The organism is Teichococcus globiformis (assembly GCF_042646265.1).
GTDB lineage: Bacteria > Pseudomonadota > Alphaproteobacteria > Acetobacterales > Acetobacteraceae > Pseudoroseomonas > Pseudoroseomonas globiformis.
Map to the genome: position 1 here is coordinate 274,520 of NZ_JBHRTN010000008.1, position 56,613 is coordinate 331,132.

Annotated in this window: 47 protein-coding genes (2 of these 47 only partly in view); 25 read left to right on the plus strand and 22 right to left on the minus strand. The window is 68.3% G+C overall.

Annotated features, from left to right (window positions below; all coding sequences use genetic code 11):
• Nucleotides 1–37 carry the 3' end of a calcium-binding protein gene (locus ACFOD4_RS08665; protein WP_379595618.1) on the plus strand. It extends 671 nt beyond the left edge of the window, so 37 of the gene's 708 nt are visible here — the last part of the coding sequence; its start codon lies beyond the left edge, outside the window; the stop codon is at nt 35–37.
• Between the two features lie 21 nt (nt 38–58).
• Here ACFOD4_RS08665 and ACFOD4_RS08670 read toward each other — a convergent pair whose 3' ends face one another.
• Nucleotides 59–808 (minus strand): SDR family NAD(P)-dependent oxidoreductase, encoded by a 750-nt coding sequence (locus tag ACFOD4_RS08670; RefSeq protein WP_379595620.1) that lies wholly within the window; start codon nt 806–808, stop codon nt 59–61.
• 111 nt (nt 809–919) lie between these two features.
• Between ACFOD4_RS08670 and ACFOD4_RS08675 the strand changes: the two genes are divergently transcribed.
• The 7 genes from ACFOD4_RS08675 to ACFOD4_RS08705 all read left to right on the plus strand — a co-directional run bounded on the left by ACFOD4_RS08675 (nt 920) and on the right by ACFOD4_RS08705 (nt 15,632).
• Complete coding sequence (locus ACFOD4_RS08675) at nt 920–1,942, plus strand: C-terminal binding protein (protein ID WP_379595622.1); 1,023 nt, start codon at nt 920–922, stop codon at nt 1,940–1,942.
• Nucleotides 1,943–2,157: 215 nt separating this feature from the next.
• On the plus strand, nt 2,158–3,513 hold the full coding sequence (locus ACFOD4_RS08680; RefSeq protein WP_379595623.1) for a glycosyltransferase family 4 protein: 1,356 nt from the start codon (nt 2,158–2,160) through the stop codon (nt 3,511–3,513).
• Nucleotides 3,514–3,620: 107 nt separating this feature from the next.
• A complete protein-coding gene (locus tag ACFOD4_RS08685; protein ID WP_379595624.1) occupies nt 3,621–10,946 on the plus strand; it encodes an SDR family NAD(P)-dependent oxidoreductase in 7,326 nt (2,441 codons plus the stop codon).
• Complete coding sequence (locus ACFOD4_RS08690; RefSeq protein WP_379595625.1) at nt 10,943–12,265, plus strand: aminotransferase class I/II-fold pyridoxal phosphate-dependent enzyme; 1,323 nt, start codon at nt 10,943–10,945, stop codon at nt 12,263–12,265. The genes ACFOD4_RS08685 and ACFOD4_RS08690 overlap by 4 nt, the downstream gene beginning before the upstream one ends.
• Complete coding sequence (locus ACFOD4_RS08695; protein WP_379595627.1) at nt 12,258–13,406, plus strand: GNAT family N-acetyltransferase; 1,149 nt, start codon at nt 12,258–12,260, stop codon at nt 13,404–13,406. The genes ACFOD4_RS08690 and ACFOD4_RS08695 overlap by 8 nt, the downstream gene beginning before the upstream one ends.
• A gap of 76 nt (nt 13,407–13,482) precedes the next feature.
• Nucleotides 13,483–14,793, plus strand: coding sequence for a capsule biosynthesis protein (locus ACFOD4_RS08700; protein WP_379595629.1), 1,311 nt, complete (start codon nt 13,483–13,485; stop codon nt 14,791–14,793).
• Between the two features lie 74 nt (nt 14,794–14,867).
• Nucleotides 14,868–15,632 (plus strand): meso-2,3-butanediol dehydrogenase, encoded by a 765-nt coding sequence (locus tag ACFOD4_RS08705; RefSeq protein ID WP_379595630.1) that lies wholly within the window; start codon nt 14,868–14,870, stop codon nt 15,630–15,632.
• A 49-nt stretch (nt 15,633–15,681) separates the two neighbouring features.
• Here the strand turns inward: ACFOD4_RS08705 and ACFOD4_RS08710 are convergent, their stop codons facing one another.
• From ACFOD4_RS08710 to pepN, 5 genes are all read right to left on the minus strand, one after another.
• Nucleotides 15,682–17,181: a DegQ family serine endoprotease gene (locus ACFOD4_RS08710; protein ID WP_379595632.1), complete on the minus strand. Its 1,500-nt coding sequence runs from the start codon at nt 17,179–17,181 to the stop codon at nt 15,682–15,684.
• A gap of 93 nt (nt 17,182–17,274) precedes the next feature.
• Nucleotides 17,275–17,787 carry an AAA family ATPase gene (locus ACFOD4_RS08715; RefSeq protein ID WP_379595634.1) on the minus strand — a complete coding sequence of 171 codons (513 nt, stop codon included), beginning with the start codon at nt 17,785–17,787 and terminating at the stop codon, nt 17,275–17,277.
• 41 nt (nt 17,788–17,828) lie between these two features.
• Entirely contained in the window at nt 17,829–19,157 is a 1,329-nt protein-coding gene (locus tag ACFOD4_RS08720) for a sensor histidine kinase (protein WP_379595635.1), read from the minus strand.
• Entirely contained in the window at nt 19,157–19,837 is a 681-nt protein-coding gene (locus tag ACFOD4_RS08725; protein ID WP_379595637.1) for a winged helix-turn-helix domain-containing protein, read from the minus strand. The genes ACFOD4_RS08720 and ACFOD4_RS08725 overlap by 1 nt, the downstream gene beginning before the upstream one ends.
• Before the next feature lie 9 nt (nt 19,838–19,846).
• Nucleotides 19,847–22,468 carry an aminopeptidase N gene (gene pepN / locus ACFOD4_RS08730; RefSeq protein WP_379595639.1) on the minus strand — a complete coding sequence of 874 codons (2,622 nt, stop codon included), beginning with the start codon at nt 22,466–22,468 and terminating at the stop codon, nt 19,847–19,849.
• Nucleotides 22,469–22,596: 128 nt separating this feature from the next.
• Between pepN and ACFOD4_RS08735 the strand changes: the two genes are divergently transcribed.
• Nucleotides 22,597–23,229, plus strand: a complete 633-nt coding sequence (locus tag ACFOD4_RS08735) for a LysE family translocator (protein ID WP_379595641.1) — start codon at nt 22,597–22,599, stop codon at nt 23,227–23,229.
• Nucleotides 23,230–23,260: 31 nt separating this feature from the next.
• On the opposite strand, the gene ACFOD4_RS08740 is transcribed toward ACFOD4_RS08735, so the two are convergent.
• The 3 genes from ACFOD4_RS08740 to ACFOD4_RS08750 form a co-directional block, all read right to left on the minus strand.
• On the minus strand, nt 23,261–24,091 hold the full coding sequence (locus ACFOD4_RS08740) for an NADPH-dependent oxidoreductase (protein WP_379595642.1): 831 nt from the start codon (nt 24,089–24,091) through the stop codon (nt 23,261–23,263).
• Nucleotides 24,092–24,156: 65 nt separating this feature from the next.
• Nucleotides 24,157–25,140: a Bug family tripartite tricarboxylate transporter substrate binding protein gene (locus ACFOD4_RS08745; RefSeq protein ID WP_379595644.1), complete on the minus strand. Its 984-nt coding sequence runs from the start codon at nt 25,138–25,140 to the stop codon at nt 24,157–24,159.
• Between the two features lie 117 nt (nt 25,141–25,257).
• Complete coding sequence (locus ACFOD4_RS08750) at nt 25,258–26,604, minus strand: LLM class flavin-dependent oxidoreductase (protein WP_379595645.1); 1,347 nt, start codon at nt 26,602–26,604, stop codon at nt 25,258–25,260.
• Nucleotides 26,605–26,730: 126 nt separating this feature from the next.
• Between ACFOD4_RS08750 and ACFOD4_RS08755 the strand changes: the two genes are divergently transcribed.
• Complete coding sequence (locus tag ACFOD4_RS08755; protein ID WP_379595646.1) at nt 26,731–28,371, plus strand: ABC transporter substrate-binding protein; 1,641 nt, start codon at nt 26,731–26,733, stop codon at nt 28,369–28,371.
• A 68-nt stretch (nt 28,372–28,439) separates the two neighbouring features.
• A complete protein-coding gene (locus tag ACFOD4_RS08760) occupies nt 28,440–29,330 on the plus strand; it encodes an alpha/beta hydrolase (RefSeq protein WP_379595647.1) in 891 nt (296 codons plus the stop codon).
• A gap of 27 nt (nt 29,331–29,357) precedes the next feature.
• On the opposite strand, the gene ACFOD4_RS08765 is transcribed toward ACFOD4_RS08760, so the two are convergent.
• Nucleotides 29,358–30,020 carry a YggS family pyridoxal phosphate-dependent enzyme gene (locus tag ACFOD4_RS08765; RefSeq protein WP_379595648.1) on the minus strand — a complete coding sequence of 221 codons (663 nt, stop codon included), beginning with the start codon at nt 30,018–30,020 and terminating at the stop codon, nt 29,358–29,360.
• A 3-nt stretch (nt 30,021–30,023) separates the two neighbouring features.
• Between ACFOD4_RS08765 and ACFOD4_RS08770 the strand changes: the two genes are divergently transcribed.
• The 6 genes from ACFOD4_RS08770 (at nt 30,024) to holA (ending at nt 36,993) form a co-directional block, all read left to right on the plus strand.
• Nucleotides 30,024–30,626, plus strand: a complete 603-nt coding sequence (locus ACFOD4_RS08770) for a thiamine phosphate synthase (protein ID WP_379595650.1) — start codon at nt 30,024–30,026, stop codon at nt 30,624–30,626.
• Between the two features lie 216 nt (nt 30,627–30,842).
• A complete protein-coding gene (locus ACFOD4_RS08775; protein ID WP_379595652.1) occupies nt 30,843–32,045 on the plus strand; it encodes a porin in 1,203 nt (400 codons plus the stop codon).
• Between the two features lie 102 nt (nt 32,046–32,147).
• Nucleotides 32,148–32,666, plus strand: coding sequence for a DUF3576 domain-containing protein (locus ACFOD4_RS08780; protein ID WP_379595653.1), 519 nt, complete (start codon nt 32,148–32,150; stop codon nt 32,664–32,666).
• A gap of 167 nt (nt 32,667–32,833) precedes the next feature.
• A complete protein-coding gene (leuS, locus tag ACFOD4_RS08785) occupies nt 32,834–35,416 on the plus strand; it encodes a leucine--tRNA ligase (RefSeq protein WP_379595654.1) in 2,583 nt (860 codons plus the stop codon).
• Between the two features lies 1 nt (nt 35,417).
• Complete coding sequence (gene lptE, locus ACFOD4_RS08790; RefSeq protein WP_379596065.1) at nt 35,418–35,939, plus strand: LPS assembly lipoprotein LptE; 522 nt, start codon at nt 35,418–35,420, stop codon at nt 35,937–35,939.
• A 13-nt stretch (nt 35,940–35,952) separates the two neighbouring features.
• Entirely contained in the window at nt 35,953–36,993 is a 1,041-nt protein-coding gene (gene holA, locus ACFOD4_RS08795; protein ID WP_379595656.1) for a DNA polymerase III subunit delta, read from the plus strand.
• Between the two features lie 38 nt (nt 36,994–37,031).
• Here the strand turns inward: holA and ACFOD4_RS08800 are convergent, their stop codons facing one another.
• The 6 genes from ACFOD4_RS08800 to ACFOD4_RS08825 are packed head-to-tail and all read right to left on the minus strand — an operon-like array spanning nt 37,032 to nt 42,890.
• Complete coding sequence (locus ACFOD4_RS08800) at nt 37,032–37,892, minus strand: ParB/RepB/Spo0J family partition protein (RefSeq protein WP_379595658.1); 861 nt, start codon at nt 37,890–37,892, stop codon at nt 37,032–37,034.
• Complete coding sequence (locus ACFOD4_RS08805) at nt 37,889–38,698, minus strand: ParA family protein (protein WP_379595660.1); 810 nt, start codon at nt 38,696–38,698, stop codon at nt 37,889–37,891. Before ACFOD4_RS08805 ends, ACFOD4_RS08800 begins: the two co-directional genes overlap by 4 nt.
• Complete coding sequence (rsmG, locus tag ACFOD4_RS08810; RefSeq protein WP_379595662.1) at nt 38,685–39,311, minus strand: 16S rRNA (guanine(527)-N(7))-methyltransferase RsmG; 627 nt, start codon at nt 39,309–39,311, stop codon at nt 38,685–38,687. Before rsmG ends, ACFOD4_RS08805 begins: the two co-directional genes overlap by 14 nt.
• A complete protein-coding gene (mnmG, locus tag ACFOD4_RS08815; RefSeq protein WP_379595663.1) occupies nt 39,308–41,179 on the minus strand; it encodes a tRNA uridine-5-carboxymethylaminomethyl(34) synthesis enzyme MnmG in 1,872 nt (623 codons plus the stop codon). Before mnmG ends, rsmG begins: the two co-directional genes overlap by 4 nt.
• Nucleotides 41,180–41,204: 25 nt before the next feature.
• A complete protein-coding gene (gene mnmE, locus ACFOD4_RS08820) occupies nt 41,205–42,521 on the minus strand; it encodes a tRNA uridine-5-carboxymethylaminomethyl(34) synthesis GTPase MnmE (RefSeq protein WP_379595664.1) in 1,317 nt (438 codons plus the stop codon).
• 9 nt (nt 42,522–42,530) lie between these two features.
• The gene (locus ACFOD4_RS08825) at nt 42,531–42,890 is read right to left on the minus strand and encodes a (2Fe-2S) ferredoxin domain-containing protein (RefSeq protein WP_379595666.1); all 360 of its coding nucleotides are present in this window, start codon (nt 42,888–42,890) and stop codon (nt 42,531–42,533) included.
• 127 nt (nt 42,891–43,017) lie between these two features.
• Here ACFOD4_RS08825 and ACFOD4_RS08830 point away from each other — a divergent pair, with 127 nt between their 5' ends.
• Together ACFOD4_RS08830 and ACFOD4_RS08835 are read left to right on the plus strand one after the other, a co-directional pair.
• Nucleotides 43,018–43,491 carry a methylated-DNA--[protein]-cysteine S-methyltransferase gene (locus ACFOD4_RS08830; RefSeq protein ID WP_379595668.1) on the plus strand — a complete coding sequence of 158 codons (474 nt, stop codon included), beginning with the start codon at nt 43,018–43,020 and terminating at the stop codon, nt 43,489–43,491.
• On the plus strand, nt 43,488–44,465 hold the full coding sequence (locus ACFOD4_RS08835; RefSeq protein WP_379595670.1) for a quinone oxidoreductase family protein: 978 nt from the start codon (nt 43,488–43,490) through the stop codon (nt 44,463–44,465). Before ACFOD4_RS08830 ends, ACFOD4_RS08835 begins: the two co-directional genes overlap by 4 nt.
• Before the next feature lie 127 nt (nt 44,466–44,592).
• Here ACFOD4_RS08835 and ACFOD4_RS08840 read toward each other — a convergent pair whose 3' ends face one another.
• The 5 genes from ACFOD4_RS08840 to hemH form a co-directional block, all read right to left on the minus strand.
• Complete coding sequence (locus ACFOD4_RS08840) at nt 44,593–45,351, minus strand: GNAT family N-acetyltransferase (RefSeq protein WP_379595672.1); 759 nt, start codon at nt 45,349–45,351, stop codon at nt 44,593–44,595.
• 189 nt (nt 45,352–45,540) lie between these two features.
• Entirely contained in the window at nt 45,541–46,815 is a 1,275-nt protein-coding gene (rho, locus tag ACFOD4_RS08845) for a transcription termination factor Rho (protein ID WP_379595674.1), read from the minus strand.
• A 296-nt stretch (nt 46,816–47,111) separates the two neighbouring features.
• A complete protein-coding gene (gene hemJ, locus ACFOD4_RS08850) occupies nt 47,112–47,564 on the minus strand; it encodes a protoporphyrinogen oxidase HemJ (RefSeq protein WP_379595676.1) in 453 nt (150 codons plus the stop codon).
• Nucleotides 47,561–48,226, minus strand: coding sequence for an HAD family hydrolase (locus tag ACFOD4_RS08855; protein ID WP_379595678.1), 666 nt, complete (start codon nt 48,224–48,226; stop codon nt 47,561–47,563). The genes hemJ and ACFOD4_RS08855 overlap by 4 nt, the downstream gene beginning before the upstream one ends.
• Entirely contained in the window at nt 48,223–49,359 is a 1,137-nt protein-coding gene (hemH, locus tag ACFOD4_RS08860; protein WP_379595680.1) for a ferrochelatase, read from the minus strand. Before hemH ends, ACFOD4_RS08855 begins: the two co-directional genes overlap by 4 nt.
• A 159-nt stretch (nt 49,360–49,518) precedes the next feature.
• Between hemH and ACFOD4_RS08865 the strand changes: the two genes are divergently transcribed.
• The 4 genes from ACFOD4_RS08865 (at nt 49,519) to dapB (ending at nt 54,324) form a co-directional block, all read left to right on the plus strand.
• Entirely contained in the window at nt 49,519–50,121 is a 603-nt protein-coding gene (locus ACFOD4_RS08865) for a nucleotide exchange factor GrpE (protein ID WP_379595681.1), read from the plus strand.
• A 199-nt stretch (nt 50,122–50,320) separates the two neighbouring features.
• A complete protein-coding gene (dnaK, locus tag ACFOD4_RS08870; RefSeq protein ID WP_379595682.1) occupies nt 50,321–52,255 on the plus strand; it encodes a molecular chaperone DnaK in 1,935 nt (644 codons plus the stop codon).
• A 92-nt stretch (nt 52,256–52,347) separates the two neighbouring features.
• Entirely contained in the window at nt 52,348–53,493 is a 1,146-nt protein-coding gene (gene dnaJ, locus ACFOD4_RS08875; protein WP_379595684.1) for a molecular chaperone DnaJ, read from the plus strand.
• A gap of 90 nt (nt 53,494–53,583) precedes the next feature.
• Nucleotides 53,584–54,324 carry a 4-hydroxy-tetrahydrodipicolinate reductase gene (gene dapB / locus ACFOD4_RS08880; RefSeq protein ID WP_379595685.1) on the plus strand — a complete coding sequence of 247 codons (741 nt, stop codon included), beginning with the start codon at nt 53,584–53,586 and terminating at the stop codon, nt 54,322–54,324.
• A gap of 25 nt (nt 54,325–54,349) precedes the next feature.
• Here dapB and ACFOD4_RS08885 read toward each other — a convergent pair whose 3' ends face one another.
• Nucleotides 54,350–54,679 carry an antibiotic biosynthesis monooxygenase family protein gene (locus tag ACFOD4_RS08885; protein WP_379595686.1) on the minus strand — a complete coding sequence of 110 codons (330 nt, stop codon included), beginning with the start codon at nt 54,677–54,679 and terminating at the stop codon, nt 54,350–54,352.
• Between the two features lie 290 nt (nt 54,680–54,969).
• On the opposite strand from ACFOD4_RS08885, the gene ACFOD4_RS08890 reads away from it, so the two are divergent.
• Together ACFOD4_RS08890 and metK are read left to right on the plus strand one after the other, a co-directional pair.
• The gene (locus tag ACFOD4_RS08890) at nt 54,970–55,563 is read left to right on the plus strand and encodes a CGNR zinc finger domain-containing protein (protein WP_379595687.1); all 594 of its coding nucleotides are present in this window, start codon (nt 54,970–54,972) and stop codon (nt 55,561–55,563) included.
• 157 nt (nt 55,564–55,720) lie between these two features.
• Nucleotides 55,721–56,613, plus strand: the 5' portion of a protein-coding gene (gene metK, locus ACFOD4_RS08895) for a methionine adenosyltransferase (protein ID WP_379595689.1). 295 nt of this gene lie beyond the right edge of the window; only the first 893 of its 1,188 coding nucleotides appear in the window; the start codon lies at nt 55,721–55,723; the stop codon falls past the right edge of the window.

A 56,613-nucleotide genomic window follows, 5' to 3' on the forward strand; every position in this document is an offset into this window, starting at 1 on the left:
TTGGGCCGTGCAGGCCGGGGACATCGTGCTGGCCTGACGCTCCGCCAGGGCGGCGCCGTCAGATCACGACGCCGCCATCCACATGCAGGCACTGCCCGGTGATGTAGGCGGCTGCGGGCGAGGCCATGAAGGCGATCGCCGCCGCCACATCGGCCGGCTGACCCAGGCGGCGCAGGGGAATGCGCCCCAGCACCGCTTCCCATGCCTTGGGGTCCAGCGCGGCATGGGCGCCGGCATCCTTCTGGGTGTAGCCCGGTGCCACCGCATTCACGGTGACAGTGGGGGCCCATTCCAGCGCAAGCGCCTTCACCAGCGCCTCCAGCCCCGCCTTGGCGGCTGCCGAAGCCGGGAACACCGTGCTGTCGGTGCGGAAATTATGCGCCACGAAGGAGGACACCGCGACCAGCCTGGGGTCGCGCCCCTCTGCCAGTAACGGTCCGGCGACACGCGCCAGCCGCAGCAGCGCCCACAGCACCGTGTCCTGACTGCGTGCGAAATCCGCATCCGTCAGTGAGGCAACCGGTGTGCGGTCGGCGAAGCCGGCGTTGGAAACCAGAACATCCAGCCCGCCCATGGCGGCGGCGGCCTCGGCCACCAGCCGCTCAGGCTCGCCAGGCTGCGCCAGATCGGCCATCAGGATCGTGGCTTCCGCACCCGCCGCCCGCGCGCCCTCGGCGGCGCGGCCGGCGCCTTCGCGGTTGTTGCGGGCATGGATGGCGACATGCACTCCTGGCCCCGCTATCGCCCGCACCACGGCGGCGCCGATGCCGCTCGATGCGCCCGTCACCAGGATTCGCCGTTCCGTCATGATCACCCCCTCCATGCTGGAGCGCGAGCATAGGCGCACTCCCTTGCGCCCCCCAACAGGCCCGCGCATCCTTCCCTCAACGAGAACCAGACCGTTCAGGAGGACGTGCGGATGAAGCTTGTTCTGGAGCCCGAGGGCCTTTACCCCGATTCCGCGCTGGAGGCGGAAATCCTAGGCCCCCAGGTCCGCCTGGTGCGTGGCGGTGGCGAGGAGGCGGTCAACACCATCCCCGACCATCTCTGCGCCGAGGCCGAGGGTCTCTTCGTGTTCCGCAACTGGCTGCCCGGCAGCCAGTTGCATCGCTTTCCCAAGCTCAGGGTCGTGGTGCGGATGGGCGTGGGCTATGACCGGCTGGACCGCCCGGCCCTGGCCGAACGCGGCGTGACGGTGTGCAACATCCCTGATTATGGCACGACCGAAGTGGCTGACCACGCCATCGCCCTGGTGATGGCGCTGCGGCGCGGCCTGCTGTTGCACCATGACCTGCAGCGCGGCGAGCCCGCGCAGGGCGTGGCGGCGGCGGAATGGCGTTACCTCGATAGCCCGTTGATCCAGCGCCCTGAGGCGCAGACCTTCGGCGTGCTGGGACTCGGGCGAATCGGCACGGCCGCGGCGCTTCGCGCCAAAGCCTTCGGCTATCGCGTCATCTTCCACGATCCCTATCTGCCCAACGGGGTGGACCGCGCTCTGGGAATCACCCGCATCCGCTCGCTGCCGGAGTTTCTGGCACAAACCAACACCTTGTCCATCCATGCGCCGCTGACGCGTGGCACGCAGGGGCTGGTCGGCGAGGCCGAGTTGCGGCAGTTGCCACGCGGCGCCATCGTGGTGAACACCGCGCGCGGCCCAATCCTGGACCTGGACGGGCTGGAGCGGTGCCTGCGCGACGATCATCTGTCCGGCGCCGGGCTCGACGTGCTGCCGGTGGAGCCGCCGGCCGAGCCACCGCATCCGTTGATGGCCGCGTATCGTGCGCGGGAGCCTTGGCTGACCGGCCGTTTGATCGTCACGCCCCACAGCGCCTTCCACACGCCGCATGCCTGGCAGGATATTCGCGTGAAGAGCGCGGAGACCATGCGGGATGTTCTGCTGGAAGGCTTGAACAGCAACGTCATTCCACCGAATGCCGATTGAAAATGTCAGGCTGAAGCTATCTGTGAACCAATTGTTTATGCGAGCAGCGCACAACCGTTGAGATGCATGAGTGGGTGCGATTACGATTGACGCGGGAGTTTTCTTCCACGAAATTGTGATCACCTAATTCGCAACCGCAGCATCGCCGGGGTCTGGCCTTGCGCCAGTAAGGCTACTGCCCCCTGGCGCAGCTGCGGGTGTCATCGAGGACCGCAATGCCCGCAGAGCTGCGCCAGGACGGATCGCATGTGATCCTCGATGTGTCGAGGTTGCTGGGTTGTGGCCGCAAGCGGACACCCTCAGGCATTGATCGCGTCGAGCTGGCCTATGCCCGCCGCTTGCTGACCCTGCCTGAAGGTCGCTGCTCCTTTGTCGGGCAGGAACTTCAGGGCGGCTTCACCCTGCTTCCGCGTCGGCTGATCTCGGATCTGGTGACCGCACTGGAGGAAGCGTGGGGTGCCGGCGGTCGGGAAGGCGCGCTGCGCCGTGCCGCCCGCATCGGCACCATCGCCCGCGGGCGGTTGCTGCTGGGCTTCGGGCGGGGTGAATTGTCGCGGCTGCTGCAGCGCGAAAAGCGCCCGGCATTTCTTCTGGTCTCGCACCGCGCGCTGGACCGTGCCGGCCCCATCGAGGCGATGCGTCGCGCCGGCTGCGCCTTTGTTCCCCTGATCCACGATCTGATCCCGGTGACGCATCCTGAATATGCCCGCCCGGGACAGGCGGAAAAGCATCTGGATCGAATCCGCACCACCGCTGCGCTGGCCGATGGCATTGTGGCCAATTCCCTCGCCACAGCCGAGGCGCTGGAGCCCTACCTCGCAGGGCGGGCCACCCGCCCGCCGGTGCTGGTGGCGCCGCTCGGCATCGACACGCCGGCCGCGCCCAACCCCGCACCCGTGTCGGAGGCCGTGCCCTATTTCGTGGTGCTGGGCACGATCGAGCCGCGCAAGAACCACCTTCTGCTGCTGCACCTATGGCGCGAGATGGCACGCCATCTGGGCCGCGCCACGCCTCGCCTGCTGATCATCGGCAAGCGCGGCTGGGAGAACGAGAACGTGCTGGACATCCTTGAGCGCTGCACGGCGCTCGACGGGGTGGTGCAGGAGCTTGGCCAGCTCCCCGACCAGCGGGTGGCCGAACTGATGCGCGGTGCGCGTGCCCTGCTTTTCCCGTCCTTTGCCGAGGGCTATGGCCTGCCGCTGGCGGAAGCCCTGGCGGCCGGGGTGCCAGCCATCGCCTCCGATCTGCCTGCGCTGCGGGAAGTGGGCGGCGACGTTCCGGACTACCTCGATCCGCTGGATGGCAGCGCCTGGCGCGACGCGGTGCTTGACTACGCCTCGGCGGCAAGCCCGCTGCGTGCCGCGCAGCTTGAGCGGCTGGGGCATTGGCAGGCGCCCTGCTGGGACGAGCATTTCCGCGACGTTGCGGGGCTGTTGACGCAGGTGACGGGATGGCCGGGCGTCAGGCAAGGCATGCCGCGCCGGGTGCTGTCCACGCGTGCCCTGGCCTCACGCGTCATTCGCGTGGACCGACCGGCAGTTGTTGCGGTGCGGGATGTGGCCGTGCCATGAACCCCTAAGGATGTGTCGTCAAACGCGGCGCGTCCCCTGGGTTGCGTTGGCCATTGGCCTGTAGCTTCTAACGCAAGGGTCCGAGCCTGGACCCGCCGAGCAGGTGAATGACCGAGGGAAAATTCCTCCAGGGTGGGCCGCGTGCCGCCCGTTCCGTTCGCAAGGCCCGGGCCCCTCGTGAACAGGCGGTGCCGGCGATGCCGGTCGCCATTGTTGGCGCCGCCTGCCGACTGCCCGGTGCGCCGGACCTGGAGGCCTTCTGGTCCCTCATGGCGCGCGGTGGCGATGCGGTGGGCACCCTTCCACCCGACCGCTTCACCCAGGCCGCCTTTCACCATCCCCGCAAGGGCGAGCCGGGCCGGTCCTACAGCTTCGCGGCCGCTCATTTGGGCGATGTCACGGGTTTCGACGCACCGGCCTTTGGCCTGTCCCCGCGCGAAGCGTCCGAGATGGACCCGCAGCAGCGCCTGCTGCTGGAGGTCGCGTCGGAAGCCCTGGAGGATGCGGGCTGGCCCGCGTCCGGCCTCGCGGGGCGCAACATCGGTGTATGGGTCGGCGGCTCCTCAACCGACCATGCGGAGCTGCGCCTGTCGGACCCGGCCGGCACCGACCGGTACTTCATGACGGGCAACACCCTGTCCATCCTGTCCAACCGTTTGACCAACGTGTTCGACCTGCGTGGACCGGGACAGACGGTGGACACGGCGTGCTCCTCCTCCCTGGTGGCGCTGGACGCGGCGGTGGCAGCGATCCGCGCCGGGCAGGTGGAGGCGGCGCTGGTGGGCGGCGTGCAGTTGTTGCTTTCTCCCTTCGCGTTTGCCGGCTTCTCCCGGGCCGGGATGCTGTCGGCCCGCGGCCGTTGCCAGGCCTTTGACGCGGCGGCGGATGGGTATGTGCGCGGTGAAGGTGCCGGGCTCGTGGTGCTGAAGCCGCTGGACGCGGCGCTGGCGGATGGTGATGCCGTGCGCGGCGTGATCCTGGCCACAGGCACCAATGCCGCTGGCCGCACCATCGGCCTGTCGTTGCCCAACCGGGAAGCGCAGGCGGCTCTGCTGGCGCGCGTTTTCGCCCAGGCGCAGGCCGATCCGGCCGAGCTGGCCTATTTCGAGGCGCACGGCACCGGCACCCAGGTCGGCGACCCGGCCGAGACCTGGGCCATCGGCACTGCCCTCGCTCAGCACCGCGCTGCACCGCTGCGGGTAGGCTCGGTGAAAACCAATATCGGGCACCTGGAGCCCGCTTCCGGCATGGCGGGGCTGCTCAAGGCCATGCTGGTGCTGGAGCGCGGCGCCGTGCCGCCCAACCTGCACTTCAACAACCCGAATCCGCACATCGACTTCGACAGGCTGAACATCCGCGTGCCGGTGGCGCTGGAGCGGCTGGAGCCGGGTGGAAAGGCCCTGGCCGGGGTCAACAGTTTCGGGTTTGGCGGAACCAACGCTTCCGTGCTGCTGGGCCCGGCTCCAGCGAGGCCGGGCGCCCTGCGACCAGAGGAGCCGGAATCCGGGCCGCTGCCGCCCCTCGTGCTCACCGCCCGCTCCGCCGCCGCGCTGAAATCACTGGCGGCCGCTTGGCAGACCCGCCCTGCCTCTCCCTCAGAGCGCCGCGGCGCGCTGCATCATCGTGACCTCCATGCGCACCGGCTGGTGCTGCGTGGCGAGGACACGCGCAGCCTCGTCACCGCCTGGCTCGCCGGTGGACGGTCCGAGGGCATCACCCAGGGTGTTGTTCGCGGCGGCGCCGGCGGCCCGGTCGCTTTCGTGTTCTCCGGCAATGGCGCACAGTTTCCCGGAATGGCGAGGGAGGCGATGGCGCACAACGCCGCCTTCCGCCATGCCGTGGAGGTGGCCGATGGCGCCCTGGCGCCACTGACCGGCTGGTCCGGCGCTGCCCTGCTGGCCGGGGGCGTCGGCGCCGAAGCCCTGTCCGGCACTGACCACGCCCAACCGCTGCTGTTCCTGGTTCAGTGCGGCGTGGTGGCGGCGCTGGCCGAACATGGTCTGAAGCCTGCCATGGTGCTCGGGCATTCGGTGGGCGAGGTCGCCGCCGCCTGGGCCGCCGGCATCCTGACAATGGACCAGGCGGCGCGGCTGGTGGTCGCGCGTTCCCGCGCGCAGCACGCCCGCCGCGGCGTGGGCCGCATGGCAGCGATAGGGGCGGGCGCCAAGGCCGTGCAACCTCTGCTCGACGCCGCCGATGGCGGCCGCCCGGGCTGGCACGCGGAGATCGCAGCGCGGAATGCACCGGACTCCGTCACGGTGGCCGGTCCGGAAGCCGCGATCGACGAGGTGGTGGCGGCCGCCAAGGCGCGCCGCTGGCCAGCGGTGAAGCTGGATCTGGACTATGCGTTCCATTCGGCCGCGATGGACCCGGTGCAGGATGCACTGGCCGCGGATCTGGCAGGACTGGAACCGGCGCCGGGCCAACTCGGCTTTCTGTCTTCCGTGACCGGCACGAAGCAGGCCGGCACGGCGCTGGATGCGGCCTATTGGTGGCACAATCTGCGCGACCCGGTGCGTTTCCAGGATGCGGTGCAGGCCGCGGTGGATGCCGGCGCCCGCTTCTTTGTCGAGATCGGTCCGCACGCCGTTCTGCAATCCTACCTGCGCGACAGCCTTCGTGCCGCCGGGATGGAGGCGCCGGTCATGCCCAGCCTGTCGCGCCGCGATCCGGAGGGTGACCCGTTTCCGGCCTTGACCGACCGTGCGCTGTCGCAGGGCGCCTTCTGCCCGGCGGCCAAGGGGCCGGCGGAATGGCGTTCCCTGCCCCATACGCCGTATGAGCGGCAGCGCGCCTGGTTCACGCCCTCGGCCGAGGCGGCACGCCTGACCAACCCGGCGGAGGACCATCCGCTGCTGGGCTTCCGGCAGGGCTCCGAGCCCTGGCGCTGGTCGCGCCTGCTGGACACGGCCTTGGAGCCATGGCTGGCAGACCACAAGCTGGGCGGCGAGCCGGTGCTGCCGGCGGCCGCCATGCTGGACATGGCGCTGGCCGTGGCCGCCCTGCGTTTCCCCGACGCCGCGGCGCTGGAACTGCGCGAGGTGCAGATCCTGCGTGCTCTGCCGCTTTCGGTGGATGCCACGCGAGAGGTCCGCACCACGCTGGAGTCGGGCACCAACAGCGTGACGCTGGAAAGCCGCCCGCGCCTGTCGGCCGAACCCTGGACGCTTCACATGCGCGGCGACATCGCCGCAGCCACCTCCGCCGCCTTGCCTGATCCGGTGCCGCCAGTGCTGGAGGGCGGCAGCAGCCTGGGCATGGAAGAATCGCTGGCCATCGCCCGGCGCTTCCACCTGCATTACGGCCCGGCCTTCCAGGCGCTACGTGAAGCGCGCCTCAGCGTCGACCGCCGTGCGGCCGCGCTGCGCCTGCAACTGCCCGAGACCGCGCCGTCCGATGCGCATGGCTGGCTGCTGCACCCCGTGCGTCTCGACGGATTGCTGCAGGGACTTGTCGGCTTGTTATCGGAAGGCGAGGCGGCCGATGGCCGCGCCGTCGTGCCGGTACGCTTCGGGCGGCTGGTGTTGCGGCGGGGTGCGCCGGTGCCGGTGACGGGCGAGATCCGTGTTCTGCACAACGGCGAGCGAAGCGGCTTGTACCAGCTCGCGCTGCGTGATGGCGGGGGTCAGGTGGTGGCCTGGCTGGATCAGGGCTGGATGCAGCGCGTGCGTTTTCAGCCGCGTGCCACACTGGGGCAATCCTTGTTCCGCGTGGTGGCGCAGCCGGGCCTGGCGGCCAGAGAAACGAACGGCGTCGCGCCCGATCTGGCAACGGCGCTGCAGGCCGCCATCACCGCCGATGCTGCTCTCGACCTTGGCGAAACCACCCTTTTGCTGGAAGGGCACCTGGTGGCCAGTGCCCAGGCGGCACTGCGCCCGATGGCGGGTCCGGATGGCATCATTCCCTCGCGCCTGTTGACGCCCTACGCCTCGGCCCTGCTGCACATGCTGGCCGAGGACGGGCTGGCCGCCGCTGCGCCGCAGGGTTGGATGCTGCCGCCCGAGGCCGACCTGCCCGCGCCTTCCGAAATCTGGCAGGCGGTGCAGGCGGAGTCGCCCGCCCTGGCGCATGAGTTGGCCTGGCTGGCGCTCGCCGCAGAGCGCATGCCGGCCGTCATCGCAGGCACTGCCGGCGGCGACGCGCCTTTCCTGCCCGCCGAGGCTGCCGGCTTCGGCCGCCTGGCCGCCGTGCTGGCCGCTGCCCTGGAGTCCATCGCCGATGCCTGGCCGAAAGAACGCCCGCTGCGCGTGCTGGAACTGGGAGCCCATGGCGGTCCGCTGACCCGCGCCCTGCTGGCGGTGCTGGGCGGGAGCGGCCTGACTGTCCACTACGTCGCCGCCGGCCTGCCAGGCGACAGCCGCGCGGCCATTGAGCCGCCGCATGCTGAAAGCGTCGCATTTACGCACGAGGCGTGGGACCCGTTGGCGGGACCGCCCGGCTGCGGCCCGGTGGATCTGGTGGTTGGGCTTGCGGCTGCGGCACGCGGGCAGCAGGGCGCGGCCTTGTTGCCGGCGCTCGCTGCCGTGCTGGCGCCCGGCGGATCGCTGCTGCTGGTCGAGCCGCTTCCAGGCCGCGCCTGGGATTTTGCCTCCGGCCAGGACACCGGCTGGTGGCGGCAGGGCGCGTCGCCGCTGCCGGATGCGCAGGGTTGGCTGGCTTCCATATCCGGCTGGGCCGAGCCCTCGGTCACGCCGCTTTCGGCGGCCCCCTGGCCTGCCGTGCTGATCGGCGCACGTGCCGCCCTTGCCGATCCGGCCGAGGCTGTTCCGGTGGCTCCGGTTCCAGCCCTCCGGCTGGTGGCCGATCAAGGAAGCGCTGCATTGCGCGACACCCTCGCCAGCGCGCTGCAAGGGGCCGGAATATGCGTCACCGAGAATGAGGACGCGCATCTTCTGGTGCTGGCCGCACCGGACACGGCGTCGCTGCCGGCCGGCCTCGCCGCCATTGTTACGCTGGCCGAGGCGGCGCGTGGCCGGGCTGCGGGGTTGACGCTGATCCATGGCGACGCGGCCACGCTGCCCGAGGCGGCGGCCCTTGCCGGACTGATGCGCGTGCTGGCCAATGAAATGCCGGGGCTGGCGCCGCGCCGCATTGGCCTGGACGCCTCGCTGTCGCCATCCGAGGCGGTGCGCCGCCTGCTGCCGCATCTGCTGGCGCCGGGCGGAGAGCCCGAGCTGCATCTGGGGTCTCATGCGCTTCTGGTACCACGGCTGCGTCCGGGACTGGCCATCCCCGCCACCCCGCATGGTCCGGCCCGCCTCGTTGCGGCACAGCCCGGCCAGCTCAGCAGCCTGGAATGGGTGGCGCAGGGCGAAGCTGCCTCGCCAGGCGCCGGCGAGGTGTCGGTGCGGATCGAGGCCGCCGGGCTTAATTTCCGTGATCTGATGTGGGCCCAGGGCCTGCTGCCGGAGGAAGCGCTGCTGGCCGGGTTTGCCGGCCCGACGCTGGGGATGGAGATGGCGGGCGTGGTGGAGCGTACTGGCCCTGGAAGCCGCTTCCGCCCTGGCGAGCGGGTCTTCGGCTTTGCCCCCTCCGCCTTGGCCAGCCGCGCCCTGACGCGGGAAGAGGCGCTGGTACGCCTTCCCGAGGCCCTGGACTTCGCCGCTGCCGCCACGGTGCCGGTCGCCTTCCTCACCGCCGTCTATGCGCTGGAGCATTGCGCGCGGCTTGCCCCTGGCGAAACGGTGCTGATTCATGGTGGCGCGGGCGCGGTCGGGCTCGCCGCCCTGCAGGTGGCTCAGGCCGCTGGCGCGCGTATCGCGATGACCGCAGGCTCGGCGGCCAAGCGCGCTTACCTGCGCGCGGCAGGTGCCGAGCTTGTGCTGGACAGCCGAGATCCCGGTTTTGCAGACCGGTTGCGCGCCGTCTGGCCGCGCGGCGTCGATGTGGTGCTGAACTCGCTGGCGGGCGAGTCGATGGAGCAAAGCCTTGGCCTAGTCGCGCCTTTCGGGCGCTTCATCGAGCTGGGCAAGCGCGACTTCTTCGAGAATACGCGGGTGGGGCTGCGCCCATGGCGCAACAACCTGACCTATCACGGTGTCGATGTGGACCAGCTGCCCAAAGCCCGGCCAGAGCTGGCACAGCGCCTGTTGCAGGACATCGCCGACCGCATGGCGGCGGGGCAGCTCCGTCCCCTCCCCCTCGTTGAGCATCCCGCAACGGAGGCCGAGGCCGCATTCCGCACCCTGCAGGCCAGCCGCCATATCGGCAAGCTGGTGATGACGCCGCCCGCCATCCCGGCCGAGGCGTCACGCACCGGATGGACGCCGCCGCAGGGCACGATCCTGGTGGTTGGCGGCACGGGGGGCTTCGGCCTGGAATGCGCCAAGTGGCTGGCGGCCCACGGCGCCACCCACCTGGCCCTTTTGTCGCGCCGGGGCGGCACGGCGCCGGGCGCCGCGGCGGCGGTCACGACTCTGGCGGCGCTGGGCGCCCGGGCCACGGTGCACGCGGCCGATGCCGCCGATGCGGTGGCATTGGAGGCGGCTCTCATCGAGATCCGTGCCGAAGGACCGCCGCTGGTGGGCGTGGTGCATGCCGCTGCCGCCTTCGATGACGGTGCCGCCGCATCGCTGGACGCGGCTCGCTTCGCCGCCGTGCTGGAGCCCAAGCTGTCCGCCGCCCGCAACCTGGACCGGCTGACGCGGCGCGATCCGCTCTCACTGTTCCTGCTGTTTTCCTCTGCCACCACGGCGATGGGCAATCCTGGCCAGGGCAATTACGTCGCCGCCAACATGGCGCTGGAAGCGTTGGCCCGGGCTCGTCAGGCCGAGGGCTTGCCGGCGCTGGCCGTCTGCTGGGGCCCGATCGCCGATGCCGGAGTGCTGGCCGCCGATGCCGCCACCGCCGAAACCCTGGCCCGCCGCCTCGGCACCGAAGCCATGACGGCGGCCGAGGCGCTTTCCGCCCTGCCAGTTATGCTGAAATCGGGGGAGCCGGTGGTGGGCCTGGCCCGCATCGGCTGGCGGGAGGTGGGGCGCGCGTTGCCGATTCTGGCCGAGCCGCTCTTCGATGCCGTGCGCGGCCGGGCTGAGGCGGCGCCGGAAGGTGGGATGCTGCGCGACCACCTCCTCTCCCTCCCCCCCGAAGAGGCGCGCGCGCTGCTGCGCCAAACGGTGCAGGAGGAGGTGGGCCGCATCCTGCGCCTGCCCGCGGAGGCGGTGCCGCCGGATGCACCGGTCGCGGGGCTCGGCCTCGACAGCCTGGGAGGTATGGAACTGCGCGGTGCTCTGGAGCAGCGGCTTGGCATGGCGGTGCCCCTGACCTCGGTCACGGAGGATCTGACCATTGATCTGCTGTCCCGGAAGCTGGCGGACGCGCTGTCCGGCAATCGCGCCACTGAGGAAATGGTCGCGGGGCTGGTGGAGCAGTTCGAGCCCAGCGCTGCTGGCCTCGCCGACACGGAACCGCCGCGCGCAGAGGCTGCGGAATGAGCGGCGGCCTTTCTGCCACGGCGCGCATGGCGTTGCTGGCGCGGCTGTCGAAGCGGCGGGACACCCCGGCGGCATCGCGGCCCGATGCCGGCAGCGCACGGGATTTCTCGACACTCCCCGGCATGCGCGATTTCGGCCTGCTGAAGGCTGCGCTCGACCAGTTGCGGATGCAGAGCCCGCTCTTCCAGCAGCATGACGGACTGGCCGGCGCCCACAGCGTGATCGGCGGACGCGAGGTCATCAACTTCGCCAGCTACAACTATCTCGGCCTGAATGGCGACCCACGTGTGCGGGAAGCGGCGAAGGCGGCGGTGGACCGTTTTGGCGTGTCGCCCTCGGCATCGCGCATCACCTCGGGCGAGCGCGAACTGCACGGCAAGCTCGAGGCGGCGTTGGCCGAATGGCACGGGGCGGAGGCGGCGCTCACATTCGTTTCGGGCCACGCCACCAATGTCACGGTGATCGGCCACCTCATGGGACCGCGCGACGTGGTGGTGCATGACGCCGCCATCCATAACTCCTGCACGGAAGGGGTGCGTCTTTCGGGCGCCCGCCGCGTGCCTTTCGCGCACAACGACATGGAGGCCGCCGCACGCGAGCTGTCGGGGTCGCGCCGCGCGGCGCAGCGGGCGATGCTGCTGGTGGAGGGCCATTACAGCATGGATGGCGACAGCCCGGACCTTGCGCGCTGCGTGGACATGGCGCGGCGGCACGATGCCTGGCTGATGGTGGACGAGGCGCATTCACTGGGCGTGCTCGGCCCCACAGGGCGCGGCGTGGCAGAGGCGCAGAACGTCGATCCCGTGGGCGTCGATCTCTGGATGGGTACGCTGAGCAAGACGCTTTCGGCCTGTGGCGGTTACATCGCCGCGCGGGCGGAGGTGATCGATTGGCTGCGCCACACAGCCCCGGGCTCGGTCTATTCCGTGGCGCTGGCGCCTCCGCTGGCCGCCGCGGCCCTGGCCTCGCTCGATGTGCTGCGGGCCGAGCCGGAGCGCGTGGCGAGACTGCAGGCCAACGGAATGGCGCTGAGGGAGCGGCTCAGGGCGCGCGGCTTCAACACTGGCGCCAGTCAGGGTTCGGCCATCGTGCCGGTGATTCTGGGCTCTTCCGTGCGCACGGTGAAGGTGGCCGGCGCGCTGTTGGAACGCGGCGTGGCGACCCAGGTGGTGGTGTTCCCCGCCGTGCCGGAGCAATCGGCGCGGCTCCGCTTCTTTGTCTCGGCCGACCACAGCGAAGCCGATCTGGACCGCGCCGCCGCGCTGCTGACCGAGGCCGTGGCCGCCATCGGGCGGGTGGATGCCCACGCCCTTGGCTGAGCCTGCGGGGGCGGTGACGATCCGCTCCGTTTCCACCCCAGCCGAGGCTGAGTGCTTTATCCGCCTGCCCGCCACGCTGGACGATGGCTGGTCGATACCGCTTTTTGCCGACACCCGCCGCATCTTCGACCCCCGCTTCAACGCCGCCCTGTCCGAGTGGGAAGTGCCGCGCTTCCTGGCCTTCCGCGACGGCGAACCGGCCGGGCGGATCGCGGCTTCGCTGCCGCGGGGCGGAGGCAATGTCGGCGGCTTCGGCTTTCTGGCGCTGCAACAGGACCCGGCGGTGCTCCGCGCACTGCTGGACGCGGCGCGGGGCTGGCTGGCAGGCCGCGGTGCGGCTCGGATGCGCGGCCCCGTCTCCTTCACCATCAATCACGAGATCGGCGTGCTGGTGGAAGGCGGCGGCCTGCCCATGCCACGCATGCCGCGCAACCCGTCTTGGCTGCCCGGAATGCTGGATGCGTACGGCCTGCGGCGCGAGATGGATGTGCTGGCCTGCACACTGGAACTGGCACGGGAAACGCACCGCACCCGGTTCTCGCGGCTGCTGGAACGCTGGCCCGGTCGCGACGGGCTGCGCATCCGGCGGCTGCAAACCCGGCATCTGGCGCGCGAAGTCGCGCTGGTGCGCGAGGTCTTCAACGATGCCTGGGCCGCCAATTGGGGCGCCGTGCCAGTCAGCGAGGCCGAAGCCGCGACCATGGCCCGTTTGCTGCGCCCGATGTTGCTGACCGGCGCCGTGTTCTTTGCCGAATGGGAAGGCGAGACGATCGGCCTCGTCTCGCTGATCCCCAATATCGAGCCGCAGGCGGCGGCGCTGCAGGGGCGGCTCTTGCCCTTCGGCTGGGCCGGGATGCTGCGCGCGCTGTGCGGCGGCGCCCGCAGCGCACGATTGCCGATGCTGGGCATCCGGCAGCGCTGGCGCGGCACGCCCGTCGGTGCGCACGCCATGGGTGCGCTGCTTTCCGCCGCCATCGGGTGGGCGGAACGGCGCGGCTGGGAACGGCTGGAAATTTCCTGGATCCTGGAGCACAACGCGCCGATGCTGCAGGCCATGGCCAGGCTGCCGGCGCCGATCAGCGGCCGGTGGCGGCTGTGGGCCGACGCCCTGCCGCCGGATCCCGTTAAGCATTCCGATTGACACCGCCAGCCCTGGCGGCTTTCAACCATTCCGCAAAATGCATGGCCCTGCCAAAGACCCTTCGCGGATCGACCGCATGACAATGCGCGCCACGGCACTGCCCGCGGGCGATCCTGCCGTTCCGCCCAAATGCTTTCTGTTCCTGCAGGGGCCGATCTCGCCCTTTTTCGACGAAGTGGGCAGGGGTCTGCGGACGCTCGGCCACAAGGTGCACCGGATCAACCTCAATCTGGGCGACAGGCTCTTCTGGCGCGGCCCCGGTGGGGTGGATTTTCGCGGCCGCGCCGCCGGATGGCCGGACTTCGTCGCCGGCTTCATGGACCGCCATGGCGTCACCGACCTGGTGCTGCTGGGCGAGCAGCGCTCCTACAACAAGGCGGCCATCGCTGCGGCCGATGCGCGCGGCATCCGCGTGGCCGTTACCGATTTCGGCTATATTCGCCCCGACTGGATCGTGCTTGAGCGCGACGGCATGAATGCCGCCTCCCGTTTCACGCGCGATCCGGAGGAAATCGTGCGCACCGGCGCCACCCTGCCGCCGCCCGACCTGCAGGTCCACCACCGCGACGATTTCCGCAAGCAGGCTTTCTGGGACATGGTGTACCACCTCAGCGTCCTGCTGCCCTGGCCGTTTCCCCACTACGAAAACCATCAACTCTACAATCCCATCCTGACCTATCTCGGCATGGCGCGCCGGCTGCTGCGGCGGAGCAGCTACAACCGCCGCTCTGACGAGATCCTGAGGCGGCTCACGGGGCGCGGGCCCCTATTCCTGATGGCCATGCAGATGGAAACGGATTTCTCCATCCGTGCTTATTCGCGCTACCGCGACCTCGACACCGTGCTGCACGAGGTGGCGGCGAGCTTCGCCGGCCACGCGCCGCCCGACGCGCATCTGCTGGTGAAGGTGCATCCTCTCGATCCCGGCATGAAGAACTGGAAGCGCCGTTCCCGCCGCATTGCCCGCCAGTACGGACTTGAAGGGCGGATGCACTATCTCGGCGGCGGCAATCTGGGCGCCATCGTCGAGCAGGTGCAGGGCACGGTGACGGTGAACAGCACCGTGGGGCTGCGCTCGATCATCGACCACACGCCCACCTTTGCACTGGGAGAGGCACTGTACCGCATCCCCGGCCTGGTCTTCTCCGGCCCGCTGGACCGGTTCTGGACCGAGGCGACGCCGCCCGATATGGCGCTGCGCGAGGGTTTCCTGCGCTGCATCGCGCATTCGCTCCATATTCGCGGCGTCTACTACAATCGTCCCGGCCTGGATGTGGCGGTCAAGGCCGCGGTGCGGCGCCTGCATTTGGATCTGCTGAACCGGCCCGATCCGGAAACGCTGTATCCCAGCGACCCCGCCATGGTGGGCACTGCCGCGGCGGGCTGAGTCGCCCAAGGCAAACTTCCCGCCATGCCTCACGTTCTTCGCTGCATTGCAACAACGCAGAAGGGAGAACGCGCATGGCACGGTTCGACGGCAAGGTGGTGATCGTCACTGGCGCGGGCTCGGGCATTGGCGAGGGCGCGGCGCGGCGCTTCTCGGCAGAGGGCGCGATGGTGGTGCTGAGCGGCCGCACCGCCGGCAAGCTGGAAAAGGCGGCGCGAGGCCTGGACCCTGAGCGTACTCTGCTGCACGCGGCGGATGTTTCGGATCCGGCGCAGGTTCAGGAACTGATCGACGCCACGCTGCGGCGCTTCGGGCGGCTGGACGTGCTGGTCAACAATGCTGGCATCGCCGTGATGGGTCCGGTCGACGACATCAGCCTGGAAGACTGGCGCAAGGTCATGGCCACCGATGTGGACGGCGTGTTCCTGTGCAGCAAGGCAGCCTTGCCGGAGCTGAAGAAGAGCCGTGGCAGCATTGTCAATGTTTCTTCTGTTTCCGGCCTGGGCGGAGATTGGGGCATGAGCGCCTACAACGCCGCCAAGGGTGCGGTGACCAACCTGACGCGCGCCATGGCGCTGGACCTTGGCCCTGCCGGCGTACGGGTGAACGCGGTGAACCCGAGCTTCACCGCCTCTGAACTGACGGAGGAGATGCTGGCGGACGAGAAGCTGGTGGCGAAGTTCCGCGAGCGCATGCCGCTCGGCGCGCCCGCGATGCCTGACGACATTGCCGGGCCAATCCTGTTCCTGGCCAGCGAGGATGCGCGCTTCGTGACAGGGGTGAACCTGCCGGTGGATGGCGGGCTGATGGCTTCCAACGGCCAGCCGCCCCAGGCCTGAAGTTACCCTGCGGGCGGACTGGGGGGGCACCGCCCCCGTCCATCCTTCTTCAGCCCTTCTGCGGCGCCCTCACCGCCACATAGGCGTGCTGACCGTCACGAAGGATCTGCAGCGCCAGCGCATCGCCCCTGGCCGAGCGGATGGTGCTGACGGCTTGGTCAGGGCTCTGCACCGGCTTGTTGCCGACGCCCAGAATCACGTCGCCTGGCCGCAGCCCGGCATCCTCGGCGGGGCTGCCTGGCTGCACCTGGGCGATCACGGCGCCTTTTGTGCCAGCGGGGATGTCGGCGCCCGCGTGCTGCGCCTGTTCCACCGTGGCCAGGCCGACGCCGAGACGCGCATGCCCCTGGCGCTGTTCCTCTCCGGCCAGGCCCGCACCCTTGTCCTCCTGCAGCGCGGCCAGCTTCACCTTGAGCCGCTCCGTGCTGCCCTCGCGCAGGGCGGTGAGGCTGGTTTCCGTGCCCGGTGCCAGGTCGGCGACGGCCCGTGCGAGGTCACGCGGCGACTTCACCGCCGTGTCGCCCACCGCCGTCACCACATCGCCAGGCCTGAGGCCGGCGCGGGAAGCCGGGCTGTTCGCCTGCACTTGTGCCACCAGCGCACCTTCGCTTTTCCCGAGGCTCAGCGCTTCCGCCAGGGTCGCATCCACCGGCTGCGTGGTGGCACCGAGGAAGCCGCGCTGCACATGCCCGCTGGCTTCAAGCTGAGCGACCACGCTCTTCACCATGTTTGACGGAATGGCGAAGCCGATGCCGACCGAGCCGCCGGAAGGGGAGAAGATCGCGGTGTTGACGCCGATCACCGAACCATCCTGCGCAAAGAGCGGGCCACCGGAGTTGCCGCGATTGATGGAAGCGTCGATCTGCAGGAAGTCGTCATAGGGACCGCTGTGGATGTCGCGCCCGCGTGCCGAGACAATGCCAGCCGTGACCGTGCCGCCCAGGCCATAGGGATTGCCAACCGCCACCACCCAGTCACCAACACGGGCGGCATCCGAATCGCCAAGGTTCAGGAAGGGCAAGGGCTTTCCGGCCTCCACCTTCAGCAGGGCCAGGTCGGTGCGCGGATCGCGGCCGACGATCTCGGCCTTCAGCTCCTGGCCATCCTCCAGGGTAACGGTCACGGCGGTGGCGCCATCGACCACGTGGTTGTTGGTGACGACATGCCCTTCCGCATCGATTAGGAAACCGGAGCCCAGCGCCTGCGCCTTGCGGGATGGCCCGTCATCCTGCCCGAAATAGCGGCGGAACATGCGGTCCTGGGGCGAGCCCTCTGGGAAGGGAGAGGAAGTCTGCTCGGGCCGCGCGTTCTCGGTGGCGGTGATGGTGACCACGGCGGGCTTCACCTGCGTCACAAGGTCGCCGAAGCCCGGCAACGCCGCCCGGGGCGCCGAAACGGCGGATGGGTTGATGGCGCCCTGATGCTGGGCATCCTGCGCCTGGGCCGCCTGCGGCGCGGCGAACCACAGGCCCGTACCGCCCAGTGCGGTGCCGGCCATCAGCAGGGCGGCGAAGGCGGCGTTGCGGCGGCGTTTGCTGGGAGTGCTCATGATGGCGGTTCCTGTGCGGGGACGACGGACCGACAAGGACCCGCCGCTGTTCCTGCACTCTGCAAGCAGACCCGTGGAGGTCCCCCGACAGGATCATGAAAGAGTTTTCAGACTGTTCCGCATGGCCTGCCGCACCTGCTCCACCGCGTCCTCGACCGCCAGGGTGGCTGTATCCAGCACCAGATGCGCCTCCGGCCACGGAACGTAGCCGCGCGCCTGCACGTCAGCCCAGTCGGGCGGCGCGAGATGCGGAATATCGCCGGCGCGCCGTTCGACGCGGCGACGATGCTCGGAGGTGTCGCTGCACACCACCTCGATCTCCAGCATGGCGCAGCCGGCGCGCGAAGCGACCTGCCGCCATGCGGCGCGGGTCACCGGCAGCGGATTGACACAATCGACCACGACCTTCAGCCCCATGCGAAGCTGCGTCGCCGCCAGCTCATAGGCGACGTAGTAGCCTGCCGCACCGGGATCGGCGCCGGTTGCGTCCTGCATGGCCTGTTCGATCGTGTCGATGCGCAGAAACACTGCGGGCTCGCTGCGTGCGATGCGGCTGGCGATGCTGGTCTTGCCCACCCCGGGCAACCCTCCGAACACCAGCAGCATGGCGCCTCCCCGTTTTCTGGCGGCGTTCCTGACAGGCCCCCTCAGCCGGGCGGAGGCGGCGCGGCGGAGCCCAGCTCCAGCACAACCTTGGTGCCCTTTCCCGCCTCATGCAACGAGACTTTTCCGCCGTGCAGATGAGCGATGGCAGCCACCAGGGCGAGCCCAAGGCCGTTGCCTGGGGCATTGCGGCTGCGGTCGAGCCGGTAGAAGCGGCGCAGCACCTTTTCCCGTTCGGCCTCCGGGATGCCTGGTCCCTCGTCGCTCACGGAGAGCATCGGCCCGGGAAGTAGCGCCAGCCGGATGCGTCCCTCGCCATGATGCAGGGCGTTGTCGAGGAGATTGGCGATCGCCTGGCGCAGCAGGGCGGCGCTGCCGGCGATGTCGATCTCCCGCGCAACCTCCGCCACCAGCACCCGTCCGCTTTCATCGGCGACGGCGCCGTAGATCTCGGCCATTTCTGCAACCAAAGCCGAAAGGTCCAGGGATGCGAAGCCTTCGCGCCCAGCCCCGGCCTCGGCACGAGCGATGCGCAGCAGGGCGGCGAAGGTGTTCAAGGTCGCGTCGAGCTCGGCAATGGAGGCTTCCAGGGTGGTGGTGTCGGCGGCTGCCTCGCGCGGTGCAGCCAGGGCCGCCTCCAGCTTCTGCCGCAGGCGCGACAGCGGTGAGCGCAAGTCATGCGCCACGTCGTCGGTGACCTGGCGCAGCTCGGCCACCAGCGTCTCGATCCGAGCCAGCATGGCGTTGATCGTCTCCGCCAGCCGGTCGAATTCGTCGCCGCGTCCGGAGACGGGCAGGCGCCGTGAAAGATCGCCGCCGATCACCGCCTGCGCCGCGCCACTGATGCCAGCCAGGCGCCGCTCCAGCCGCCGCGCCACCAGGAAGGCGGCGGCCAGCGCCAGCAGCGCCGCCAGGGCGGCGGCGACCGGTGGGGTCCAGGCCAAGGTGGCGGCAGCGCGATCCACAGGGGCCAGCTCAGCCGCCACGATCAGGTTGGTGCCGTCGCGCAGCACCGCGCCGAGCGCGCGCCTCCGCCCGGCTTCGCCCTCCAGCGTCACGAAGCCGCGCAGCCGTGCCGGCGCCGAATCCATCCGGCCCGCGAGCGGTTGCCCGTCCGGCGCCAGCAGCAGCACCTGCAGTGGCCCGCCGCGACGCCCATAGAAGGTGGCCGCCTCCGCCAGGCCACGGAGTCCGTAGCTTTCATGATCGCGCAGCAAGCCCTCGATCTCGGCGGCCAGAACCAGGTCGAGCTGCTGCCGAAGCGCTTGCTGCGCCCGCAGCCAGCCCCATCCCGCACCCAACATGGAGGCCGCCAAAACAACCGCGCCCATCAGCAGCGCGACGCGCGGGGCAAAGCTGCGAAGAAAATTCATCAGCTCTCGGGTGCTGCGAGGATGTAGCCCGCGCCGCGCACCGTGTGGATCATCGGCTTGTCGCCTCCGGCCTCCAGCTTGCGCCGCAGCCGGCTGACATGCACGTCGATGACGTTGGTGGTGGGATCGAAGGAAAAATCCCACACCTTCTCCAGCAGCATGGTACGGGTCAGCACCTGACCGGGATGACGCATCATGTAGTCCAGCAGCCGGAACTCGGTGGGCAGCAGCTCGATGGCCTGGCCCGCGCGCGTAACCTGCCGGCGCAGCAGGTCCATGCGGAGGTCCCCCACGGCCAGCTCGGTCGGCTCGGCCGATGTTGCCGGACGGCGGGCCAGGGCGCGCAGCCGCGCGCGAAGCTCGGCAAAGGCGAAGGGCTTGGCGAGGTAATCGTCGGCGCCGGCTTCCAGCCCCTCCACCTTGCGGTCCACCTCACCCAGGGCCGTCAGCACCAGCACGGGCGTCGTGATGCCCGAGGCACGGATGGCGCGCAGGATGGCGATGCCGTCCGGTCCCGGCAGCATGCGGTCGGTGACGATGACCTCGAAGCTCTCGTTCAGCGCCAGGAACAGCCCGTCGCGGCCGGTGCGGGCGAGGTCCACCACATGGCCCTCCTCCCGCAAGCCTTTGGCGATGTAGTCGGCCGTGGCCGCATCGTCCTCGATCACCAGGATGCGCATGGGGATGCCTCAGGCCGCGAGGCCCTTGGAAACCTTTTCGTAAGTTCCCTTGGACAGGCCGGGACGCGCCAGGATGCGCCGCAATTCCTCGCGCATGATGGCCCCACGCGCCGCGTCCTGCCTTTTCCACTGGGCCAGCGGGCCGACCATGCGTGCCGCGACCTGGGTGTTCACCGCATCCAGCGCGATGACGCTGTCGGCCAGAAAGCGGTAGCCTTCCCCGGAGGCGGTGTGGAACCGGGCTGGGTTGCCGGCGGCGAAGGCGCCCACCAGGGCCCGAACGCGGTTCGGGTTGCGCAGGTCGAAATCCCTGTGCTGCAGAAGATCCTCCACGACCCGCAGCGTGTCTTCGCGGCTGGAGATGGCCTGGATGGTGAACCATTTGTCCAGCACAAGGTCATCGCCGCGCCAACGCGCATGAAAGGCGGCCAGTGCAGTCTCGCGCTCTGGTGCGTCGGAATCCGCCAGCACGCGCAGCGCCGACAGCACATCGGTCATGTTGCCGCCGGTTTCGAATTGCCGCGCAGCGCGTGCGATGCCGTCGCCGCCTTCCGCGCGGCCGATATAGGACAGCGCCGTGTTGCGCAGCGCCCGGCGACCGGTGGAGATGCCGTCGGTCCTGTAAGGCCCTGCATCCCTGAGTTCATCGTGCAGCGCGGCGAACCGTGCCATGAAACGCGTCCCCAGGCTCGCACGCAGGAATTGCCGCACGGCATGCACCGCCTCGGGATCGGCCGTGTCCATCTGGTCAGCGACGAAGTCCTCCGATGGCAACACCAGCGCCTCGGCGGCAAAGGCCGGGTCATCGGCTGCGCCGTCCAGCAGTGCCGAGATGTTGGAGGCGAGGCCCTCGGGCAGGGCCAGCGGCTTCTGGGCCCGGAATTCCTGCACCATGCGCAGCATCTCGGCCACCGCATATTGCTGACCGGAATCCCAACGAACAAAGGGGTCGCTGTCATGGGCGGCCAGGAAGCCGAGCTGCTCCAGCGACAGGCCGCTCAGCCGCACCGGGGCCGAGAAGCCGCGCAGCAGCGAGGGCACCGGTCGGGAAGCCAGTCCATCAAAGGTGAAATCCTGTTCCGCTTCTTCCAGCAGCAGCACCCCGGCACCCGGCAACTCGGCGCCGTCGGCACCGATCAACCCCATCCGGACGGGAATGGGAACCGGCAGCTTTTCCGGCTGGCCGGGTGTGGGCGGGGTCGACTGGGACAAAGTCAGCGTGTAGCGGCCGCTCGCCGGGTCGAAGGCGTCGCGCACGCGCAGCTCCGGCGTGCCCGCCTGCCCGTACCAGCGGCGGAACCGCGAAAGATCGACGCCCGAGGCGTCCTGCATCGCCTGGGCGAAATCCTCGATGGTGACGGCCTGGTTGTCATGACGCTGGATGTAGAGATCCATGCCGCGCCGGAAGGCCGCTTCGCCGATCAGGGCGCGCATCATCCGCACCACCTCGGCGCCCTTCTGGTACACGGTCGCCGTGTAGAAGTTGTTGATCTCGACATAGGAATCCGGGCGCACGGGATGCGCCATCGGCCCGGCATCCTCGGGAAACTGCGCCGCGCGCAGGCGACGCACGTCGGACAGGCGCTTCACCGCGGCCGAGCCCTGATCGGCGGAGAAGTGCTGATCGCGGAACACCGTCAGCCCTTCCTTCAGCGAGAGCTGGAACCAGTCGCGGCAGGTGACGCGGTTGCCGGTCCAGTTGTGGAAGTACTCGTGGGCCACAACGGTCTCGATGCCCTCGTAATCCGTGTCGGTGGCCGTTTCCGGCCGCGCCAGGATGTACTTGGTGTTGAAGACATTGAGGCCCTTGTTCTCCATCGCGCCCATGTTGAAGTCGGACACGGCGGCGATGTTGAACACGTCGAGGTCGTATTCGAGGCCGTAGGTATCCTCATCCCACTTCATGGAGCGCTTCAGCGAATCCATCGCGTGGCCGCAGGCGTCCTCATCGCCGCGCCGCACATAGATGGCCAGGGCGACATCGCGGCCGGACTGCGTGGTGAAGCTGTCCCGCGCCGCCACCAGATCGCCGGCGACCACGGCGAACAGGTAGGAGGGCTTGGGGTGCGGATCGACCCAGCGCGCCCAGTGCCGGCCATCGGGCAGCTCGCCCGCACCGTCCGGATTGCCGTTGGACAGCAGCACGGGGCAGGCGGCGCGCTCGGCCTCGATCGTGGTGGTGTAGCGCGCCATCACGTCGGGACGGTCCGGGAAGAAGGTGATGCGGCGGAAGCCTTCGGCCTCGCACTGCGTGAAGTAGTTGCCGCCGGACAAATAAAGGCCGGAGAGCTCGCTGTTGGCCTCGGGCGATATCTCCACCTCGGTCCTCAGGGTGAAGGCATCAGGCACTCCCGCGATGCGCAGGCCGCCACCCGGCAGCCTTGCCAGCCGGCCCGGTTCCAGCGGCGCCCCATCCAGCGCCGAGGAGATCAGCGTCAACGCCTCGCCATCCAGCTCCAGATCGGCGGCGGGTGCGGCCGCCGGGTTGCGGCGCATGGTCAGGCTGGCCGTTACCCGCGTGGCGCCGGGGTGCAGGGCCAGGTGCAGCTCCACGCTGTCGACCAGAAAGGCGGGCGGGCGGTAATCCTCGCGGCGGATGGTGGGCGGGGGAGTGGTTTCGGCGGTGGTCATGTCTCGCCCTCACGCATGCGGAACTGGCCCTCGACTATGGACCCGCCCCGGCGCCGCGGCCAGACCGGCACGGAGTTCTGGAACGGCGGGGCCGATGCGGTAAGCTCCCGGCTTTGCAGGGACGCGTCATGCCGGAGCTCTCAACTCTTTTCGTGTTCGCCTTGGCTTCGCTGGCGCTGGCCGTCACGCCAGGGCCCGACATGCTTCTGGTGGCCTCGCGCAGCGCCAGCCAGGGACGTGCGGCCGGCTTCGCCTCACTAGCCGGCATCCAGACCGGCCTGTTCTGCCACGCCCTGGCGGCAGCGCTGGGGCTGTCGCAGCTCTTTCTCGCCGTGCCCATCGCTTACGACGCACTGCGCTATGCCGGGGCGGCCTACCTGCTGTTCCTGGCCTGGCAGGCCTTCCGGTCGGGAGAAGCCACGGCGCGGCCGACGAATTCCGCGCCCCGCCATTCGGCGGGGCGGATGTTCAGGCAGGGCTTGCTGACCAACCTGCTGAACCCAAAAGTGGCGCTGTTCGTGCTCGCCCTGTTTCCACAGTTCCTGCGCCCTGAGGCCGGTTCCGTCACCCTGCAGATCCTGGTCCTGGCCACCGTGCTGAACGTTATCGGGCTGGCCGTGAACGGTCTGGTCATCCTGGCGGCCAGCCGGATGGCGCTGCGCCTGTCCGGGCGCGGGCGCTTCCGCCGGTTCTCCCAGGCCTTCCTGGGCGTGGTGTTTGCCGGGCTGGCGCTGCGGCTGGTGCTGGACGAGCGGCGGTGACGCCGCGGAAGGCCAGGGCCGGCGCTGCCCCCTAGCGCAGGGGGAAACCCAGACGCCGCAGCGCCTGCTTCAGCCCGTCCCGCCCGTGCAGGGAGGCAATCCTGCCCCAGCGCGACAGGGCTCGATCGGTCCAGCGATAGGCGCTCATCTCGTGCCGGGCACTGAAGCTGGCCAGGGCCTGGTCATAGGCGGCACGGTGCACGGGCTCGCCCGCTGCGTCGTAGCGCTCCCGGTGCAGCACGGCGGGCTGCGGCAGGCGCGGCTTCACCTCGGCGGAGCGTGCCTCATCGGCATAACCGACGCAAAGGCCGAACACCCCGGCAGCGCCGGGCGGCAGGTTCAGCAGCTCTGCCACCCGCTCCACATTGTTGCGCAGCGCGCCGATATACACGGTGGACAGGCCGATGGACTCCGCCGCCACCACGGCGTTCTGCGCCGCCAAGCCGGCATCCAGTGCGGCCACCAGAAAGGTTTCCAGGAAGGGCAGCCCCTCCAGCGCCGCGCCTTCCTCCGCCGCCAGCCGCTCGTGCCGCGACAGGTCGGCCAGGAACACCAGGAAGAGCGGGCATTGCTCGATATGCCGCTGCCCGCCCGCCACATCCGCCATCGCGGCCTTGGTGGCGGCATCGGTCACCGCGACCACGGACCAGCTCTGCATGTTGGAGGAGGTGGCGGCGGATTGCGCGGTGGCCACCAGCATGTCCAGCGTGCCGGCCGGCAGCGGATCGGGTCGATAGGCGCGCACGGAGCGGTGCGCCAGAAGCCCGGCGATGACCGGGTTCCAGGGGCCGCTTCCGGCGCCGGCGGGGATAGCCGCCTCGCCATAGCGGGCGGCATAGGCCTGAAGCTGATCGGTGCTCATGCCCCGCATCCTGCCCGCCCCTGGCCGGCTGGTCGAGGGGCTGCGCTTTCCGCCCCGTCGTGGCCCTAGTCGATCCGGATGCCCGTCTTCTGCACCAGCGCGCCGTAGCGCTCGGCATCGGTGCGGACCAGGGTGGCCGCATCTTCGGGCGTGCCGCCGCCGGGAATGTAGCCGTTCTCCTCCAGCCTTTTGCGGATATCGGGCTCGGCCAGACTGTCTCGCATCGCCTGGCTCAGCCTCTCCGTCACCGGCCCGGGCAGGCCGGCGGGACCGAGCAGCATGTACCAGACCACCGTGTCGAAGCCGGGGAAACCCATCTCGGCCACGGTTGGCAGGTCGGGCAAGGCCGGCACGCGCTGCGGCGTGGTGACGGCCAGGGCCCGCGTCGCCTCCGCGCGGATGTGCGGCAGGTGGGTGGGCAAGGTATCGATGGCGAGGTCGAGCGTGCCGGCCAGAAGGTCGTTCACCACCTGGCCGGTGCCGCGGTAGGGCACATGGGTCATGGAGATGCCGGCGGCCTGGCTCAGCATCTCGGCCGCCAGATGCTGCTGCGTCGCGACGCCGGAGGAGGCGTAGTTGAGCTTGCCCGGATGCGCGCGGGCATACTCGATCAGCCCCTTCAGGTCGCGGTAGGGCGCATCCTTCGGCACCATCACCACCAGTGGCACAGTGCCGGCGAGCGTGATGGGGGTGAAATCCTTCATCTGATCGTAGGGCGGCGGGCGCATCAGCGGCGCGACCACTGATTGCGTGCTGACCGTTCCCATCAGCACGCTGTAGCCATCGGGCCGCGCGCGCGCGACATTGGCCGCGGCCACGGTGCCGCTGGCCCCTGGGCGGTTCTCCACCGTGACCGGCTGGCCCAGCCGCTTGTGTAGGGAAGGCGACAGCAGCCGGGCAACGATGTCTGTGCCGCCACCGGGGGCGAACCCCACCAGCATGGAGACGGCACGGTTTGGGAAATCAGCCTGGGCCAGGGCGGGGCCGGCTAGGGTGGCGGGGAGGCACGAGGCGGCGATCCCGCCCAGCACGCGACGGCGTGTCGGCATTCCTGTCTTTTCCTCCTGGGTCATTCCCACATCGCCGGGTGCTCGTGCCCCGGCCTTCTTGCTTGAATCCGGACAGCCTGACGGCGCTTCCCTGCTCCGCCAAGCGGTTTTATCGCTTCAGCCGGGGTGACGGGCCGCTGCCGCCGGATGCGGCGCCAGCAGCCGCGGCGCCCCGAACAGCTTCTGTCGCCAGGGGCCGGGCGCGTACTCGGTCTTGAAGGCACCGCGCGCCTGCAATTCAGGCACCACCAGATCAACGAAATCCTCCAACCCTTCCGGCATCACGGTGCGGGACAGGTTGAAGCCGTCAATGTCGGCCGCCTCCGTCAGTCCGATCAGCGCCTCCGCGATCTGGGCGCCGGAGCCGACCAGCGGCTTCTGCCGGCTGCCGAGAATGAAGCTGTCGATCAGCCAGCGCTTGGTGAGCACGCCGCCTGCGGCGCGTTGCAGCCCGGCGATGTTGGACTGGATCGCCTGGCTTTCCGCGCCGCCCACCGGCTCATCCATGCCGAAGCGGGCGAAGTCGATCCCGAGGGAGGCGCTGGCATGGGCAAGCGCACCCTCGACGCTGGCATGGCGGCGGTAATCCTCCAGCCGGTCGCGCGCCTCGGCCTCGGTGCGGCCCGTCACCACGGTGGCCCCCATCAGGATCTGCAGCGGGCGCCCGGCGGCGCGGGCACGCAGGTCGGCGGCCAGGGCCGCGACCGCAGGCGCCGGCCCGCCATTGACGAAGACGCATTCCGCATGGGTCGCGGCGAAGCGCCGGCCGCGCTCCGATGCGCCGGCCTGGAACAAAAGCGGCGTGCGCTGAGGCGAGGGTTCACAGAGATGGATCGCCTCCATTCGGAATTGCCGCCCGTGATGCCGAGCAGGCCTGACCAGGGCGGGATCGGCGTAGAGGCCGCCCGCGCGGTCGGCCCGTACCGCGCCATCCGCCCAGCTGCCTTCCCACAGCGCGTAGACCACCTCCATGTATTCATCCGCGAGGTCGTAGCGGTCGTCATGCGCCATCTGCCGGTCGAAGCCCATGGCACGGGCGGCGCTGTCCAGATAGCCGGTGACGATGTTCCAGCCGACACGCCCGCCGGTCAGGTGATCCAGGCTCGACATCCGCCGGGCGAACAGGAAGGGCTGCTCGTAGGCGAGATTGCAGGTGATGCCAAAACCGAGGTCGGTTGTCGCCGCCGCCATGGCGGGCACCAGTACGGCGGGGTCCAGCAGCGGCACCTGCACGGCACCGCGCAGCGCCGCATCAGGGCTGCCGCCGAACACGTCGTAGATGCCCATCACGTCGGCCAGGAACAGCCCGTCGAACAGCCCGCGCTCCAGCGTCCGGGCCAGTCCGGTCCAATGCTCGATCCGGTGGTAGTCGGTGGAGCGGTCGCGCGGGTGCGTCCAGAGGCCCTGCTGGATGTGGCCGACGCAGGCCATGTCGAAGGCATTCAGTCGGATCTGGCGCGGCACGGGGCTCTCCTGGCGGCAAACCCACCCATCCTAGGAAACCGCTGCTTCCGGTCCAGCGCCTGTTGCATTCCTTGGCGCGAGCGGGTGTTTTCCGCGCCATCACCAAGCCTGGAGAGCCTAACCGACATGCCGGCCCGCCGTCCGAACTTTCCCGCCATGCTGGCCGCCCTCGGCCTTGCTGCGCTGGCGCCGCTTCCGGCGGCCCAGGCCCAGAATTCCGGGGGCACGCTGCGCGTGGCGCTCTCCGGCGAGCCGACTTCGGCCGATCCGCACAACTACTCGATGACCACCAACACCACGCTGCAGAACCACATCTTCGAAGCACTGACGGATGTGGACGCGGATCTTTCGGTGAAGCCCGGCCTCGCCACCTCCTGGGAGCGGACGGACGACCTCACCTGGGTGTTCCATCTGCGGGACGGGGTCACCTTCCACAATGGTGATGCCTTCGGCGCGCCGGACGTGCTGTTCTCCTTCTGCCGGACGTTGAACAATCCGGGCGAGGTGGTGTCCTCCTTCTCGCGCTATGTCCGCCGCTTCGCCAATGTGGAGGCGCTGGACGAGCGCACGCTGCGCATCACCACCAAGGCGCCCGAGCCGCTGATGCTGACCGACGTGAACCGGGTCGCCATCCTGCCCCGGGGCCTGATCGGGGGTGCGAAGCTCGATTTCAGCAAGGGCGACACTTGCGGCCATGCGGGCGAATGGCCAACCGCGGCGCAGTTCGCCAACGCCACCGCCGCCATCGGCACCGGACCCTTCAAGCTGAAGAGCTTCACTCCGGGCGGCGCCATCCTGCTCGACCGCAACGATGCCTATTGGGGCCAGAAGCCGGCCTGGGCACATGTGCGGCTGCTGCCCATCACCGCCGCCGGTCCGCGCATGGCCGCCCTGCTGGCCGGCGATCAGGACGTCATCGAGAGCCCGGCAACGGGCGACCTGGCGCAGCTCCGCGCCAATCCGGCCTTCACCCTGGCCGCCAAGCCAACCACGCGGCTGATCTTCATCCAGCTCGACGCCGACCGCAGCCCCAGCCCCTTCGTCAATGGCGGCAAAGGTGAGAATCCGCTGCGCGATGCACGGGTCCGCCAGGCGCTTTCCATGGCCCTCGACCGCAAGGCCATTGAGAGTCGCGTGATGGACGGTGTTGCCACGCCCGCCACGCAGTACCTGCCGAACGGCATGACCGGCACCATCGCCGACCTGCCCGTTCTGCCCTATGACCCGGCGCGGGCCAAGGCGCTGCTGGCCGAGGCTGGGTACAAGGACGGCTTCTCCATGACCTTCCACGCCACGAACAACCGCTACATCAACGATGCGCGGCTGGCCCAGGTGCTGACCCAGTTCTGGAACCGGATCGGGGTGAAGGTGGAGCTGGACGTCATGCCCTCCTCCGTGTTCTTCGGCCGGCGCGGCAAGAAGGATTTCTCCGTCTCCATGGGCGGCTGGTCGGCCGATGCCGCCGAGACGCTGATGTTCTTCCGCAACTGGCTGGTCAGCATGGATCGTGCCCAGGGTGTCGGCACCAGCAATTACGGCGGCTATTCCAGCCCGCGCTTCGACGAGCTGACCCACAAGGCCATGGCCACCATGGATGATGCCGAGCGCGACGCGGTGCTGCGCCAGGCCAGCCAGGTGGCGCTGGACGAGATGCCGGTGATCCCGATCCAGTTCGAGAATGCGGTGTGGGCCATGAAGAAGGGCCTCGCCTATGGCGGGCGGGTGGATCAAACCACCGCCGCCGCCGAGATCCGGCCAGCTGAATGAGCCGGTGGCGGCGGGGTGCTTCGGCGCCTTGCCGCTCCCTTTCCGCAGGACCGTCCAGGAACCCTTCCATGAGCTTCACCGAGACGCTGGCCGCCGCCCTGGCCCCGTTGGGCCGGCAGGCCATCCCCTATATCGACGAGGCGGGCGACCCTTCCCGCCCACTGTTGCTGCACACCTACCGGCCCAACGGCTTCACCGAGGACAGCCCGGTGGTGATCGTGCAGCATGGGATGAAGCGGAATGGCGACGAGTATCGCGACTTCTGGATCCCAGCGGCCGATCGGCACAAGCTGCTGATTGTCGCGCCGACCTTCGGGGACGACGAGTATCCCGGCGCGTCACTCTATAATAATGGCCACGTCCTGGCCGAGGACGGGGCCGTGCGGCCGCGCCATCAATGGGGCTACGAGGTGCCTGCCCGTGTTTTCGGCCTGCTGCGCGAGGCTGGCATCACCCGCCGCGCGCGGGCGCATCTCTTCGGCCATTCGGCGGGCGGGCAGTTCGGCCATCGCCTGGCCTCCACCCAGCCGCTCACCAGTTTCGAGGCCATCGCCGTGGGCAATCCGGGCTGGTACACCCTGCCGACCCTGGACCGGCGCTTCCCCGAGGGCATGGGCGGCATCGGCCTCGCGGATGGCGCGGTGGAAGCGCTGCTCGCCTACCCCCTGCTGCTTCTGGCCGGCGAGCAGGACATCGAAACCTCAGGGCCCAGCCTGCCGGCCAACCCGGAGGCGGTGGCGCAGGGTGCCCATCGGTACGCCCGGGCGGCCCACTACCTCGCCGCCGGGCAGCGGGAAGCCGAGCGACGCGGCATTACCTGCCGCTGGCGCCTGCAATCCGTGCCGCATATCGGCCATGACGGAGCGGCCATGTCGCGTGTCTGCGCCAGCCTCTGGTTTGAGGGCACCATGCCGCCCGACAACATCCTGGCCGAGTGGGGCGGGCAGTCGAGCCTCTGAGGCTGCGCCGGGCGGCGCTTGCCGCCCTTAGCGCTGGCCGAAGATGGCAGTGCCGATCCGCACATGGGTGGCGCCGTGGGCGATAGCGGCCTCGAAATCGCCGCTCATTCCCATGGACAGCACGGGCAGGCCGAGTCGCGACGCCGCCTCCGCCATGGCGGCGAAATGCGGTGCGGGGTCGTCCTCGGCCGGAGGGATGCACATGAGGCCGCCGATCTTCAGCCGATGAACCTCGCGGCATTCGGCCACGAAGTCATCGAGCGCATCGGGATCGATTCCCGCTTTCTGTTCCTCCCGGCCAATATTCACCTGCACCAGCATGGCGGGCGAGCGGCCTTCCCGCACGATGGCCTCGGCCAGGGCGGCAGCGAGCTTCGGGCGGTCCAGGCTCTCGATGACATCGGCGATGCGCACCGCGTCCCGCGCCTTGTTGGTTTGCAGCGCGCCGATGATGTGCAGCCGGAGGGAAGGGTGCGCCGCACGCAGCGGCGGGAACTTGCCCGCGGCTTCCTGCACGCGGTTCTCGCCGAACACGACCTGCCCGGCCGCCAGCGCTTCCGCCACCGACTCGGCGGGGTGAAATTTGGACACGGCGACCAGGCTCACGGTGGCAGGATCGCGCCCGGCCCGGGTCGCGGCCCCGGCAACACGCTCGCGCACCTGGCGGAGATTTTCGGCGATGGAGGTCATGGCGTGAGAACCCTAGAAGCGGCGGCCTTGCGGCTCAAGAAGCGGCGCATGGCCCGGCGTGGTATCATGCCCCGGCTCTGGCTGTTCAGCGATCCCGCCCGCCTGCCGGACCCCCACGCCGCCCTGGCGGCCCTGCCGCGCGGGAGCGGGGCGGTGGCGCGCGGTGTCCATGCTCCCTTGCTGCCGCGGCTGGTTCGGTTGGCACGGCGACGGGGCGGCGTGCTGCTGGTCGGCGGCCATGGTCGGGCGGCCCTGAGGCTGCGCGCTGGCCTGCATCTGCCGGACCGTCCCACAACATCGGAATTGCTGCCCTTTCTGATCGCCCGCCGGCGCGGCGCGGCCTGGGCGGTGTTGTCGGCGGCGGCTCATGGCCCTGCCGGGTTGCGCCGGGCACGGCGGCTGGCGGCGGATCTGGTGTTCCTTTCGCCCGCCTTTCCGACGCCGAGTCACCCCGGCGCGCCGGTCCTGGGGCCGCTGCGTTGGGCGGCCCTGGCACGGCGGGCCGGGCGACCTTGCGCGGCGCTGGGCGGCATCACGCCGGCAACGGCCGGACGCTTGCCCCGGGGGGTAGCCGGCCTGGCCGCCATCACCGCCCTGATGCGGTGAAACTGGGGAGCGGCGGGAGCTATGTTGCGCTTGTGCCACAGTGTTTCAATGAAGTCGCGGCGGCCGCAAGCGGAGCATTGCCCGTGGCGGCCGCGCCGAAGCATAGTCCGCGTCAGGCCTGACTAGCCCTGCGAACTTTATGCGTGGGGCCCTGCCGAGGGGGGCAGGCGGGCCGCGGGACCAGCCGGATGCTCCGGCGCGTGAGGAGGACTAGGGATGCGCAAGATTCTGTTGGCGACCACGGCGGTCGTCGCCACCGCCGTGCTCGGCATGGCCGAGGTGAAGGCCCAGGAAGCCCCGACGGTTCGGGTCGGTGGTTACTTCCGGTTCAACTACGCCTTCACCGACCAGGATGTCGGCCTCGGCCCCAACCGCAGCACCGCCAACCAGGGCAAGTCCGACTTCGCCTCGGATAACGAGATCCACGTGATCGTCCAGGGCAAGGCCGCCAACGGCATCAGCTATGGTGCGACCATCGAGGTTCAGAGCGACCTGAACCGTGAGGCCGGCCCGGGCTTCTCCAAGACCTCCGTGGACATCGACGAGATGTACATGTGGATCTCCTCGCCCACCGCTGGCCAGCTGCGCTTCGGTGACGAGGACGGTGTGGTGCTCGGCGCCTTCGCCAATGGCTGGATCACCAACTTCGGCACCGGCGGCGTCGACGGCGACGCCTGGGACAACGTGATCGGTGCCAACTATCGCCCGGCCTACATCGCCGGCGGTTACCTGAACGACAGCACCAAGATCATCTACACCTCGCCGCAGTTCTTCGGCTTCGACTTCGGCGCCTCCTTCGGCTTCAACACCGGCGAGGGCGAGGATAGCGGCTGCGAGACCTTCGGCGTCGGCTGCGACCGCACGGACAGCTTCCCGTACGGTACCCCGCGTCGTAAGAACGAGGTGCAGGCCGCCGTTCGTTACCGTGGCTCCTTCGCCGGTGTCGGCCTGGCCGCCACCGCGGGTTACATCGGTTCGGGCGTGACCAAGAACACCGCCGGCCAGTCGGCCGACGGCCTCGCGGTCGGCGTGTTCGGCCTGCAGGCGACGGCGTATGGCGCCACCATCGGTGCGAACTACGCCTATGGCGTGGCGAATAGCGGCCTCAACGTGCTCACCAATGGTATCGACAACCGCGACATGACCAACCTGATGGTCGGCGGTTCGTACACCTGGCAGGCGTTGACCGTCGGTGCCGCCGCCAACTGGCAGGTCTCGGCCGGCAACGTGAACGCCCCGGCCGCCCGCAAGGACAAGATCTGGTCGGTGGGCGCGAACTATGCCCTGGCGCCGGGTCTGGCGCTGGTCGCCGAGTACACCAACGGCACCACCGAAGAAGGTGGCGTGGACCGCGGCCAGGGCGTTGGCAACAAGACCAACGCCAACGTGCTCATTGTCGGTACGCGCATCGCCTTCTGATCCCCTGCGGGAACGGAAAGCATGGGGCGGCGGGGCAACCCGCCGCCCTTTTTGCGTTTTTGCGCTTGATCGCCCCGCTGCCCCGCCTATCGTGCGGCGGCCATGCGCAAGCTTCTCGCCCTAGGGCTGATCATCCCCCTCGCCGCCTGCGGCTATGGCCGCCAGGTGCAGAACGACGAATATTTCGACGACAGCCGGCGTGCCCAGGTTCGCGGCAGGCTCAGCGGCTCGGACGGGGTGCTGATTCTCGGCACCGACCGCTCGACGCCGCAGGGCGGCGCGGCGCAGGAAGGCGGGGCGCTCGGCGTCAACGCCTATCTCTGGCGCGCCACGCTGGACACGCTGTCCTTCCTGCCGCTGACCTCGGCCGATCCCTTCGGCGGCGTCATCATCACCGACTGGTATTCGCCGCCCTCCACGCCCAACGAGCGCTTCCGCGCCACGGCCTACATTCTGGGCCGCCAGCTGCGGTCTGACGGCGTACGGGTCACGGTGTTCCGGCAGGAGCAGCGGGGCGGCGCCTGGGTGGATGCCCCCGTGGCGCAGAACACCAACACCGACATGGAGAACCAGGTGCTGGCCAGGGCTCGCGAATTGCGGAGCCAGTCAGCCAGCAATTGACGATCATCCCATTCCCACCAAGGGCAGGCTCAGGCCTGCCCTTTCGCGTTGTGGGAGGCCGATTCGCAGACGTGCCCTTCCCTTGGCGACGCCAAGCCCGTATCCCTCTAGCCCGAGCCCCGCTGTTCAGCCCGGGGCCTTGCCCGATGTCCCGATAGTCCGGTCCCATGAACGACTCTGCCATTCCTGCCCGTTACGATTTCGCCGCCGCCGAGCCGCGCTGGCAGAAGGCCTGGACCGAGGCACGCTGCTTCCAGGTGCCTGATGTGCCGGATGGCAGCCGCCCAAAGTATTATGTTCTTGAAATGTTCCCCTATCCCTCGGGCAAGATCCATATGGGGCATGTGCGGAACTATACGTTGGGCGACGTGGTCGCGCGCTACAAGCGCGCGCGCGGGCACCAGGTTCTGCACCCGATGGGCTGGGATGCCTTCGGGCTTCCGGCGGAGAACGCTGCCCGCGAGCGCGGTGTGCATCCCGCCCAGTGGACCTACTCCAACATCGCCGCCATGCGCGCCGAGCTGCAGCGCATGGGCCTGTCGCTGGAATGGGACCGTGAGTTCGCCACCTGTGATCCGACTTATTACGGGCATCAGCAGAAGCTGTTCCTGGAGCTGCTGAAGGCTGGACTCGCCGAGCGCAAGGAAAGCTGGGTCAATTGGGACCCTGTGGACCACACGGTGCTTGCCAACGAGCAGGTGATCGATGGACGCGGCTGGCGCTCCGGCGCCATGGTCGAGAAGAAGAAGCTGTCCCAGTGGTTCCTCTCGATCACCAAGTATGCGCCGGAGTTGCTGGACGCGCTGGACGGGCTCGACCGCTGGCCTGAGCGCGTGAAGCTGATGCAGGCCAACTGGATCGGCCGGAGCGAGGGCGCGCGCGTCCGATTCGCACTGGATTCACCGGCCGGGGGAATCGACGAGGTCGAGGTCTTCACCACCCGGCCCGACACGCTGTTCGGCATGTCCTTCCTGGCCGTGGCGGCGGAGCATCCCTTGGCCCAAGCCGCCGCGGCGAACAACCCAAAGGTGGCCGCATTCATCGCGGAGGTGCGCAGCCTGGGCACCTCGGAGGCCAGCATCGAGCAGGCGGAGAAGCGCGGCATCGATACGGGGCTGCGCGTCCGTCATCCCTTTATCGAAGGTGCAACCTTTCCAGTCTGGATCGCGAATTTCGTGCTGATGGAATACGGGACAGGCGCCATCTTCGGCTGCCCTTCCGGCGACCAGCGCGACCTGGACTTCGCCCGCAAGTACGGCCTGCCGGTGCCTCCCGTCATCCTGCCGCCGGGAGAGGACGTGGCGTCGTTCCAGATCGCCGACGCGGCCTATACGGATGAGGGCACGCTGATCCATTCCGGCTTCCTCAACGGGCTCGGCACGGCAGAGGGCAAGCGCGCCGCCATCGACGCGCTGGAGAAACAGGGCGCCGGCACGGGGGTGGTGAACTGGCGCCTGCGCGACTGGGGCGTCTCGCGCCAGCGCTACTGGGGCTGCCCCATTCCGGTGATCCACTGCGACGCCTGCGGCACGGTGGCGGTGCCGGACGACCAGCTTCCCGTGGTGCTGCCGGAGGATGTGGATTTCTCCAAGTCCGGCAATCCCCTGGACCACCACCCGAGCTGGAAGCATGTGAGTTGCCCGTCCTGCGGCAAGCCGGCCCGGCGGGAAACGGACACCTTCGACACCTTTGTCGACAGCTCCTGGTATTTCGCCCGCTTCACCGCCCCCAAGGCCAACACGGCCCTGGTGCCGGAGGCGGCGAATGGCTGGCTTCCGGTAGACCAGTATATTGGCGGCATTGAGCACGCCATCCTGCACCTGCTCTATTCCCGCTTCTTCACCCGTGCCCTGTCCGGCCTGGGCCATCTCAGGACGCCAGAGCCCTTTGCCGGGCTGTTCACCCAAGGCATGGTGCAGCATGCCTCCTACAAGGCTCAGGATGGCCGATGGCTGTCCCCCGAGGAAGTGGATGTCGCCGCCGATGGATCGGCGACCGACAAGGCCAACGGCCTCGCCGTGACGGTATCGCGCAACGACAAGATGTCGAAGTCGAAGCGCAACACGATCGATCCCGGCGCCATCATCGACCAGTACGGCGCCGACACCGCCCGCTGGTTCATCCTGGCCGACAATCCGCCCGACCGCGACATGGAATGGACAGCGGCCGGTGTGGCGGGCGCTTCGCGCTTCAGCCAGCGGCTCTGGCGCTTGGTGAACAACGCGGCCGCTGTGCTGCCTGATGCGGCGGTGGCCCCTGCCCCCGATGCGGCACGTGACCTGCGTCGTGCCACACACCGCACGATCGCCGCCGTGACCGAGGCGCTCGAAACCTTCGCCTTTAACGTGGCGGTTGCCCGCATCCACGAATTCGCCAACATTCTGGAAGCAAGCCAGGAGGCCGATGGCGCGGCCCGCCGCGAGGCACTGGAGGCAGCGGCCCGCTTGATCAGCCCGATGATGCCGCATCTGGCCGAGGAGCTATGGTCGCTCCTGCGCCCCGATGGAGGGCTGGTGGCCGATCTGCCCTGGCTCGTGGCCGATGCGGAGATTGCCCGCGCCGACAGCGTGACGCTGGCCGTGCAGGTGCTGGGCAAGCTGCGCGCCACCATCTCGGTGCCGGTCGGCGCCGATGAGGCCACTGTCTTCGCCGCTGCCGAGGCGGAGGAGAATGTTCAGCGCGCCATTGACGGGCGCCCCATCCGAAAGCGCATCCATGTCCCGGGCCGGATCGTCAACTTCGTTGTCTGAGATGCGTCGCCGCTTGCTGCTGGGCGCTGTGGGCCTGGGCGTCGCTGGCTGCGGCTTCCGACCCCTGCATGCGCCTGGAGGCGCTACCGCTGCCGGAGAAGCGTCGGATGACGTACGAGCCATCCTCGCCTCCACCGAGGTGGCGCTGATCCCGGAGCGAAATGGGCAGATGCTTCGCCGCGCCCTCACGGAGCGGCTGAGTGCCGCCGGCAGCGCGGCGACAAGCCATGACCTCCGCGTCAGCCTGCAGGCTTCCGCCGAACCGGAAGGCTTCCGCCGTGATGGCACACCTTCCCGCATTCGCATGGTGATGACCGGCAGCTGGCTGCTGGTGGATCGTGCGGCACCGCCCTCGGTGCGAGCCCAGGGAGTGGAGCGCGCCTTCGACGCCTTCGACATCCCGGACAACCAGTTCTTCGCCGGCGACGCGGCGCAGGCCGCCATGTCCTCGCGGCTGATCAGCCAGCTTGCCGACGACATCGTGCTGCGCCTGACGGTGAGCCTGCGCAGCCGCTCCGCCTAAGAGCGCCAGAACCTTGGCCAAGATCGACAACAGGCGGGCGGCAGCCTTTCTCAAGGAGCCGGGCGCCTGCCGGGTCGTGCTGCTTTACGGCGAAGATGCCGGGCTGGTGCGGGAAAGGGCCGAGGCGCTGCGGCAGACGGTTCTCGGCGGGGGCGACGATCCGTTCCGGATGGCCGAGCTGACCCATGAAGCCGCCATCCGTCCAGGCGTCCTGCCGGGTGAGATGACCGCACTCGCCATGACCGGTGGGCGGCGCTTGGTGCGGGTTCGTGGAGCGCTGGACAGCCTTTCCGGTGCCGTGAAGGAGGCGCTGGCGGGACCGGGCGAAGCCATGCTGTTGCTTGAAGCAGGTGAGCTTCCGGCACGCTCGAAGCTGCGTAGCCTCCTGGAACCTTCTCCGGCCGCGGCCGTCCTGCCCTGTTACCGCGAACGCGGCGCCGAGCTGGCTGCGACCATTGGCCGGCTGCTGCAAGAACAAGGTGTCTCGGCGGATGCTCCGGCTCTGGACTGGCTGACCACGCATCTGGGCGAGGACCGAATGCTGCTGCGCCGCGAGGTGGAGAAGCTGGCGCTTTATGCTGGCGCGAAAGGCAGGCTGACCGAAGAGGATGTGCTCGCCTGCGCCGGGGAAGGCTCTGCCCTCGATCTGGATGAGGCCTTGCAGGCTGCAATGGGAGGCGACATCCCCCTGGCGGATCGAGCCCTTGATGCCGCACTGGCGGAGGGCGCAAGCCCCATTGCCGTGCTGCGGGCGGCTTTGCGGCATGTGCAGCGGCTGCATGTTGCGGCGCTGGGTGTAGCATCCGGCCAATCGCCGGGTGCCGCGCTGGAAGCGTTGCGACCCCCTGTTTTCTTCCGTGCCAAGCCAAGCTTCGAACGGGCGTTGAGGATCTGGTCGCCGGAGGCTCTGGCCATGGCTGGAGATACGCTGCTGGAGGCGGAGAAGCGAAGCAAATCGGGTTCCGCCGCGCGGCCTATTCCCGACGCAGCAGTGGCGCGTGCTGCCGTATTGCAACTTGGGCGTCAGGCAATGGCCCTGCGGCGTCGTGGATAATTCGCGGAGCCAGGGGCCAGTCCCTGGCAGCCGGCCTCTTATTGGGCGGAAAGCAGCCTGATGACCCCATCCAGCTGATCCAGGTCACGGTAGGAGATGGTCACCTTTCCGCCTTTCCGACCATGCTGAATGGCGACCTTCAAACCAAGTCGAGCAACCAGATCCCGTTCCAGTGCCTTGGTGTCGGCATCCTCGCTGATCGGCCCTGGGCGAGGCTTGTTGTGTTCCGCGGCCGCGGCAAGTGCCTCGGTCTGACGGACGTTCAGGCCACGCGTCACCACCATCTCTGCCAGTTTGACCGGATCTGCCGCTGTCAGAAGCGCACGGGCGTGACCTGCCGAAAGACTGCCGCGTTCAACCATGTCCCGCACCTTGGGCGGCAAAGCCAACAGGCGCAGCGTGTTGGCGACATGGCTCCGGCTTTTACCGACGGCTTGGCCGAGCGCATCCTGCGTCAGGCCAAACTCATCGGAAAGGCGCTGATACCCCTTGGCCTCTTCCAGCGCGTTCAGATCCTCACGTTGCAGGTTCTCGACCAGGGCGGCGGCAAGGGCAGCACGGTCGTCCAGCTCGTGAACAAAGACGGGTACTTCGTGCCGCTGGGCGAGCTGCGCTGCACGCCAACGGCGTTCGCCACCGATGATTTGGAAAGCGCCTGCCTGATTGGGCTTCGGACGCACCAGGATCGGCTGCAACACCCCGTGCTCGCGGATAGAGGCTGCCAACTCCGCCAGCCCTGACTGGTCGATCGGACCGCGCGGCTGGAATGGACCGGGCTCCAGGGCCTCGACCGGCAGGGTGCGGGGTAGGCTGGGGCTCGCAGGCGTGGCAGCGCTGGCGTCGCCCAGCAACGCCGAAAGACCCATGCCCAGGCGGGGCGGCTTGCGTGCGGTGCTCATGCGGCTTTGATCCCCCGGGTTTTTTCCCGCCGCAGCATCTCGGCTGCCAGCTTGATGTAGGATTGGGCGCCCGTCGAGCGCGGGTCGTAGAGCAGCACGGGTAGTCCGTGCGAAGGCGCTTCGCTGACCCGAATGTTTCGGGGGATCACGGTTTCAAACACCTTGTCGCGGAAGAAGGCCCGAACATCCGCTGCCACCAGTTCGGATAGATTGTTGCGGCGATCAAACATGGTCAGCACGATGCCATCCAGCGTCAGGGCAGGATTCAGCACACGGCGGACCCGATCGATGGTGCGTGTGATCTGCGAAACGCCTTCCAGCGCGAAGAACTCGGCCTGAAGCGGGATCAGCACCGATTCCACCGCCACGAGGGCATTCAGCGTCAGCAGCCCCAGCGAGGGAGGGCAGTCGATCAGAATAAAGTCGAAGCCGCGCAACGTTTCGGCACTTGCCTCCAGGGCCAGGCGCAGACGGTGCTCCCGGTTCTCCATGCCCACCAACTCGATCTCAGCGCCGGCCAAATCATTGTCGGCGGGGAGCAGGAACAGGTCCGGTACCTTGGTCGGCCGCATCAGCTCGCCCAGCGGCTTCTGGCCGACCAGAAGGGCGTAGGAGCCTGATCCACGCTCACCGCGGGGCAGGCCAAGGCCGGTGGAGGCGTTGCCCTGGGGATCGAGGTCGATCACCAGAACTTTCTTTCGGGTAGCCAAGGCCGTGGCGAGGTTAATGGCTGTCGTGGTTTTGCCCACACCACCCTTCTGATTTGCCAGGGCAATGCGTCGAAGCGGAGGCTTATTCGCCGGCACGGCGGATTCCAGTGATGCTCAGGAGGGTCGCGTTGGGGTCTGTGAAGCTCTTGTACCGGGAAATGTCCATTGTCCAGCCTGCCCGTCGAGCGGTTTCGATTTCGTGGTCGGCATTCCGCCCTTTTGGGAAGATCGCCACGCCATTCGGCGTCAGGAGCCTTTCGGCCCAGGGCAGAAGTGCCTCCAAAGGCGCCAGAGCACGCGCCGTCAGCACTGATGCGCGTGGCAGCGTCACCTGCTCGATGCGGGCGGCGTGAACCGCCACATGTGCCAGGCCAAGTTCGGCAGCCGCAGCTTGTAGAAAGGCTGCCTTGCGGCGATCCGCCTCCACAAGATGCACCGGACGCATCAGCTCCATGGCAAGGACCAGACCTGGAAAACCTCCACCGGAACCCAGGTCGATCAACGGTGCGTCTCCATGTGGGATCAGCGGCAGAAGTTGCAGGGAATCCGCGATGTGGCGCTCCCGAATTTTGGCTGCGTCCGCCGCCGCCACTAGGTTGATCCGCGCATTCCAGCGCAGAAAGAACGGAATGAACCTTTCCAGCAGAGCGGATGTTTCACGTGAAACAGGAAGGGCCTGTGCGGGCACAAGGTCTGGCTGTTGTTTCACGTGAAACGCTCCTGGCGCTTGCGGAGGTGGACTGCCAGGGCTGCAAGTGCGGCCGGTGTGACGCCAGGGACCCGACCAGCTCCACCCAGGGTGGCTGGCTGTGCCGCACTTAGTCGCTGCTTCATTTCATTGGAAAGCCCCGGTATCGACGAGAAGTCCAGTCCCTGCGGGATATTCAGCCGTTCTTCCTTTTCGAGTAGGCGGAGCTCGTTCGCCTGTCGGCGGAGATATGGAGCATAGAGTGCCTCCGCCTCCACCTGCGTGCGAACATCCCGTGGCAGATCCTGAAGCCATGGGAAGGCTATGTTCACGGCCTCCGCCTCGATCTCGGGCAGGGCAAGCACCTCGAGAACGCTGCGCCAGCGGCCATCCTGGTTGATGGGCAGCCCGGCAGCTTTCAAGGCTGCGGGAGATCCGCCTTCGACCTTGGCCCGCTCCAATGCTCCGGCCACCTGGCTGGCGAACTCACGAAACCGGGACGCGCGCTCGGTGCCCACAATGCCCCAGCCAATGCCTTTCTCCGTCAGGCGCAGCCCGGCATTGTCGGCCCGCAGAGCCAGCCGGTGCTCAGATCGGGCGGTGAGCATGCGGTAAGGCTCACTCACGCCCTGCAGCACAAGGTCGTCCACCATGACGCCTAGATAGGCCTCGTTGCGCATCAGGGTTCGGGCAGCGGCCTCGCCGCCTGCCAGGGCTGCAGCATTCAGTCCAGCCAGAAGTCCTTGGGCCGCAGCCTCCTCATAACCCGTTGTCCCGTTGATCTGTCCTGCCAGGAACAGGCCAGGCACGGCCCGCGTTTCCAGAGTAGGTCGCAGCGCCCGAGGGTCCACATGATCATACTCGATGGCATAGCCGGGGCGCAGAATGGCAGCCCTTTCCAATCCGGGTATTGTTGCGAGAAAGGCGCGCTGCACCTCTTCAGGCAGGCTGGTGGAGATGCCGTTGGGATAGATGGTGGGGTCATCCAACCCTTCAGGTTCCAGGAAGATCTGGTGCCGCTCGCGATCGGCGAAGCGTGTCACCTTGTCCTCTATGGAGGGGCAGTAGCGCGGGCCTACCCCCTGGATCTGACCTGAATGAATGGGCGCGCGATGCAGGTTCGCGCGGATCAAGGCATGTCCGGCTTCCGTGGTTCCCGTGATGCCGCACTGAACCTGGGGGTTGCGGATGCGATCTGTCATCCAGGAAAGCGGTTCCGGCTCGGCATCGCCCGGCTGCATTTCCAGGCTGGCCCAATCGATAGTACGGCCGTCGAGCCGGGGCGGTGTGCCGGTCTTGAGGCGCCGCATCGGAAGGCCCAGCGTCTCGATCGCCAAGGCCAAACCGATGGCTGGGGCATCGCCGACGCGACCGGCCGGGATCCGGATTTCGCCGATATGGATTTCGCCACGCAGAAAGGTGCCGGTGGTGATGATCACAGCGCCGCAGGCGATGCGCTGACCATCCGCCGTCGAAACGGCGGCGATGCGTCCGGATGGATCCCTCTCCATGCCTTCCGCCGCAACCGCGCGGATGGTCAGGTCCGGTTGGGCCATCAGCAACTCCTGCACAGCGCACCGATACAACGCCCTGTCAGCCTGTGCCCGGGGGCCGCGTACGGCAGGGCCCTTGCTGCGATTCAGCAGCTTGAAGTGAATGCCAGCGGCGTCGGCAGCCCGGCCCATAATCCCGTCCAATGCATCAACCTCGCGTACCAGATGCCCTTTGCCCACTCCACCGATGGCGGGATTGCAGGACATCTCGCCCAGGGTTTCCAGCTTGTGGGTCAGCAGGAGGGTGCGGGCACCGCAACGGGCTGCGGCCGCTGCGGCCTCGGTGCCGGCATGGCCGCCACCCACCACGACAACATCGAATTCGGTTTCGCGCATGGCCTGACCTATAGCGGGCCGCGCGCTATTTTCCGATGCAGAAATCCCCAAACACGACGTCCAGCACCTGTTCAACTCCCACGCGCCCGGTCAGACGCCCCAACGCTCGCAGGGCGGCGCGCAATGACTCTGAGGTCAGTTCAGGCAGGGCGGCGTCGTAGGCTTCGTTCAGCCAGGCAGAGGCTTCGGTCAGGGCGGCGCGATGCCGCGGACGGGTCAGCCCGGCCTCATCAGAGAGCCCGGCACGCTGGGCCACCAGGGCCTCCAGAGCGGCGCTAAGGGGCTGCAGCCCCTGGGGTGTGAGTGCGGAGGCCGGAACCGGCTTCATGCCACCGATGGTGGCCGGAGCGGGTTGCAGGTCGGTTTTATTGGCCACCACCAGTATTTGGGGGTTGAGCAGGGCCAAGGTCGCAGCGTCCGGAGGCTGGTCGGTGGCAAACACTGCGATTACTAGGTCGGCCTCATCTGCGCGGCGCCGGGCACGCCGCACGCCTTCGGCCTCAACCTCGTCGGGCGTGTCACGCAACCCAGCTGTGTCGGCCAACCACACCGGAACACCCGCTAGGTCCAGCCGTACCTCGACAATGTCGCGCGTGGTGCCGGCACGGGCCGAGACGATGGCCGCTTCCCGTCCGGCCAGCGCATTCAGCAGCGACGACTTGCCCGCATTGGGTGCCCCCACAATGGCGGCCCAGAGCCCCTCCCGAAGTCGTTCACTGCGGCCTCCATCGGCCAGATGGCCGTTGATCTCGGCCGCCAGGCCGGCAGCCCCGTCGCGGACCTCCTGTTCCAGCTTATTGGGAATGCCGTCCTCGGAGAACTCGATCGCGGCTTCCTGGTGGGCCAGCAGCCGGGTCAGGCGCTCCGCCCATCCGCCATAGCGGGCTGCCAGGGCGCCACCAGCCTGCCGCAACGCTTGCCGGCGCTGGATCATGGTTTCGGCGTCGATTAGGTCGGCGATGCCCTCGGCGGCTGTCAGGTCCAACCTTCCATGCAGAAAGGCGCGGCGGGTGAACTCGCCAGGCTCCGCCGGACGGGCTCCCAGCGCCAGCAGGGCCGAGGCCACGCCCTCCCGTACGGCGCGCCCGCCGTGCAGGTGCAATTCCACCACATCCTCGCCGGTATAGGAGCGCGGCCCCGGAAACCAGAGCACCAGTGCTTCGTCGAGCACATCGCCCTGCACCGGATCGTGCAAGCGCCGAAGCGTGGCCATGCGGGGCTTGGGACGCCCCTGGGCCAGCCGGTCCAGAATGGCGCCACTGTCCGGGCCGGACAGCCGCATCAGCGAAACGGCAGCCCGTCCAGTTCCGGAAGCCAGCGCAAAGATTGTTTCGAACGCCATGGCCGGTGATCAGCCTTTCGGCACCACATCGTGCTCAGTCAGCATCAGCCTCGTGGCCCGCCTTCCTTCCACCAGATGCGCCAGCAGGATCTCGTCGATGTCTTCACGGGTTTCCGCGCGGTACCATACGCCTTCCGGATAGATGACGATCGCAGGTCCGAACTCGCAACGATCCAGGCATCCAGCCTGGTTCACCCGCACCCCGGTGATGCCCAACTCCTTGGCACGAGCTTTCATGTAATCCTTCAGCTTCTCGCTGCCACGGGCAGCGCAGGAGCCGCGCTTATGCCCGTCCGCGCGGCGGTTGCAGCAAACAAAGACATGCGCCAGGAAATAGGGTGGCGGATCGGTGGGAATGGCATCGGTCACGCGGAACTCTCCTTGCTTGGTCCAGGCTGGGTGTCCATCCCTCTAGCGAGGTGGGCCGGGCGCCACCAGAAGGCTGATACACTCTGACCCTTGACGCTACGCGCAGAGCGTGTCGAATCGCCGCTCCATGCCGCAGCTTTCCTTTCTCACTCCCCTCGGCCCGCTCACCCTGTCCGAGGAGGACGGGGCCATCGTCGCGCTCGACTGGGGGCGGGGGCGTGATCAGTGCGAAACCGGGCTCCTGCTGGCCGCCCGCGAACAGGTGCAGGATTATTTCGATGGTCAGCGTCCTGGTTTCGACCTCCCGCTGGCGCCGTTCGGCACCGTGTTCCAACGGCGTGTCTGGGCAGCATTGCAGGCGATCCCGCCGGGCGAGACTCGATCCTATGGCGATCTGGCGCGGGATCTCGGCTCGGCGGCTCGGGCGATCGGGCAGGCCAATGGCCGCAATCCGATCCCGATCATCATTCCCTGCCATCGCGTGGTGGCGGGTGGCGGCAGGCTGGGCGGGTATTCCGGCGGCGAAGGCCCGGCTACCAAGACGTATCTTCTCGATCTCGAGCGCCGCGTCGTCGGCCGGCAGCAAGGAACCCTGGTATGAATCACGCCATCCGCATCCATGAGCATGGCGGCCCTGAGAAGATGGTGTGGGAGGAGGTTCCCCTGCCCGCGCCCAAGGCTGACGAGGTGCTGGTTCGTCACGGGGCTGTGGGGCTGAACTACATCGACGTATATTTCCGCACAGGCCTCTACAAGCTCCCTGCCCTTCCGGCGACACTGGGCATGGAGGCTGCCGGCCGGATCGAGGCTGTTGGGGCCGATGTGCAGGATTTCGCGGTGGGTGACCGCGTGGCCTATGCCATGGCACCGATCGGCGCCTATGCCGAAGCCCGCACCCTCAAGGCCGACCGGGTGGTCAAGCTGCCCGATGGCATCGACGATGCGACCGCCGCCGGCATGATGTTGCAGGGGATGACGGCGCAATACCTGTTGCGCCGCACCTATGCGGTGAAGCCGGGCGATACCATTCTGGTCCATGCGGCCGCCGGTGGGGTGGGGCTGATCATGTGCCAGTGGGCCAAGCAACTCGGCTGCACCGTCATCGGCACCGTGTCCACGCCCGAAAAGGCTGCTCTGGCCCAGGCCAATGGTGCTGACCATGTGCTGATCCCAGGCCAGGATGACCTGCCGGCACGGGTCAAGGAGATCACTGCCGGCGCCATGCTCCCGGTGGTCTATGACAGTGTGGGCAAGGATACCTTCACGGCCTCACTCGATTGCCTTGCGCCGCTCGGCATGATGGTGTCCTACGGGAATGCCTCGGGGCCCGTGCCGCCGGTCGACATCAGCGTGCTGGCCGCCAAGGGCTCGTTGTTCCTGACCCGCCCTACCCTTGCCACCTACACCGCGAAGCATGGCGATCTGGTGGCCACCGCGACGGATCTCTTCTCGGTGGTGCAGTCCGGCGCGGTGAAGATCAACGTCAACCAGACCTTTCCGCTGCGGGATGCCGCGGAGGCCCATCGTGCACTTGAGGCGCGGAAAACCACCGGCTCCACGGTTCTGCTTCCCTGACAGCCCCACAAACCACCCGGAGAAATCGACCTACGATCCGGGAGCCGTTCCTGCCTCTCCACGGATCATGGCTTCAGGAGCCTCCGCGTGCAGCGTGGAGAAGAGGTGCCTCTCCGGCACCACTCCTTCATCCCGGCAGAAAGTAGCGGTAGCGGTAGATTTCGCGCAGGCCTAACGCCTCATACAAGGCGGAGGCCGCCAGATTACCGGCCGAAACCTGCAGCCACCCTGTGGTTCCCCCTCGCTCCTGTCCCCAGGCAGCGCTGGCGGCGATAATGCGGCGCGCCAGTCCCCGGCGACGAAATTCCGGCCGCACCGCAATGTCGAAAAACCCAACGAGCCGGCCATCCACCGCCACCTGAGCGCATGCTGCTGGCTGGCCATCCTCGCGCAGCACAAGCCAGGCTGCCGGAACCATCATCATCGCCGCCGCCTGTTGCTTTTCCGTCCGCCGCGCCACGCTCTGGTATTCGGCGGTGGAGAGAACAGACAGGAAGGCGTTCTCTGGTCCTTCCAGGACGTCCACCGCAGGGTCGGCGGCGGCGAACTGTCCCAGTGGACCGGCCATGACGCGGGAGCCTTCATCGGCCCGGTATCCGCGATCCAACAGCGCCTGTTCCAGCTCGGGGGGGTCCAATGGGGTCGAGCGGAACCGGGGGGACAGGCCTGCCCGGCGGTAGGCGGCTTCGATCCGCGCCAAGCGTAGTGGCAGGTTGGCATCGGGGGATGGATCAAGCGAGCTGGCGGCATTGGCCCGCCCTGTTCCGCCTAGAAAGGCACGCAGCAGGAAGGGCCCGTCGAAAGCTGTGCGTTGGGCCGGAACTGCAGTGTGGGAGGCACGTTCCAGCTCGGCGACGGAAACCCCCTGCCAGGAGGTGGCGCTCATCGGGATTCTCCTCGCATGCTCAGGCTTTCCCTGAGCCTAGCGTCTGGAGGGCTGATGAACAGGCGCCGAGCCACGCGAAGCCTGCAAGGGAACAGGGCGGTTGAAGCAGGGCTAGGGTGCCATGCGCTGAAAGCAAGACGGCCCGGGAACAGGATCCCGGGCCGCGCGCATAGGGCTGAGGCTGCAGCCTCAGGTGTTCATGGCGTCGAAGAAATCCTGGTTGGTCTTGCTGTACTTCAGCTTGTCCAGGAGGAACTCCATCGAGTCCTGGGTGCCCATCGGATTCAGGATGCGGCGCAGCACCCACATCTTGGTCAGAGTCGGGCGGTCGATCAGCACTTCCTCGCGGCGGGTGCCGGACTTGGCGATGTCGATGGCCGGATAGATGCGCTTGTCGGAAAGCTTGCGGTCCAGGATCACCTCGGAGTTGCCGGTACCCTTGAACTCCTCGAAAATCACCTCATCCATGCGGCTGCCGGTGTCGATCAGCGCCGTCGCGATGATGGTGAGGCTGCCGCCTTCCTCGATGTTGCGGGCGGCGCCGAAGAAGCGCTTCGGCCGCTGCAGGGCGTTGGCGTCCACGCCGCCCGTCAGCACCTTGCCCGAGGACGGCACGACCGAGTTGTAGGCGCGGCCTAGGCGGGTGATCGAGTCGAGCAGGATCACCACGTCGCGCTTGTGCTCGACCAGCCGCTTGGCCTTCTCCAGCACCATCTCGGTCACCTGCACGTGGCGGGTGGCCGGCTCGTCGAAGGTGGAGGCCACGACCTCGCCGCGCACGGTGCGGGCCATGTCGGTGACTTCCTCGGGCCGCTCGTCGATCAGCAGCACCAGCAGGAAGACGTCGGGGTGGTTGGCGGAGATGGAGCGGGCGATGTTCTGCAGCATCACCGTCTTGCCGGTGCGCGGCGGCGCTACCACCAGGGCGCGCTGGCCCATGCCGATCGGTGCCACCAGATCGATGACTCGCGGCGTGTAGTCCTTCTGCTGCCCCTTGGCGACGCTCTCGAAGTTTGCATTCTCCATCTTCAGCTGGCGCGTCGGATAGAGCGGCGTGAGATTGTCGAAGTTGATGCGGTGGCGCAGCGCCTCGGGCGGCTCGAAATTGACCGAGTTGACCTTCAGCAGTGCGAAGTACCGCTCGCCGTCCTTGGGCGCGCGGATCTGGCCTTCCACCGTGTCGCCGGTGCGCAGGCCGAAGCGGCGCACCTGCGCTGGGGAGACGTAGATGTCGTCCGGCCCCGGCAGGTAGTTTGATTGCGGCGAGCGCAGAAAGCCGAAGCCATCAGACAGGATCTCGAGAGTGCCATCGCCATGGATGGCCTGCTCGTTCTCCGCCAACTGCTTCAGGATCGCGAACATCATGTCCTGCTTGCGCAGGATCGATGCGTTCTCGATCTGCAGCGATTCGGCGAATGCCAGCAGGTCAGAGGGGCTTTTGGCCTTGAGTTCGGAGAGGTGCATAGGTCGGACGCGTTCCGTTCCGGCGGGAAACAGAGCGGGACGTTGCTCCGCGGGCGGGCCTGTAACGCGCAGCCCGCAGACCACGGCCGCGCTTTTCGCGCGGCGGGTGGCGTCCCTGATCAGGAAGGAGGGAGTCTGGGCGTCAATGCAGGCCGGTGCAGGCCGTTCTTGCCACCTGGACGAGAAGTATCGGCACGCTAAGGGTGCCTTCCTACTTCCGTCAAGCTTTAAATGGCGCCGAGTCTCACCGTGTTCAAGGATTTCTGGCGAATTGAGCCAGCGCCACCCGAGCCGGCTCAGAAGGGCCGGGCGATCACCATGATAACGATCACCACCATCAGCACCGTCGGCACCTCGTTGGCGATCCGCCAATAGCGTTCGGAGCGCGGCCGTTCGTCCCGCGCGAAACGCTTCTGGCTGGCGGCCAAATGGCCGTGAAAGCCCGACATCAGCAGGAAGCCGAGCATCTTGGTGTGCCACCAGCCGGCGGACCAGTCGATCACGCCCGGCGTCAGCACCAGGCAAATCCCGAAGATCCAGGCGGCGATCATGGCGGGGTTGATGATGGCCTTCAGCAGCCGGCGCTCCATCACCTTCAGCATCTCGCTGCGTTCGGAGCCGGCGGGCACCGCGCTGTGATAAACGAAAAGGCGCGGCAGGTAGAACATCCCCGCAAGCCAGGCGATCACCGAGATCAGGTGGAAGGACTTGATCCAGGGGTACCAGGCGCCGAGCGCGTCGATGGTCATGCTTTCACTCCGAGCAGGGTGGCCAACTCCGCCATGCTGTGAAAGGGCGTGGCGCCCTCGATGGCCAGCAGCCCGGCGGGGGTCTCGTGCGCAAAGCCCATGACGCGGCAGCCTGCAGCGATTCCGGCCCGGGTCCCGAGCAGGCTGTCCTCCACCACCACGCAGTTGCGCGGATCGGCGTCGCAGGCGGCGGCGGCGGCGAGGTACATGTCCGGCGCCGGCTTGGGCCGCGGCACATCCTGCCAGGAAAATACGCGTGAACCGAAGTACCGCGCGATGCCAAGCCCTTCCAGCTTGGCCACCAGCTCTTCGCGGCCCGAATTGCTCGCGCAGGCGATCGGCATGCCGGCTTCGGACAATGCGCGGACCAGGGCGGCGGCGCCGGGCATGGGGGGTGTCTCCTGCCGCATCCGGCGGGCGATGACGTCGGAGATGGCGTCGCTCCATCCTTCGGGCAGCGGGCCGACCCGGCCTTCCACCACCGGCACCATGTCCGGGATGGCGCGGCCCAGGAAGATGCCCTTGCACTGCTCGGCAGTGACCGGCCAGCCGCGTTCCGTCAGGTCCTCGGCGACAATGGTGTTCACCACCGTCTCGCTGTCGGCCAGCACCCCGTCGCAATCGAACAGGATGGCGGCAGGGCGGGGAGTCAGGAGCGTCATGCCATGGCCTTCTGCGCGGCGGCTCGGGGAGCGCGGGCGTGCGGGCAGTCGCCATGCGCCTTGGGACATTGCCGGCCACCGGCGAAGGAGCAGAGTGTCCGCCCGCTGTCGCGGGTCTGGCGCACCAGATCGGCCAGCGCGGCGATGAAGGCAGGGTCGCTGTTCTGCGCCGGCGCGCGGAAATAGCCAGGGATGCCGAGCTTGTGCGCCAGCTCCGCATATTCAACGTCCAGCTCCACCAGCGTCTCGGAATGCTCGGAGACGAAGGCCACGGGATGCACCAGCACCGCCACGCCATCCTTGGCCGCCTGCTCCAGCGCAACCTCGGTGGAAGGGCCGAGCCATTTCTGCGGCGTCACCCGGGACTGGTAGCAGATGGCATGATCCAGCCCGGCGATGCCGAGCTGTCGCACGATGGCGGCGACGCTCTGCTCAACCTGCCACTGGTAGGGGTCGCCAGCCTTGACGATGCTCTCCGGCAGGCCGTGGGCGGAGAACAGGATGCGCAGCCCAGTTCCCGCCGGGGTCTCCGACCGTGCCTTGTCATAGGCGCGGCGCAGCAGGGTGGCGGTGGCGCCCGCGAAGCCTTCGTCGGAATGCCAGCAGCACAGCGTCCGGGTCGGCAGGTCGAGCCCGATCTTCCGGCAGGCCGCCGCCCAGTCGTCGGCCGAGGAGCCGGTAGTGGTCGTGGAATATTGCGGATAAAGCGGCAGCAGCAGCACCTCGTCCGCGCCCCAGTCCCGCACCTGCCTCGCGGCGGCCTCGGCGAAGGGGTGCCAGTACCGCATGGCCACGAAGCAGCGCACCGTGTCGCCTTCGGCGCCCAGCGCCGTTTCCAAGGCCTGGGCCTGGGCAACGGTCAACTCCAGCAGCGGCGACTTACCGCCCAGAATGGCATAGTTCTCGCTGGCCGCCTTGGTGCGGCGCGCGGCGATGAACTTGCCGAGCAGCGGGCGCACGAAACCCGGCACCCGCAGGATGGCCGGATCGGTGAACAGATTTTCCAGAAAGGGCCGTACGGCGGCCGGGCTGTCGGGGCCGCCGAGGTTGAACAACACAACGGCCAGACGGGATCGCCGTCGCGAGGGGGGAACGGGTTCGGACGAGGAGCCGGGGGGCGGAGCGGGGGACATGGCGACGAGATGCCCCTCTCCCGTCCCGCGCGCAAGGTGGCGACACGTGGCGGCAAGGCTTCTGGCGAATCGTTTCCTTGTGCTGGGGCGTCCGCACCCCTAGGTGGAAGCGGAACGGCCTTGCCGGCCACCACTGCGACTGATCAGAATGGCCCCGTGATGAACGACCGGAATACGCCCGACATGTCTCCCGACGCCGTGCCCCAGGACAATGCTCCGGAAGCGGCGTCGCGGGAGGCCACTCAGCCCCTCCCCGAGCAACCTGCCGACGCCATGGCGCGCATCGCCGAGCTGGAAGCGGCGCTGGCCGAGACCAAGGACCGGTGGATGCGGTCCGAGGCGGAGATGCAGAACCTTCGCGCTCGCACCAAGCGCGAGGTGGAGGATGCCCGCCAGTACGCCGTGCAGAAATTTGCCCGCGACGTCGTGGAAGCGGCGGACAATCTGCGTCGCGGCCTCGACGCCTTGCCTGCCGCTGAGGAAGGCGAGGCCGAGCTGCTCACCAAGCTGCGCGGCGGCTTCGAGGGGGTGGAACGCAACTTCATCGGCATCCTGGAGCGCAATGGCGTCGTCCGCCACGATGCCGAGGGCAAGCCCTTCGACCCCGATCTGCACCAGGCGATGGCGCAGCAGCCGCCGCCGGAGGGTGTCGCTTCCGGCACGGTGATCCAGGCCTGGACCCCGGCCTGGACGCTGAACGGCCGCCTGCTGAAGCCGGCCATGGTGGTGGTGGCGGGCGAGGGCGTCTCCGAAACGGCCTGAAACCTGACCGGGCGCCGCTGCACATTTTTTGTGCGGCGGCGAAGGTCGCCCTTGTTCGGCGCCGCCCGGCTCAATACATCGCAGTTGCAGCCGCCCAGGCTACCGGGCGGCGGTCTTTATCCAGCCTGATGAAGCATTGGGGGTGGACGCGGCGCCGAGAACACAGGGCCGCCCTCACCCGCCGCAAAGGAGAACTCGGATGAGCAAAGTCATCGGCATTGACCTTGGCACCACGAATAGCTGCGTGGCCATCATGGAAGGTGGCGACGTCAAGGTGCTGGAGAACGCCGAGGGCGCGCGCACTACGCCGTCCATGGTCGCTTTTTCCAAGAATGGCGAGCGGTTGGTGGGCCAGGCCGCGAAGCGCCAGGCGGTGACCAACCCGACCGACACCCTGTACGCCGTGAAGCGCCTGATTGGCCGTCGCTTCGAGGATCCGATGGTCAAGAAGGAAGCGGGCCTCGCCCCCTTCAAGATCATCCGCGCCGACAATGGCGACGCCTGGGTGGAAGCCGGCGGGCAGAAGCAGGCGCCGCAGCAGATCAGCGCCAACGTGCTGACCAAGATGAAGGAGACGGCCGAGGCCTATCTCGGCGAGAAGGTGACGCAGGCCGTCATCACCGTCCCCGCCTACTTCAACGACAGCCAGCGGCAGGCGACCAAGGAAGCCGGCCAGGTTGCCGGCCTTGAGGTGCTGCGCATCATCAACGAGCCGACGGCTGCCGCCCTTGCCTATGGCATGGACAAGAAGGCCACTGGCACCATCGCGGTCTACGACCTCGGCGGCGGCACCTTCGACGTGTCGATCCTGGAGATCGGCGACGGCGTGTTCGAGGTGAAGTCCACCAATGGCGACACCTTCCTGGGCGGCGAGGATTTCGACCAGCGCGTGATCGACTACCTGGCCGATGAGTTCAAGAAAGAGAACGGCATCGACCTGCGCAGCGACAAGCTGGCCCTGCAGCGCCTGAAGGAAGCCGCTGAGAAGGCGAAGATCGAGCTGTCCTCGGCCAAGCAGACCGAAATCAATCTGCCCTTCATCACCGCCGACGCCTCCGGCCCGAAGCACCTGGTGCTGCAGGTTTCCCGCGCCAAGCTGGAAAGCCTGGTGGACGACCTGGTGCAGCGGACGCTGGAGCCCTGCAAGCTGGCGCTGAAGGATGCCGGCATGAACGCCGGCGAGATCGACGAGGTGATCCTGGTCGGCGGCATGACCCGCATGCCCAAGGTCATCGAGGCGGTGAAGACCTTCTTCGGCAAGGAGCCGGCCCGCAACGTCAACCCGGATGAGGTCGTGGCCATCGGCGCCGCCATCCAGGGCGGCGTGCTGAAGGGCGAGGTGAAGGATGTCCTGCTGCTCGACGTGACCCCGCTGTCGCTGGGCATCGAGACGCTGGGCGGCGTGTTCACCCGGCTGATCGACCGTAACACGACGATCCCGACCAAGAAGAGCCAGACCTTCTCCACCGCCGACGACAACCAGACCGCGGTGACCATCAAGGTGTTCCAGGGCGAGCGCGAGATGGCGGCGGACAACAAGCTGCTGGGCAATTTCGACCTGCAGGGCATCCCGCCCGCGCCGCGCGGCGTGCCGCAGATCGAGGTGACCTTCGACATCGACGCCAACGGCATCGTTTCCGTGCAGGCCAAGGACAAGGCCACCGGCAAGGAAACGCAGATCAAGATCCAGGCCAAGTCTGGCCTATCCGACGCCGACATCGAGCGCATGGTGAAGGACGCCGAGGCTCATGCCGAGGAGGACAAGAAGCGCCGGGAGGCCGTCGAGGCGAAGAACCAGCTGGAAGCGCTGATCCACACCACGGAGAAGTCGCTGAAGGACAACGCCGAGAAGGTGCCCGAGGCGGAGAAGACCGAGGCCGAGGCAGCGATCGCTGCGGCGCGCGAGGCGCAGAACGGCACCGACGTGGATACCATCCGCGCGGCCAGCGAGCGCCTTTCCGCGGCAGCGATGAAGGTGGGTGAGGCCATCTACAAGGCCACGCCGCAGGATGGAGCGGCCGATGCCGGCGGCGCGGCGGGAGCCCAGCCGGGCGCCCAGACGGGCCCCTCGGGCGAGAAGGTGGTCGACGCCGAGTTCGAGGACGTGGACCCGGCCAAGAAGAAGCCGGAATGAGGCGTCCAGCCACGCGCTGATTCGCTGGCGCCCGGTTCCGGAGATGGAGCCGGGCGCATCTTCGTTCCGCTTCCTGGAGGACAGGCCGAACCATGGCCAAGGGCGATTACTACGACACGCTCGGCGTCGGCCGTGATGCCGGCGAGGACGAGCTGAAAAAGGCCTACCGCAAGCAGGCCATGAAGTACCACCCGGACCGCAATCCGGGCGACAAGGCGGCTGAGGCGAAGTTCAAGGAATTGAACGAAGCCTATGATGTGCTGAAGGATGCCGAGAAGCGCGCGGCCTATGACCGCTACGGCCATGCGGCTTTCGAGGGTGGCGGGCCGGGTGGCGGCGGTGGCTTCGGCGGCGGCAGTCCCTTCGGCGCGGGCGGCTTCGAGGACATCTTTGCCGAGATGTTCGGCCAGTTCGGCGCGCGCGGCCGACAGGGCGGCGGTGCGGCGGCGGCCGGGCGCGGCGCCGACCTGCGGCACCAGGTGGACATCACGCTAGAAGACGCCTTTGCCGGCGTGAAGAAGCCGATCCGCGTACAGACCAGCGTGCAGTGCGACGCTTGCGATGGCAGCGGCGCCGAAGGCAAGGCCAGCGCCACCACCTGCACAACCTGCGGCGGCGCCGGCAAGGTGCGCGCCCAGCAGGGCTTCTTCCTGATCGAGCGCGCTTGCCCCACTTGCGGCGGCACGGGGCGCATCATCAAAAATCCCTGCAAGGTTTGCCAGGGCGCCGGGCGCGTCCACAAGGAACGCAACCTCAACGTCACCATCCCCCCAGGAGTGGAGGATGGCACCCGCATCCGCCTTTCCGGTGAGGGCGAGGCAGGATTGCGCGGCGCCCCCGCGGGCGATCTTTACGTGGACATCGCCATCCGCCCGCATGCCCTGTTCCAGAGGGACGGCGCCAACATCTATGTCCGCGTGCCGCTGCGCATGACCCAGGCGGCGCTGGGCGGCGGCGTGGAAGTGCCGACCATCGATGGCGGTCGTTCCCGTGTCACCATTCCGGCAGGCACGCAGACGGGCGACCAGTTCCGCCTGCGCGGCAAAGGTTTCTCCGTGCTACGCTCGGCAGCGCGCGGTGACATGTATGTGCAGGTGGCGGTGGAAACGCCGCAGAACCTTTCTGCCCGGCAGCGTGAATTGCTGCAGGAGTTCGAGGGCGAGGTCGGCAACTCCTCACCCGAGAGTGAGGGCTTCTTCGCCAAGGTAAAGGAATTCTGGGACGGTCTTGGGCGTTGATCCGACGCCCGATCTGACAGAAAGAAAAGAAGCGGAGTCCGGGGAGAATTCCTTTTCCCCGGACTTCTTCGTTTCAGGGGCCGCATCACCATGACGCTTCGCATCGGCATTGCCGGCATCTCCGGTCGCATGGGCCGGCTGCTGCAGGAAGAAGTCGCTGCCGCCGGCGGAACACTCTCGGGGGGCATCGGACGGGATGGCGACGCAGCCGCCCTGTTTGCCGGCAGCGATGCCGTGATCGACTTCACCAACGCTTCCACCGCCGAACGGCATGCCGGCCTGGCCGCCGAGCACGGCAAGGCGCTGATCCTGGGCTCGTCCGGGCTCTCCGCGGCGCAGGAGACGGCGGTGATGGCGGCGGCGAAGCATGTGCCCATCGTCTATGCCGCCAATTTCGCGCCCGGCGTGAACCTGCTCTTCGCTCTGGCCGAGCGGATGGGCGCTGCGCTGCCGCCCGAGCAGTACGATGCCGAGATCGTCGAGATGCATCATCGTCAAAAGGTCGATGCGCCTTCAGGCACCGCCATTGGGCTGGGCCGCGCCGTGGCGCGCGGGCGCGGCCGGACGCTGGAGGAGGTGGGAATGGAATCCGGGCGCGACGGGCATACCGGTGCCCGCGCCACCGGCCCCATCGGCTTCGCCGCGCTGCGCGGCGGGCAGGTGGTGGGGGAGCACACGCTGCTCTTCGCCGCCGGCTCGGAGCAGATCGCCCTCACCCACCGCTCCTTTGACCGGCGTGTCTATGCCACCGGCGCGGTGCGCGCGGCGCAATGGGCGGCCGGGCAGCCCGCCGGGCTCTACGACATGAAGCACGTGCTTGGCATGGGGTAGTGCCGTCTCGGGCCGCTTTCCCGCCTCATCCTGGCGGCAGCTTCGCCGCCAGGATCCGCAGCACCTGCACCCCTTGCGGCAGCTCGATCAGGAACTCGGCATCGCGCGGCAGGTGGTGGATGCGCCTCGGGTCCGGTCCGGCGAAGCGCGACATCGCCTCGACATCTTCCCAGTAGGAGATGGTGATGAACTCGCTTTCCCCTTCGCGATCCTCCCGGAACAACTGCACACCCAGCGCCTTGTCCTCCAACGGGCGGATGCCTGCCTCGCGCAGATAGGGTTCATAGGCATCCGCCACGTCAGGGCGGGTGCGGCCGCGCCAGATGCGGGCAATCGTGGCCCTGGATCCTGTCATGTCTCACGTCCTCCTCTGGTTATGCGGCGATACCGGAATGAAAGTTCTGGAGCGGCTGCAGCACCGCGCCGAGATGGTTCCAGCAGTCAGTGATCCCCAGTCCTTTCTGCGCTGTCCGGCATGAATCCATTCTGCCGGCTCTCACGGGATCATCGCTGGATACCGTGCTGCCGCAGACTGGCTTGGCACCGCCGGAACCAGCTCAGGAGTGTTGGGGAACCATTGCTCGCCAAGGCAGCGATAACCGCTTAAGAGCGCTTAGCCAGTTATGGTTGCCGTCCGGAGGATCCGTGCTGATTGATCGTGAGCAGAAGCGGCCAGGAACCTTGCACCGTGTCGGTGGGCATCCGGCGCTGGATTTCGCCAACACCATCAGCTGGCGCGATACGCCGCACCGCCTCGATCATCTGCAGACGCCGGAGGACCTCGTGTTGTGGGCGCGGCAGACCGATGTGCCGGGAATGGAGCCGCTGCCGGCTTTCCCGGCCGCGGCGCAGGCGCTGCTGGGGCGTTGCGTGACCCTCCGGGGCGCCATCCTGGAAGCGGGCCTGGCCCTGGCCGCTGGACGCGAAGCGCCCCCGGCGGCGCTGAGTGCTATTCTGGCTGCGGCTGCAGAGGCTGCATCGCATCTGCGTCTGATCCCGGCTCCTGGGCCCTATGCGCTGCGGGGAAGGGGTCTCGATTCGCTGCCCGGCCTGCTCGCATGGTCCATGCTGGACCTGCTGCGGTCCGATCGGCTGGCTGGGCTCAAATGCTGCCCGGCACATGACTGCGGTTGGCTGTTTCTCGACACCTCCCGCAATCGCTCCCGGCGTTGGTGCGCCATGGCCTCATGCGGCAATCGGGCCAAGGCACGGCAGTTCCGCACGGCGCATCGGATATGACGGCAGCGTGAAGCTGCCGTGAAGGCCGTGCCGCCCGGGCTCCGCAATGGCTTGACCCCCTGCCCCGCACTTGCGAAACAGCCCGACCGCATTCTGCGGAGGTTGAGCCAGGCCGGGGCATTGCCGGTCGCCATCGCGACAAGAGGACGATAAGGCCATGCGCGACAAGGGCGAATATCTGTTCACCTCGGAATCCGTTTCCGAGGGCCACCCCGACAAGGTTGCCGACCGCATCTCGGATACGGTGCTGGACGCCTTCCTGGAAGCCGACCCGTATGCGCGCGTCGCCTGCGAGACGCTGGTCACCACCAACCGGATCGTCCTGGCCGGCGAAACACGCGGCCCAGCCAGCGTGACGCCTGAGCTGCTGATGCACCTGGCCCGCATGGCGGTTCAGGATATCGGCTACGACCAGGAAGGTTTCTCCTGGCGCAACGCCGAGATCGCCTGCCATCTGCACGCCCAGTCCGCGCACATCGCGCAGGGCGTGGACGCCGCCGGCAACAAGGACGAGGGCGCCGGCGATCAGGGCATCATGTTCGGCTATGCCTGCACCGAGACGCCGGACCTGATGCCGGCGCCGCTCTATTACTCGCATCTGATCCTGCGCCGCATCTCCGAGCTGCGCCGCAACAACGACAAATCCGTCGCTGGCCTGCTGCCGGATGCCAAGTCCCAGGTGACGCTGCGCTACGTCGACGGCAAGCCGGTGGGCGTGACCTCCGTGGTGGTCTCCACCCAGCACGAGGAAGGCCTGACCCAGGCCCAGGTGCGCGAGCTGGTGCGCCCGATCATCGTCTCCTCCCTGCCGGATGGCTGGTCCGTCCCCGAGGACGAGATGTATGTGAACCCCACGGGCACCTTCGTGATCGGCGGCCCCGACGGCGATTGCGGCCTGACCGGGCGCAAGATCATCGTCGACACCTATGGCGGCGCGGCCCCGCATGGCGGCGGCGCGTTCTCCGGCAAGGACCCGACCAAGGTGGACCGCTCGGCCGCCTATGCCTGCCGCTACCTGGCCAAGAACGTGGTGGCCGCCGGCCTGGCCGA

What these genes read in the sequence shown, in the direction of transcription:
- ACFOD4_RS08775 (WP_379595652.1), top strand. Translation starts at nt 30,843, where the DNA reads ATGCGCAAGATTCTGTTGGCGACCACGGCGGTCGTCGCCACCGCCGTG.
- ACFOD4_RS08745 (WP_379595644.1), bottom strand. Translation starts at nt 25,140, where the DNA reads ATGCCGACACGCCGTCGCGTGCTGGGCGGGATCGCCGCCTCGTGCCTC.
- ACFOD4_RS08865 (WP_379595681.1), top strand. Translation starts at nt 49,519, where the DNA reads ATGAACGACCGGAATACGCCCGACATGTCTCCCGACGCCGTGCCCCAG.
- mnmG (WP_379595663.1), bottom strand. Translation starts at nt 41,179, where the DNA reads ATGCGCGAAACCGAATTCGATGTTGTCGTGGTGGGTGGCGGCCATGCC.
- ACFOD4_RS08760 (WP_379595647.1), top strand. Translation starts at nt 28,440, where the DNA reads ATGAGCTTCACCGAGACGCTGGCCGCCGCCCTGGCCCCGTTGGGCCGG.
- ACFOD4_RS08765 (WP_379595648.1), bottom strand. Translation starts at nt 30,020, where the DNA reads ATGACCTCCATCGCCGAAAATCTCCGCCAGGTGCGCGAGCGTGTTGCC.
- ACFOD4_RS08715 (WP_379595634.1), bottom strand. Translation starts at nt 17,787, where the DNA reads ATGCTGCTGGTGTTCGGAGGGTTGCCCGGGGTGGGCAAGACCAGCATC.
- ACFOD4_RS08835 (WP_379595670.1), top strand. Translation starts at nt 43,488, where the DNA reads ATGAATCACGCCATCCGCATCCATGAGCATGGCGGCCCTGAGAAGATG.
- ACFOD4_RS08685 (WP_379595624.1), top strand. Translation starts at nt 3,621, where the DNA reads ATGACCGAGGGAAAATTCCTCCAGGGTGGGCCGCGTGCCGCCCGTTCC.
- ACFOD4_RS08705 (WP_379595630.1), top strand. Translation starts at nt 14,868, where the DNA reads ATGGCACGGTTCGACGGCAAGGTGGTGATCGTCACTGGCGCGGGCTCG.
- ACFOD4_RS08780 (WP_379595653.1), top strand. Translation starts at nt 32,148, where the DNA reads ATGCGCAAGCTTCTCGCCCTAGGGCTGATCATCCCCCTCGCCGCCTGC.
- pepN (WP_379595639.1), bottom strand. Translation starts at nt 22,468, where the DNA reads ATGACCACCGCCGAAACCACTCCCCCGCCCACCATCCGCCGCGAGGAT.
- ACFOD4_RS08735 (WP_379595641.1), top strand. Translation starts at nt 22,597, where the DNA reads ATGCCGGAGCTCTCAACTCTTTTCGTGTTCGCCTTGGCTTCGCTGGCG.
- rho (WP_379595674.1), bottom strand. Translation starts at nt 46,815, where the DNA reads ATGCACCTCTCCGAACTCAAGGCCAAAAGCCCCTCTGACCTGCTGGCA.
- ACFOD4_RS08725 (WP_379595637.1), bottom strand. Translation starts at nt 19,837, where the DNA reads ATGCGCATCCTGGTGATCGAGGACGATGCGGCCACGGCCGACTACATC.
- ACFOD4_RS08885 (WP_379595686.1), bottom strand. Translation starts at nt 54,679, where the DNA reads ATGACAGGATCCAGGGCCACGATTGCCCGCATCTGGCGCGGCCGCACC.
- hemH (WP_379595680.1), bottom strand. Translation starts at nt 49,359, where the DNA reads ATGTCCCCCGCTCCGCCCCCCGGCTCCTCGTCCGAACCCGTTCCCCCC.
- ACFOD4_RS08680 (WP_379595623.1), top strand. Translation starts at nt 2,158, where the DNA reads ATGCCCGCAGAGCTGCGCCAGGACGGATCGCATGTGATCCTCGATGTG.
- hemJ (WP_379595676.1), bottom strand. Translation starts at nt 47,564, where the DNA reads ATGACCATCGACGCGCTCGGCGCCTGGTACCCCTGGATCAAGTCCTTC.
- ACFOD4_RS08670 (WP_379595620.1), bottom strand. Translation starts at nt 808, where the DNA reads ATGACGGAACGGCGAATCCTGGTGACGGGCGCATCGAGCGGCATCGGC.
- dnaJ (WP_379595684.1), top strand. Translation starts at nt 52,348, where the DNA reads ATGGCCAAGGGCGATTACTACGACACGCTCGGCGTCGGCCGTGATGCC.
- ACFOD4_RS08710 (WP_379595632.1), bottom strand. Translation starts at nt 17,181, where the DNA reads ATGAGCACTCCCAGCAAACGCCGCCGCAACGCCGCCTTCGCCGCCCTG.
- ACFOD4_RS08800 (WP_379595658.1), bottom strand. Translation starts at nt 37,892, where the DNA reads ATGAGCACCGCACGCAAGCCGCCCCGCCTGGGCATGGGTCTTTCGGCG.
- ACFOD4_RS08755 (WP_379595646.1), top strand. Translation starts at nt 26,731, where the DNA reads ATGCCGGCCCGCCGTCCGAACTTTCCCGCCATGCTGGCCGCCCTCGGC.
- ACFOD4_RS08830 (WP_379595668.1), top strand. Translation starts at nt 43,018, where the DNA reads ATGCCGCAGCTTTCCTTTCTCACTCCCCTCGGCCCGCTCACCCTGTCC.
- dnaK (WP_379595682.1), top strand. Translation starts at nt 50,321, where the DNA reads ATGAGCAAAGTCATCGGCATTGACCTTGGCACCACGAATAGCTGCGTG.
- ACFOD4_RS08855 (WP_379595678.1), bottom strand. Translation starts at nt 48,226, where the DNA reads ATGACGCTCCTGACTCCCCGCCCTGCCGCCATCCTGTTCGATTGCGAC.
- ACFOD4_RS08740 (WP_379595642.1), bottom strand. Translation starts at nt 24,091, where the DNA reads ATGAGCACCGATCAGCTTCAGGCCTATGCCGCCCGCTATGGCGAGGCG.
- ACFOD4_RS08675 (WP_379595622.1), top strand. Translation starts at nt 920, where the DNA reads ATGAAGCTTGTTCTGGAGCCCGAGGGCCTTTACCCCGATTCCGCGCTG.
- ACFOD4_RS08840 (WP_379595672.1), bottom strand. Translation starts at nt 45,351, where the DNA reads ATGAGCGCCACCTCCTGGCAGGGGGTTTCCGTCGCCGAGCTGGAACGT.
- leuS (WP_379595654.1), top strand. Translation starts at nt 32,834, where the DNA reads ATGAACGACTCTGCCATTCCTGCCCGTTACGATTTCGCCGCCGCCGAG.
- dapB (WP_379595685.1), top strand. Translation starts at nt 53,584, where the DNA reads ATGACGCTTCGCATCGGCATTGCCGGCATCTCCGGTCGCATGGGCCGG.
- ACFOD4_RS08690 (WP_379595625.1), top strand. Translation starts at nt 10,943, where the DNA reads ATGAGCGGCGGCCTTTCTGCCACGGCGCGCATGGCGTTGCTGGCGCGG.
- ACFOD4_RS08700 (WP_379595629.1), top strand. Translation starts at nt 13,483, where the DNA reads ATGACAATGCGCGCCACGGCACTGCCCGCGGGCGATCCTGCCGTTCCG.
- lptE (WP_379596065.1), top strand. Translation starts at nt 35,418, where the DNA reads ATGCGTCGCCGCTTGCTGCTGGGCGCTGTGGGCCTGGGCGTCGCTGGC.
- ACFOD4_RS08720 (WP_379595635.1), bottom strand. Translation starts at nt 19,157, where the DNA reads ATGAATTTTCTTCGCAGCTTTGCCCCGCGCGTCGCGCTGCTGATGGGC.
- mnmE (WP_379595664.1), bottom strand. Translation starts at nt 42,521, where the DNA reads ATGGCGTTCGAAACAATCTTTGCGCTGGCTTCCGGAACTGGACGGGCT.